Origin of the sequence: Corynebacterium sp. p3-SID1056 (genome assembly GCF_025152525.1) — a bacterium.
Taxonomy (GTDB): Bacteria; Actinomycetota; Actinomycetes; order Mycobacteriales; family Mycobacteriaceae; genus Corynebacterium.
In genome coordinates, this window is record NZ_JALXXL010000003.1 from 1 (window position 1) to 56,996 (window position 56,996).

Here is a 56,996-nt window from a genome sequence, read left to right on the forward strand (position 1 = left end):
CAATCGCTCGCGGCAACGAGAAAATACTTAACCACCTCCACAACAAACACGCAAACCAGCAGCACAACCCAGGTTTTCGTGGCACATAAACCGGTTAGTGGTACGTGGCTAGGGGCCCGTGTGGTCCCTCGATGACTTTGACCGGCGTATTGAAAATCTGGGTTAACAACTCGTCGCGCATGATCTCGTCAGGGGTGCCGAAAGCCGCAATCTGGCCGTCCTTCGCCGCACAGATGTAGTCCGCGTAGCGGGCAGCGAAGTTGATGTCGTGCAGCACGATGATGATCGTGCGCCCGAATTCCTTGGCGGCTGAGTACAGGTGCTTCATCATCTCCACGGAGTGGGCGATGTCGAGGTTGTTCAGGGGCTCGTCGAGAAGCACATAGTCCGTTTCTTGGCACAGCACCATCGCTACATACGCGCGCTGGCGCTGGCCGCCCGAGAGTTGATCGAGGTAGCGGCCTTCCAGCTCGCGAAGTCCAAGAAAGTCGATGTATTTGGAGATGATCTCCTCGTCCTCCGCGTTGAGCCTCCCCTGTGTATATGGGAAGCGGCCGAACCCAACGAGCTGGCGCACGGTGAGGCGGGTGACGAAGTGGTTTTCTTGGCGCAGGATGGAGATGATCTTGGCCAAGTCTTTGGACTTCGCGCTGGTGACGTCCATGCTGCCGATTTCGACGGTGCCGGAGTCGATGGACAGCAGGCGACCGATCATTGTGAGCAGCGTAGATTTGCCAGCGCCATTGGGCCCCACCAGCGCGGTGATGCCACCGGCTGGGATCTGCATGTTGACCGGTCCGATGGCGACGTCCTCGGTGTATGACTTGCTGACGTTGCTGAGCGTGATCACAGTCGTCCCTTCTTCAGGATGACCACCAGGAAGGTGATCCCTCCTACCAGTTCGATAATGATGGACACTACGCCCTGCGCGTAGAAGACGTGGTTCATGACAAAGTACGCGCCGGCCAAAATGCAATACCCCAGAAGCATCGCCATGGGGAAGATGAAGCGGTGGTCGTAGGTGTCGGTGAATTGGTACGCCAGAGTGGCAACCAAGAAGCCCAAAAACGTCATCGGGCCGACCAACGCGGTGGACACCGCCATGAGCACTGAGACCAGCACGAGCGTAAATACCGCGTGTTTTTTGTGCTGCACACCGAGGTTGATGGACACGTCGCGGCCCAGCGCCAGCACGTTGAGGCGCTGCGCGTTCCATGCCAAAAGCGCCACGGCTACCACGACGAGCGGCACCGCCAACGGGTAATAGGCGGGGTCGGCGTTATTGACCGAACCGAACAGGCGCGCGGTGAGCACGTCAAACTCGCTCGGGGTGAGCATGCGTTGCATGAACGTGGAGACACTCCCCAGTCCCCCGCCAATGACAATGCCAACGAGCAGCATGGCGTGCATGTTGTTGCCCTCTCCCGTCAATAACCAGGAGTAGAGCACCAAACTCAAGCCCACCATGAGCACAAGTTGGACCACGAACATCTGCGTGGTGTGCGCCTGGGCAAGGCCCGCAGCGCCCAAGAAGTACACCGTCGCCGTATGTATCGCAACGTAGAGGGACTCGAACCCCATGATCGAGGGCGTAAGAATGCGGTTATTGGTCACCGTTTGGAAGGCCACCGTCGCGGCAGCCTGGCAGACAGCCACGATGAGCATCGCCACCACGGCGGTGGAACGGCGCTCAGCGATCAGCCAGTAACCACGGGTGCCGAACTCCATCGGGTTTTCGTAGCCGATCAACCCGAAGGTAAACAGTGCCGCCGCGAGCACCAGCGCGGACAGCACCGCCCAGTAACGCTTCTTGCTCTTGGAGCTCTGGAAAGCACCGACGTGCCGGTCCGCCGCTGCGTTCTTCGTTGCATTAGCCACGCCGCGTTTGCCTCACAATCAGGGCGACAAAGACGACGGCGCCCACTACGCCCAAGATCACAGACACCGGCATTTCAAAAGGAGCGATGATGGTGCGCCCCAGCAGGTCGCACACCGTGACGATGCCGACGCCGAGCAGGCAGACCCATGGCAGGTTGGAGCGCAGGTCATCGCCGCGCACCATGCTCACGATGTTCGGCACGATCAGGCCCAAAAACGGCAGGTTGCCCACGACCACGGTCACCACACCGGCAGCGATGGCCACAAGCCCCGTGCCGACGAAGACGATGCGGTGATAATTCAGCCCGATGTTCGTGGCGATATCCTCGCCAAGCCCGGCTGCGGTGAGCCGGTCGGCGTAGAAAAACACCGCAATTACGACGAGGAGCACGACCCACAGCACCTCGTATTGCCCAGAAATCACGCTGGTAAACGAGCCGGCGAACCACACGCCGAGCGATTGCAGCAGGTCAGTTTGCAGCGCCCAAAAGGTCGAAATCGAGCTGACGACGGCACCGAGCATGATGCCCACGATCGGCACGATCAGGCTCGACCGCAGCGTCACCTTGCGTAGAAAGGCGAAAAACACCATCGTGCCGACGAAGGCGAACACCACAGAGAGCAGCATTCGGGCGATTATCGACGCCTCCGGCATAAACACGTACGACGCCAACAGCCCCAGGCCTGCCCACTCTGTCGTACCGGTCGTCGTTGGTTCGACGAAGCGGTTCTGGGTGAGCATCTGCATGATCAGCCCGCTCATCGCCATGGCTGCACCGGCAAGCACGAGCGCAATCGTGCGAGGCACGCGCGTGGTGTTGAACATCGCCCAACCGTCCTCGGAACCGAGGATGTCGTACTGGCCGACGGCCAGCGACGCAAGGAGCAGGCATACCACGACACCCACACCCACCCCGAGCTTCCAATTCAGAAGCGCGGGGCGGGTGGGGGTGTCGGTCTGGTGCGGTGCTGTCATTAACTACGCGGCTTCAAACTTCTCGGCGAGCTCGTTCAGGATCTCGGTGTACGTGATGATCGACTCATTAGTGTACGTGTCGTTCGGCGCGACATATACATGGTCCTCCTGAATGGCCTTCACGTTCTGCAGCGCTGCGGAATCGGCAAGCACGCTGAGTGCGGCCGGCGAGTCTTCCGTCTTGATCGCGGCGTCGCGGTCGAGTGCGAGGATCCAGTCCGGGTTGGCGCTCGCGATAGCCTCGACTGAGATGTCATCACCCTGGTGGTCGTCCGATGCGTTGTCCACCTCGAGCGCTGGGGTCATGCCAAGCAGGTCAAACAGCGGCCCCCACACTCGCCCAAGGCTTGGCGCGACGTAACCAATCTCGCCTCCGGAGACGTTGACGGCCATGACCTTCTGCTCCGGGTCGTAGGCCTTCTTCGCGCGCTCGAGCGCGTCCTTGAAGTCCTGGATGGTCTGCTCTGCTTCAGCTTCCTTGCCGAAGATGGTGCCCAGCGCCTCGGTCTGACGAATCAGCTCTGCGTCCAGGCTCTCACCCTCGCGCGGTTCGAAGTCCACGAGCACGGCGTCGGGGGCAAGCTTTTCAATGTCCTGGTCGTACTTCTCGAACCGCTGGCCGGAGACAATGACGTCCGGCTCGGCTGCCACGATCGCCTCCAGTTTGGGCTCGCGGTGGTTGCCGATGTCAACGATGTCCTCATCATCAGCAATACCCGGGATCGTCACCGGCACGAGCGCACGCGCCGCCGCCACCGGTTTGACACCCCACTCGTCCAGCAGCTCGAAGGAGCGGTTATCCAGCGCAACGACACGCTTCGGCGGGCTCGGCACTTCCTTGGAGCCGTAGTTGTCCTCGACGGTCACGGCATTTTCCGCCTGGGCAGTATCGCTTGCCGACGCCGCGTTATCCTCCCCGCCCGTCGATTCTTCAGCTCCAGAGCAGCCCGTAATCGTCAGGGCTGCGGCGGTAACGACCGCAGCGAAGGCGGTGCGTGAGTGTCGGCGCATGGACATGTACTCCTTGTATCTATTAAGTAAGGATAGGGTTACCTGATAAAAACTAGAGCAGCATCCAAGGTTAGGCAACCCTCACCCCCGTGGCATCTCATAATTACACTACACACATGTTTCCAAATTCCCCGCCGGGGGTAAAAAGAAAAATCCCGACGAGTAAAACTACTCGCCGGGATTTCGCACTCGGTGGAGCCGCCGGGAATTGAACCCGGGTCCTTCATCACCGCGCCAGGGCTTCTCCGTGCGCAGTCCGCACGCTACCTCTGCTCGGCCCTCCGGATCAGGCGGACATGTCCGGATGATCAGCCCAGTGAGTGAAAAGGAGTCCCTCCCGAGGCCCACTCACAGGCCCGGAAGGCAAGTCCCCTAAGTCGATGCCAGGTACCGGGTCGGGGACGGCCCCGGCCTGACAGACTCGCGGTCGCTAGCTCTTAGGCAGCGAGGGCGAAGTCACGCTGAGAGTTCTTCTCTGCGTTTATTAGTTGCTGCGACGCTTACGGTGGTCTCCAGCCTGCACCGGCACGCTTCCCCTGGCTTAGTCGATGAAGTCGAAACCTGAATCGACCCCATTTCAACTACGGGAACCGTAGGAGAAGTAACCTTACCTCTCCCCTACACCAACCGCAAGGACCAAAGTTTATTCCATCCCGGTCGGCGTGATGCGCAAGAAGTCCACTACGGCGTCCGGGCCTGCGTCGACGGCCAAGCGGGCCGCCTTGGCTACCGACGTCGCGTCCATCTTCGGCGCGTCACCGTGGGCCGGGGCGGCGATCATGTCTGTGTTCGTGCGGCCCGGGTGCAGTGAGGTCACGCGGATGTGACCTGCTTCTTCGAGGCGCAGGGCATCGGTGAAGCCGCGCAGCGCGAACTTGGAGGCGCAGTAGGCGGAGTTTTCGGGGACGCCGAAGAAGCCGGCGCCGGAGTTGATGGTGAGGAGGAGGCCACGTGAACGTCGTAAAGCGGGCAAGAGCTCGCGGGTCAGGGTGATCGGTGCGTGGACATTGACCTCCATCGTCTCGCGCCACTGGGCCTCGGTGAGCTGGTCAAAGGGCGCCTTGTGCAGCACGCCTGCGGCGTGGACGAGCACGTCGACCTGCTCGATGCGGGCGGCGGCGCGGCAAAGCGCCTCGGTATCGGTGAGATCCACCTCGAATGGCTCGGCGCTGGGCAGTTGGGCGACGATCTCTGCGGCATTGTTCGACGCCCCGGCGATGACGTGGTGGTCTTTGCCCAGCTCTTCGGCGATAGCGCGACCAATGCCACGCGACGCGCCGGTAATCAATGCAGTCTTCATGCGCCCCACCGTAGCGGGAAAGCGTTTAAGCCTTGATCCCCTTGAACTTGCGTCCCATGTCGCGGGCAATTTCGCGGTCTTCGGTGCGGCGCTTGATCGCGCGGCGCTTGTCGTAATCCTGCTTGCCTTGGCCCAGGCCGAGTTCGAGCTTCGCGCGGCCGTCCTTGAGGTAGAGCGACAGCGGGATGAGCGTCTTGTTGCCGTCGCGAAGCTTGCCGGCCAAAGAATCGATCTCGCGGCGGTGCAGCAAGAGTTTGCGGGTGCGGCGCGGCGGGTGGTTGGTCCAGTGGCCGCGCGAGTACTCGGGGATGTGCATGTTGCGCAGCCATACTTCGCCGTTGTCGATGGTGGCGAAGGCCTCGACAAGCGAGACCTTGCCCTCGCGCAGGGCCTTGATTTCCGTGCCCTGCAGCACGATGCCGGCTTCCCAGGTGTCCAAGATGGTGTAGTCATGCCGCGCTTTCCGGTTGGTCGCCAAAACCCCGGTGTTGCTCAGCTTCTTCTTTTTACTCTTCTTGGCCATAAGGGAATCAGTCTACTACTTGCGCACGTAGGAGCGAAGCGCCACCTGCGCGGCGATCGCGCCGACGACCATCGCGCCCAGCCCCACGAGCGGCATGACGGTCCACACCGCGGAATCCGGTACGCGCGCGATCAGCGCGGACGCGTAGAGGTCACCCAGCATCGGGTCCACGATCGAGCGCTTGCCCACCCACGTCAAGACCGTGGCCAGCACCGCGCCGATAAACACGGAGATCAGCGCCTCGAGCACGAACGGCGCTTGCGTAAACCAGCGGGAGGCGCCGACCATGCGCATGATGCTGATCTGGTCGCGGCGGTTGAACGCGGCCAGCTGCACCATGTTCACGATGAGAAAGATCGCCGCAAGCGCCTGCGCCGCCGCCACCGTGAACGTGACGTTGCGGAAGGTATCCATTGTCCCAGCGGCCTCGCGCACGGTGTCCGCCTGGTCGGTGACCACGGTGACCTGGGGCATTTCCGCCACCTTCTCAATCGGGGTGGTTTCCGCTGGGTCCGTGAGGCGCACGTGCAGCGCGGCCGGCAGCGCATCCGCCGTCGTCTCGCGCACCAGCTCGGGCTCCGACTCCTCGAACAGTTCCTTGAAGCGCTCGAAGGACTGCTCGCGGGAGCGGAAGGTCACCTGCTCTACCCCGCTGTCGGCCTGCAAGGTGTCGCGCACCTCTTTGCACGCCTCCGAGGAGCAATCCTGGTCGTTGGCCGAGATCTCCTCGTCGAGCTCAATCATCACCTCGACGCGATCCAGGTACAGATCTTTCGTGTCCGAGGTGGCCTGCGAGATCAGGATGCCGGCACCGACGAGCACGAGCGACAGCGCGGTGGTGATCACCAGCGCAATCGTCATCGTGATGTTACGGCCCAGGCCGCGGAACCCCTCGCGGAAGATAAAGTTCCAGTTCATTGCTATCCCCTCACGTTTCCGTAGACGCCGTGCTCGTCGTCGCGTACGAGCCTGCCCAGATCAAGTTCCATCACGCGCTTGCGCATGTCGTTGACCGCGCGGGCGTTGTGGGTGGACATCACCACGGTGGTACCCATCCGGTTAATGCGCCCAAGCAGCGCGAGGATCTCGTCGGCGGTGGCGGGGTCGAGGTTGCCCGTCGGCTCGTCGGCAAGCATGAGCGCAGGCTTATCGACGAAAGCCCGCGCGATCGCCACTCGCTGCTGCTCACCACCCGAGAGCTCGTTCGGCATGCGGTTCGCCTTGGCGTCGAGGCCGACGAGTTCGAGGGCTTCTGGCACGAGCTTTTGGATACGCGACTTCGACTTGCCGATGACCTCCAGCGCGAACGCGACGTTGTCGTAGACGTTGAGCTTCGGCAGCAGGCGGAAGTCCTGGAAGACATAGCCGATGGACTGGCGCAGCGTGTTTACGTCCTTGCCGCGCAGCGCGTTGACGTGAAAGTCGTTGAAGTGGATGTCGCCCGAGGTGACGTTTTCCTCGCGAATCATCAGCTGCAAAAACGTGGACTTGCCAGAGCCGGAAGGGCCGATGAGGAAGACGAAGTCCCCGTCATTGATGGTGAAGGACACGTTGTCCAGCGCGGGTCGGGTCGACGTGGGGTAAACCTTGGTGACGTTGGAGAATTTGATCACCAGTCACACCTTACCTGTTACTGGTGTGACAGGTGAAGCCCCGGATCATGCACCTTCGTAACATGACCCGGGGCTTTTCCGCAGCCTGTGGGCGCTGCGCGCCGCATTCACTCAGACTGGGCGAGCGCCTGTGAACTTCTTAGTCGTTCACGTAGAGGTACTGCTTGTTCACGAACTCGTCGAGCGCGAACACGGACAGCTCACGGCCGAAGCCGGAGCGCTTCACGCCACCGAAGGGCAGCACTGCGGAGAAGTACTGGCCGAGGTTGACGTGGATCATGCCGGTCTCGATCTGGTCCGCGACCTTGATTGCGCGATCGGTGTCCTCGGAGAAGACAGCGCCGCCCAGGCCCTGGTAGGAGTTGTTGGCCAGCTCGACTGCCTCTTCCTCGGAAGATACCTTGTAGATCTCCGCGACCGGGCCGAAGAACTCCTCGTAGTACTCGTCGGAGCCGACCGGCACATCGGTCAGCACCGCCGGGGAGTAGTACGCCGAGTTGTCGTCCAGCACACCGCCGGCGCGCAGCTTCGCGCCGTTTGCGACGGCGCGCTTGACCTGTTCGTCAATCAGCTCAGCCGCCTGACGGGAGGACATCGGGTAGTACTCGTTCTCGCCCGGGTTGGACGGGTCGCCCTTCTTGAAGGACTCAGCGATGGCAACCATCTCGTCGACGAACTCGTCGTAGATGTCGTCCATGACGATGATGCGCTTGTTGGAGGTGCAGACCTGGCCCGCGTTCTGCACGCGCTTGGCCCATGCTTCCTGCGCCGCAGCCTTGATGTCCGCGGAGTCCAGGATCACGTACGGGTCGGTGCCGCCGAGCTCGAGCACAACCTTCTTCAGGTTCTTGCCCGCGGTCTCCGCAATCTTCGCGCCCGCGCGCTCGGAACCGGTGAGCGACACACCCTGCACGCGCGGATCCGCGATGATGTCTGCCACCTGGTCGTGGGTGGCGTAGACGTTGATGAACACGCCGTCTGGCAGACCAGCTTCCTTGAGGATCGACTCGAAGGCCGCAGCGGACTTCGGCGTAATCTCGGCGTGCTTGAGGATGATGCAGTTACCGTTCATCAGGTTCGGGCCGGCAAAGCGCGCGACCTGGTAGATCGGGAAGTTCCACGGCATGATGCCAAGCAGCGTGCCCAGCGGCAGGCGGCGCACCACGGCCTTGCCGCCCGGAACATCGACCTTCTTGTCTGCGGAGTGCTCAGCTGCGTGGTCTGCGTAGAACTGCATGATGTCGCCGGAGAAGTCAGCCTCCCACGCGCCTTCCGGCACGGACTTGCCCATCTCCTGGGCCATGATCTTGCCCAGTTCCTCCGAACGCTCCTTGAGCAGCTGCGCTGCCTTACCGACGATCTCCGCGCGCTCCTCGTAGGAGGTGTGGCGCCAGGTCTTGAACGCTGCCTCGGAGCGGTCCAGGATGTCCTTGATCTCCTGGTCGGTGGCGTAGTCGAAGGTCTCCACAACCTCGTTGTTCACGGGGTTCTGGACGCGGTACTGAGTGGCCATTGCTTTCCTTTCTGGGGTGTATTTCAAAGTCTCGGGTGTGAACTATAGCACTATGCGCCGGGCCTGTAAGCTCCGTCGCTCATTTTGATGCCTTCATCCTGGCCCATGTAGGACGTTTCCTGCGTGAGCGCGTCGAGCAGCGTCTGGTGGTTCTGCTTCACCTCCTGCTCAAGCGCATCGGGGTTCGCGCGCAAAAGGTCGAAGCGCTGCTGGACGAGCGGAAGGTCAAGCTCGACGAACGGGCGTGACGCCGCGTGCGGCACGTCGAAGATGTCTGCCACTTCATCGCCGTGCATGATTCGGGTCGCCGCGTACATCCAGTCGTCGATGGACTCGTCCGGGAACGGCAGCAGCTGCTTGACGTTGGTGCGGAACCCGCTGAACAGCGCGTCCACGAGCGCGCGCGAGGCTTCGTTCGGCTCGCCGTCGATGAAGTGAATAGCGTCGATGCTCTCCTGGGACGCGTCGATGTCAGTCTCCGGCTCGAGGATGTCGCGCGGAATGCCGAGCATCACGCCGACGACTCGCCACAGGTAGAACAGGTCCTGCTCCTCCTCCAGCGTGAGCCTGTACCCCAGGTTGCGCAGGTAAGTAAAGGCGATGTAGGTGAAGTCGAACCAAGTGCGGAACATGTCGAACTCGCTGATCGGCGCGCCCCAGTCAGAGGTGTCCAGGCCCAGCTGAGTCTGCACGCGGCGCACGTGCGCGTGCATTGCGCGCACCATGCCGGTGTGGATGTAGCTGACGTTGCCCGGCTTGAGCCCGTCCTTGAGGTAGACCGAGTAGATCCAGTTCGTGGTGTAGGCCAGGCGGTGCACCGCACCCTCGGTCAGCTCGCCGGTGTTGACCAGGATGTTAGCGATCGACGGGGTGGCGTACGTGTGGATCAGTGCACCGGGGCCAAGCGAGAGGTTCTGCGCGAGCACGGGGATCGCCAGCGCAGCCTTCTGACCTCGCTCCAGGCGCTCCCAATCGACGCCTTCGAGCGCCGCGTTCATGTCGTCGATAAGCGCCTTGACCTCGGGCAAGGTGTTTTCGTCAGCCTCGCCGCGAGCGAGCGCCTCGCGTAGGTTCGGCATGATGTCCTTGGCTTTGTTGCCGCTGGTGTACAGCGCATCGGCGATGGGATCCATCGCCCACAGCGCCTGCTCGAAGCGCTTCGCGCGTGCTTCGCCGAACTTTGCGACGAACGCCGCCCGGTCGCCGCGAGCAGCCGGCCAGTCAGCGCGGTCGTAGTGATCGGCCGCAAGCGGGTTCTCAGTAAATGTCTGGGTCATGAGTGTGCTCCTTTTATATTCGGGTTGTTTTCGGGGTGAGACGGGTTCTGCGGGTTTAGCGCAGGCCTTCCTTGGACGTGTCGTGCAGCTTGTACTCGGCCTTGACGTGCGGGGCCTTTTCCGCGACGTAGTCCTCGATTTGCTTGAAGACGCCGGACCACGGCGGCTTGCCGTCCGCTGCCTTCTTTACCTTCCTTGCCTTCGCCCCGGGCACCTTGTCGAGCACGCGGTAGACCGCTGCCTCCGCTTTCGCCTTGAGCAGGAACGCAATCTTCCAGTGCAGGTAGCGCGTGCCCTCGAAGCGGGAGCCCTTCACCATGAACTGCGTTTCCTCGTCCCCGATGATCAGCGACAGGGCACCAAGCACCTGCGCAGGCATCTGCGGATCCAGGTCCTCGAGGATGCCCATCAGGGCGGTGGCGACGCGCACGTGGTAGGCGGAGGAGTACCCGCCGTTGGCGTAGATAAAGTCGGTCATCTTGCGCATCTCATCGCCGGTCTTCGGGATGAGCCGCTCCTCCGCGCCCATGAGGTAGAGCACCCACGCCCAGTACATTGCGACGTCGTCCCACTCCTCGCCGGTGTGAGGGCGGCCGAAGAACTCATCCACGCCGATCGGCATGAGTGCGAACCAGCCCTCGCCAGAGACCAGGAAGGAAGACCCGATCGGGCGGCCAAACTCGTTGTAGTGCTCCGGGCCCCACAGCTTTTCCAGGCCGCGGTTCGCCTGGGCGTGCAGCAGGCGGACGCGCACTGCGGCCTTCAAGCCGTCGCTATAGCGGTCAAACACGCCCTTCTTACCCAAGTCGACGAAGAACTTCACCGTCTCGATGATGCGGGTAAAGGACTCGATCTCGAACATGCCGGTCTCACCGGTCGCCGCCGAAGTGCGGTCCTCCATCGTGGTCGCCCAGTAGGCGAAGCCGATGGACAACAGCTCCGCAGACGGGGTGACGTTGTAGTAGGCGATACGCCCGCGTTCGGCCGCCTCGAGGTCGATCCACTCCGGCACGTTGTCCACCTCCGCGAAGAACTCGACGAGCTCCGGAGCCGGGTCGGTGACCGTATCAATACCCTCGTTCAGCGCCTTCTCGAAGTCGGCGCGGGACTTCTCCGCCCCGTCACGCTTGAAGGCCTCGGCCAGCTTCCAGCCCGTCTCGTCGGTCTGCCACATGTGGTCATCCAGCAGCTTGGTCTGGAAGCTGTCGTAGCCCTCCCATTCGTCGGCCACGGTGTGCCAGCGGTCAAAGAGGTTGTGGCGCAGCGTTGACCAGCCAGGACGGCTCGTCCGGCGTTTCGGGGCCGGGCGTAGCGGCATGCCGTCGCGGTAGAAATAGCGGAAATCCTCGTAAGGATTATCCGACATCGGCAGCACCTCCGGGCGCACCGGATTCTGGTAGCCCTGCTCCTCGCGGGCTTGTGTACTGGCAGTCATGTAGTTCCCTTTCCCTTTTGATAGGGGCCGCCATCGCGGCTGGTAATTATGGCTTGCAGCAAAATCAGTGAAGGCGATCAACAATGGCAACTACCTGTTAGATGCCTAATAATCACACGCGGGTGTATTGCTGATCACTTTTTGCATGGCTTTATACTATCCATTACACGGTTGCCCGGCAACTGTTTTGTACCGCGATTTTGGACACCGAGTTTCACAATGGAGGACGCAATGGGATACGGCATGGCCAAGGGTGGTTTTTCTGCACTCTTCGGAGGGAGAAAAACACAAAGCGACCTCAATGCCGCCGACCGAGAAGCCGCGTTCAACCGCCACAAGCCAGCATCCCCGGCCCCGAAAGCGGTGCCCGAAAAGCCCACCGAGGAACTCATCGAGTTGACCGCGACCGACGTCGAACGCGCACACGGCATCGCACTGATCACTTTCGAGACACACGACGGCGCGCCGCTGCCTGGCTACGAGCCTGGCTGCCACGCCGACTTTGTGCTCCGCACCCCCGAAGGCGAAGAACTGGTCCGTCAGTTTTCCCTCTACCCCACCCACTATTTGGGAAGGGAACCAGGAACCCAGCGCGCTACCTACGGCATCGAGGTCAAGCTGGAGGACAACTCGCGCGGCGGGTCGATCGCGGCGCACAGCATCGAGCCGGGCGACACCGTCCGCATCCGCCCGCCCCGCAATAACTTCGCCCTCGCAAAAACGGCACGACGCTCAATCCTCGTCGGCGCTGGCGTAGGCATCGCCCCGATCTTCTCGCTTGCCCGCGAGCTGCAAATCCAAGAAGCCGACTACACAGTGTTGTATTTCGCTTCCAGCGAGGAGCGCGCAATGATGCGGCACCTGATCGAGACCTATCTCCAGGGGCAAACAAAAAGCATCTTCGCCACCGGCGAGCGCGAGAAACAAGCCGGATATATCGAGGAAGCACTCGCAGAATCCGACGTGCCACCAGAAGACACCCATGTGTACGTGTGCGGGCCGCAGGGGTTTATGGACGGCGTGATCGACACGGCAAGCAAGGCCCTGCCCAAGGAAAACATCCACTTTGAGGCGTTTCGCGCCACGGAGGAGGCGCTCGCTGGCAACCACGACGCCGACGGGGCCTTCGATGTCATCTTCAACGGCGAGACGTATCACATCCCCGAAGGCGATTCCGTGCTCGACGTGTTCGAAGACGAGGATGTGCCGATCCTGTCTCAGTGCAGCGAAGGCACGTGCGGCACGTGCATCATGCGCGTGATCGACGGCACCCCCGACCACCGCGACAGCGTCTTCACCGAGGAGCGCCACGAAAACGGCGCCTTCGCTACCTGCGTCTCACGGGCGCTCTCCCCCACACTCACGCTCGAGCGCTGGCGCACCATGCGCTAAAAAATACGCGCGAATCGTGGCCTAAAGCAGGCGCACCATCGCCACGCCCACCAGCACGATCGCCAGGCCCGCGAGCCGAAAGGGCGTGGGGAGTCCTTTCGTGCCGCCGCCAATGCCAATCGATTCGAGTAACTGGCCGCAGATAATCATGCCGACGAGCGAGCCAATCACCGTCATGCCCGTACCCAGGATGGGCGAAAGGGTCGCTCCGCCGAAGACGAAGACGGCACCAAGCAACCCGCCCAGCCACATCCACCACGGGCCAGGCGCAACGCCGGAAGCCACCGCTGCTCGTGGCGCGGGAAGTACGAGGACCAAAATTAAGAGCACGACGAGGCCCACGGCGAGAGAGATCTGGCCGGCTTGGATCGGGCTATGCAGCACCTTGCCCAGGTAGCCGTTGACGGCAGTCTGCGTCGCAGACCCCATCCCCATCAACACGCCGAAAGCACGCAGCGCCCAGGCGCGCGGACCGCGGGCGGTGCCGTGCAGCGGGGCGCCGCGTCCGACTTCCAGCACCATCGCGATACCGATGAGCACGATGAGGGCGCCGAGTAGCCGGAGTGGCCCGACTGGGGTTTGGGGGTAGCGAAAGAGCCCGGTGGCGTCGACAAGCAATCCCATGATCACTTGCCCCAAGATGGGCAGAATTGTGGTCTGCACCGCCCCGAGCTCTGGGAAGAGCACGATGTTGCCGGCGATGAACATCACGCCCATAAAGCCGCCAAGCCACACCCACCAGGGTTCAGAGGCGACAAGCGTGAGGTCTGGAACCAGAGTGCGTGTGGCTATAGCGGCGATGATGCAGGATGCGGCCACCGCAAGGATGAAGGAGAGAAAGGTCGCGCCGATTGGCGAGCCCACGCTTTGCCGAAAACGGGTGTTAATCGCGGTCTGGACGGGAACGATCGCCCCGACCAGCATGGCCACGGCGACCAGCATTCCTTCACAACTCCTTACTGTGGCGTGCGGTTACTCCTCAGTCGGGATTTCGCCGGCCGACTCGAGCATCTTGGCGACGTAACCGGTGTTGATGTCACCGCTCCGGAACTTCTCGCTGTTGAGCAGGTAGGCCTGGAACGGGCCGGTGGTCACCACGCCATCGGTGGTCAGCTCGCTGAGCGCGCGCAGGGTGCGCTCGATCGCCGCATCGCGATCCTCCGCCCAGCAGATGAGCTTGCCCACCATCGAGTCGTAGAACGGCGGGATGGTGTAGCCAGACTCGATGTGCGTATCCATGCGGACACCGAAGCCGCCTGGCGCGCGGAAGTGCTCGATTTTGCCCGGGCGCGGCGCGAAGTTCTCGTTCGGATCCTCCGCGTTGATGCGGCACTCGATGGCGTGGCCACGAATCTCCACATCATCCTGGGTCAGGCGCAGCTTCTGCCCGGAGGCGATACGCAGCTGCTCCTGGATCAGGTCCACGCCGGTGATCATTTCGGTGACCGGGTGCTCCACCTGGATACGGGTGTTCATCTCGATGAAGTAGTACTTGCGCTCGATGTTGTCGAACACGAACTCCACCGTGCCGGCGTTTTTGTAGCCGACCTCCTTGCACAGGTTGATCGCCGCCTGCTGCAGGCCTTCGCGCAGCTCGTCATCGATCGCCGGGGACGGCGCCTCCTCGATGAGCTTCTGGTTGCGGCGCTGCGAGGTGCAGTCGCGCTCGCCCAGTGCGATGGCGTTCTCGCCGTCGGCAAGCACCTGGATCTCGATGTGGCGGATGTCGGTGAGGTAGCGCTCGATGTAGACCGAGGAGTCGTTGAACGCGGACTGCGCCTCGTTCATGATCTCGTTCAGATCCTTCTCTAGCGTCTCCTCGGACTCCACCACGCGCATTCCGCGGCCACCACCGCCGGCGGCGGCCTTGATCAGCAGCGGGAAGCCGGTTTCCTTGGCCACGTCGAGCGCCTCGTCGAACTCGGTGACCACGCCGTCAGAGCCGGGCACCGTGGGCACGCCAGCGCTTTGCGCGATGCGCTTTGCCTCGATCTTGTCGCCCATCCGGCGGATGTGCTCGGACGACGGGCCGACGAAGCCGATCCCCTCGTCCTCGACCATCTTGACAAAGTCGGCCTTCTCCGAGAGGAAGCCGTAGCCGGGGTGGATGGCATCTACCTTGTAGGCCATCGCCGCGGAGACGACCAGCTCGGGGCTGTTGTAGCTCTTGGCTGCGTTGGCCGGGCCGATGCAGACGGCCTTGTCTGCCTCCTTCACGGGCAGCGAATCACGGTCGCCCTCCGAGTAGGCCAACACGGACTTGATACCGAGCTCTTTGCAAGCACGGATGATGCGAAGTGCGATCTCACCGCGGTTGGCGATGAGCACGCTCCCCAACAAATCAGTCATTGCGGGTCTCCTCACCTTTCTAGGGTTTTTCGGGTGTGCCTACTTGGGCTCGATGATCATCAGCGGCTGACCGTGCTCGACAGCGTCCTCGTTGTCCACGAGGATCTGCTTGACGGTACCGGCAACCTTGGCCTCGATGTTGTTCATCAGCTTCATGACCTCGACGATGCAGAGCACCTGGCCCACCTCGACCTCGTCGCCGACCTTGACAAACGGGTCAGCGCCGGGCTTCGGCGCAGCGTAGAAGGTACCGACCATCGGAGCGGTCACCTCAACGCCATCAGCCGGGGCCTCGGCTGCGGGTGCCGGGGCAGCCTCCTGAGCCGGTGCGGCTTCCGGAGCCGGAGCGGCTTCCGGAGCAGCCGGTGCCGGCGCTGCCTCAGGTGCAGACGGAGCAGCCTGCGGTGCCGGAGCGGCCTGCGGAGCCGGAGCCGGTGCAGCCTTGAGGTGGCTCAGGCCACCCGGCGTCTTGGAGAGGGCGAGCTCGATGTCGCCGTACTTAATGCTCAGCTCTTCGATATCGCCGGACTGGTTGACCCACTCGAGGAGGGACTTCAGCTCGTTGAAATTGGTATCAGACATGGTTACTTGTCTCCTTTTTTGGTGAGGTTGATTTCGAGGTCGTCGGACTTGAGGTGGAACTCGCCCGTCGTGGTGGTTTCGTAGATCTTCTGGACCAGCTTGGTCAGCTCGCCGCCCGCGATACCTTCGCCCTGGCCGGCGCGGCCTTCGGCGACGAAGCGCTTCATCTCGTCGACATTGTTGCCCGGGATGTTCGCGCGCAACAGGATCGTGTCGATGTCGTCGTCCGGGTACTGCTCCTTCAGACCAGGCAGTGCGGGCTCGAGCGTGGGACGCCCCTCCTTGATCTCGGAGGAACCGTTCTTCTTGATCTTCTCCAGCGCATCCGGGTCAATCGGTGCCAGCGGCTCGCCGTAGTGGCCAAGCGCGTACTTCTTAATCTCGTTCGGCACAACCGAGTAGCGCTCGCCTGAGATCACGTTCATCACGGCCTGGGTGCCCACGAACTGGGCAAACGGGGTGATCATGATGGGGAATGCGAGCTCCTCGCGCACACGTGCGGTCTCGTAGAGCAGGTCCTCGAAACGGTCCGACAAGCCTGCGGTCTCGAGCTGCGACTCGAAGTTGGTGAGCATGCCGCCCGGCAGCTGGTGCATGTAGTGCACACCGTCGTAGGCGCGCGGCTTGCCGACGGGCTTGTCCTCGCGGTCGGCGATCTCCTGCAGCTTCTTGCTCACATTGTCCACGCGCTCGTCATCAATGTTGACCTGGTAGCCCAGTGCGCGCAGGTCGCGTGCGAGCGCCTGCGTTGCCGGCTGGCCCTGGCCGTTTGCGAGCGGGGCGATGGAGGTGTGGATGGAGTCCACGCCCAGCTCTGCGGCGTAGATGTAGGTCAGCGGGGAAAGACCGGTCAGGGAGTGCGTGTGCACCTCGAGCGGGCGGCTGTCGCCGATTGCGCTGCGGATCGCCGGAATCAGCGTCTTCATGCGGTCCGGCGTGAGCAGGCCACCCGCGTCCTTGAGCATGATGCGGTCGACGTCGGTACGCTCGACCAGCTCCTGCGCCTTTTCAATGTAGAGCTCGTCGGTGTGCACCGGGCTCAGGCAGTAAGACAGGCAGCCGTAGGTCTCGGCACCCAGCTCCTTGGCCAGGATCAGCGTGTCGGCGATGTTGTCGATGTCGTTCAGACCGTCGAAGGCACCGATGACGCGGAAACCGTTGGCGTAGAGGCGCTCGACCCATGCGTGAATAACGTCGTCCGGCAGGAAGTCGAAGGACGCGAGGTTGCGGGAACGCACCATCGCGCGGAACTTCGTGCCCGGCGCTGCATTCTCGTGCACCTTGCGAACACGCTCCCAGGGGTCCTCCCTGAGGTAACGCACCGGCACATCGAACTGAATCGGAGCGACGAGGTCGACGTGCTCGAAGCCGGCGTTGGTGACGTCGTCAAGCAGCTCCATCATGTGCTCGGTACGCATGCGTGTCGCCCAGATGGACTGGTGAGCATCGCGCAGCGTGGTGTCGATGATCTTAATTTCGCGCTCGCTGTTGGCCGGGCGTCCGCCCGCAGCGAGAATCTCGGCGAGACTTTCTGTGCTCAGTTCCTCCGGTTTGAGAGCAACCATATTTTCCTCCTTAAAAGCACCAGATTCGGGACAGCTGTTGAACTTTGACCCGCTCAAGTGCGCGTGTCTCCGATGCGGACATTGTAAGCACCCCTTCGTGTGACGTGCGACAAATTTTACGTCGCACCTTAAAAACGCCACTATTTCCCGTAGTCGACCCCTGAGTCACTTCCCCCAAAATGGGTACGCATTATGCACGCAAGTTCGCTATACGCACACATGCCATCACCACACCTTCGCATCACACACCCGCTGAGCTGGGAAAACCCCGTCCCTGTTATGCGCCGCACAAAACCGACATCGAGGATCCGCCAATCACATACCGAAAAACGTGATGCAGATTATAGTTTCGGTTCAACACATCCCAACTCATATAAGGAAGGCCCCGTGACTGCTACGACGACCAAACCCGCAACAGCGGAGCATCATCACGAGTACCCAGCGGACAGAAAGTCCCTCGGCGCCAGCCTCATCGGCCAGATCCTGGAATGGTTCGAGTGGAGCTCCTATGCCGTGTTCGCACCGTTCATCGCCGCCGCGATGTTCCACAAGGCAGATCAAACCTCTGCGCTGCTCGCCACCTTCGGCGTCTTCGCCGTCGGCTTCCTCGTCCGCCCGCTCGGCGGCATCATCTTCGGCCACATCGCCGACCGCAAGGGCCGCAAGTCGGTCCTGATGACCACCATCATCATGATGGCCGTCGCCTCCGTCGCGATCGGCTTGCTGCCCTCCTACGACACCGTGGGCATCTGGGCCTCCATCGGCCTGCTCATCATCCGCGTCGTGCAGGGCTTCGCCCACGGCGGCGAGTCCGCTGCAGCCAACAGCTACATCCCCGAGATTGCTCCGCCGTCCAAGCGCGGCAAGTGGGGGTCGCTGGTCTACGTCTCGATCTTCGGCGGCTCGGTCATCGCCTACGTCATCGGCGGGTGCATCTCGCTCGTGCTTTCCGACGACCAGATCGCCGCGTGGGGCTGGCGCATCCCCTTCTGGCTGAGCGCGCTCGCTGCCGTCTTCGCCCTGTACATGCGCCGCCACATGAAAGAGTCTGACCACTTCACCGAGCTGGATGAGGCAGTGGCGAACGAGGACGACGACCGTCGCGCCCACGAGGCCGTGGACCAAAGCGTGAACAAGCGCTCCGTGGTGGCCAACATCCTGCTGGTCATCGGCATGGTCTCCGGCGTGACCGCCTCCCACTACACCTGGACGTCCTACGTATCTACCTACGCGATCTCCCAGCAGGGCATGTCCACCCAGGGCGCCTACTGGGTCACCGTGGTCGCACAGATCATCGGCCTGATCGCCCTGCCGCTGTGGGGCAGCCTGTCCGACAAGATCGGCCGCAAGCCGGTGATGTACATCTTCGCGGTCCTGCTGGCGATCGTGCAGCTGCCGCTCATGGGCCTTATCGACGACCGCCCGTGGACCCTGTTGGTCGCCTCCACCCTGGCCATCATCGTTGTTGCCGCAGGCGGCGCGCTGCTCTCCCCGATCATGTCCGAGGTCTTCCCCACCGATCAGCGCACCCGCGCCATCGGCCTGGCGTACTCGATCTCGGTGGCGGTCTTCGGCGGTACCGCGCCCTACATCTTCCAGTGGTTCGTCGCCCACGACATGTCCTGGGCCTCCGGCACCTACGTTGTTGCGATGGCCATCCTGACCCTGATCAGCATGTACATCCTGCCGGAGACGAAGGGTATTGACTTGCGCCACGCATAAACTTGCAAGCGCCAGATAGCGCAGGGACGAGACGTTAGTTCTCGCCCTGCGCTTCTGCTTTGCGCCAGCGAATGCCGGCTTCGAGGAAGCCGTCGAGGTCGCCGTCGAGCACCTTCTGCGGGTCGCCGACCTCGTAGTTCGTGCGCAGGTCCTTCACCATCTGGTACGGGTGCAACACGTAGGAGCGCATCTGGTTACCCCAGGAGGCGTTGCCGCCCGCGCCGAGCGCATCGAGCTCGGCCTTTTCTTCCTGCCGCTTCTTTTCCAACAGTTTGGACTGCAGCACGTTGAGCGCCGAGGCCTTGTTCTGAATCTGCGACTTCTCGTTCTGGCAGGTCACCACGATGCCCGTGGGCACGTGGGTAATACGGACCGCCGAATCCGTGGTGTTCACGCTCTGCCCACCAGGTCCGGAGGAACGGTAGACGTCGACTCGGATGTCGGAGTCCGGGATGTCGATGTGGTCGGTGCGCTCGACAACCGGCAGCACTTCGACCTCCGCAAAGGAGGTCTGGCGGCGGCCCTGGTTATCAAAGGGACTGATGCGCACCAGCCGGTGCGCACCCTGCTCCACCGAAAGCTGGCCGTACATGTAGTCCCCGTGGACGACGAAGGTCGCGGACTTAATGCCGGCTTCTTCCGCGTAGGAGATGTCGTACACATCAACCTTGTGCCCATGCTTTTCCGCCCAGCGGGTGTACATGCGCATGAGCATCTCGGCCCAGTCCGCGGCGTCCACGCCGCCGGCGCCGGAGCGGATGTTCACCACGGCCTCGCGCGCGTCGTACTCGCCCGAGAGCATGGTCTGCACCTCGAGCGATTCGACCTTCGCCTCCACGTCCGCCAGCTCTTCGGCGGCCATGTCGGGCGCGCCCTCCTCTTCCGCAAGCTCGACCATCACCGGCAGGTCATCAATACGCTCCCGCAGGGAGGTCACCTTGCGCAGGCGCGCCTGCACGTTGGAAAGCTCCGAGGTGACGGTCTGGGCGTGCGCTGGGTCGTCCCACAGCGAGGGGGACGCGGCCTGCTGCTCGAGCTCCCGGATGCGCGCGGCCATCTCCTCGAGGTCCATCACCTTTTCAATGGTGGTGAGCTTCGAGTCGAGGTCCGTAATGCGCGTTTGAGTCTCCGGTTGCATACCAGCGAAGTCTAGTCCAGCAGGTTCTCGCGGTGCGAACGCGTGCAGAGAATACAGTGGACCACCATGGCTTGGCTCGTACTTATTGTTTCCGGCGCTTTCGAAGCGGTGTGGGCGGTCGCGCTCGACCGTTCCCAGGGCTTTACCCGGCTGTGGCCCTCGGTCGTGTTCTTTCTCGCCCTCTGTATTTCTATGGGCGGGCTTGCCTACGCACTTCGCACGTTGCCGGTGGGCAGCGGCTACGCGATCTGGGTCGGCGTGGGCGCGGGCATCGCGGTCCTCTTTTCCTTTGCCACAGGTCAAGAACCCGTCACGCTGGCGAAGGTGCTGTGCCTGCTGATGATTGTGGGCGGGATCGTCGGCCTGAAAGTGACCGCCTAAAAGTGGATAATGGGCCGCATGATCTCCACTGCTGAATTCATCGAGGCCCACCGCCTATCCGACGACGCCACGCTCGCCGCAGCCCTGGTCACCCACGCCGGTCAGCTCGCGCTGCGTATGCGTGATGCGGGTCTGACCACCGATTACAAGACCTCGGTCTCCGACGTGGTCACCGAGGCGGACCGCACCGCGGAGGCCTTCGTCGCCGAGGTGCTCGAGGCGCTGCGCAGCGAAGACGGGGTCCTTGGCGAGGAGGGGGCCTCGCGCGCCTCGTCCACGGGCCGCACGTGGGTGATCGACCCGGTCGACGGCACCTACAACTTCTCCCGCGGCTCGGACTACTTCTGCTCCGCGCTCGCGCTTGCCGACGAAACGGGGGCCGCACGTATCGGCGCCGTCCACCGCCCCGCACTGGACACCACGTGGCTGGCCAACGCAGGCGAGTTGCGCATTAACGGTGAGCGTCAAGGCGGGGTGAGCGCGGCGTCGCTAAGCAATGAAGCCCTGCTGACGTACCTGCACCCGACCTTCATGCGCGATGACGCGGTGCGTGGCGCGTGGCTGCGCGCAGTACAGGACGCGGCGACGGTGCGGATGTGCGGCGCGGGCTCGGTTGACCTGGCCACGATCGCTGCTGGTCAGGCAGGTGCGTGGCTGCAGCACTCGGTGGCGGACTGGGACTGGCTGCCCGGCAAAGCGCTGGTAGAGGCCGCCGGTGGGCGCGCGCGCAAGGTGGACGCCGGCGGGGTGACATGGTGCGTGGCGGGAGGCGCGCAGATTGTGGAGGAGATCACGTCTAGACTGATGAGCCATGAGTAACTACGCCGATGACCTCGCGCTCGCGCTCGAACTCGCCGACGCCGCGGACGCCCTTACCCTCGACCGTTTCGAATCCGCCGACCTGAAGGTGGAGGCGAAGCCGGATATGACGCCAGTTTCTGACGCGGACCTCGCCGTGGAAGAGGCACTGCGGGCCACGCTCGCGCAGTCGCGCCCCGCGGACGCGGTACTCGGCGAGGAATTCGGCGGAACGCCGGCCTTTTCGGGCCGCCAGTGGGTCATCGACCCGATCGACGGGACGAAGAACTTCGTGCGAGGCGTACCAGTGTGGGCCACGCTCATCGCGCTGCTTGTCGACGGCAAACCCGTGGTCGGCGTCATCTCCGCGCCCGCACTCGCACGACGCTGGTACGCCTCCGCAGGCGGCGGGGCCTGGCGCAGCTTCAACGGCGGCGAGCTGAAGAAGCTCGAGGTCTCGGGCGTCAACTCGCTTGCCGACGCCTCGCTGGCCATGTCCTCGCTGAGCGGCTGGAAGGAGCGCGGCCTGCAGGAGAAATTCATCGGGCTGACTGAGCAGACGTGGCGCCTGCGCGGCTACGGCGACTTCTTGGGCTACTGCTTCGTGGCCGAGGGGTCCGTGGACATCGCGGCGGAGCCGGAGGTTTCCCTCTGGGATCTCGCGGCCTTGTCGGTGCTGGTGACGGAGGCAGGCGGGCGCTTCAGCTCGCTTGCTGGCGAGGACGGCCCGCACGGTGGCGACGCGCTCGCCACCAACGGCCTGCTGCACGACGAAGTGTTGACGGCGCTGGAGCGCTAACCCCCTTAAGGCAGGCGGAAACCGTTATTCAGATCGCTTAAGACCGCATCCATGCGGGCCGAGCCGGTCGGCGCGTGGATCGGGCCCTGGAGCGGGGAGGCGCACTGCACGTCGAAAGGCGGCGGGAACATCCCGCCGTTGACCAGGCCAACGAGGCGATCACCGGTGTACAGCGGCGCGCCGGAATCACCCTGCATGGCGCAGGCGTGGTTGACGTTCATCGCGTCCCAGTCTGAAAGCGTCATGCCGCAGGTCGTGCCGGAGGCCACGCCCTTCTTGCACACGTTCTGGCCGCGCGCGAGCGGCTTGGACCCCAGGTGGTTGATGGTCACACCGTCGTAGGAGCGGGTGACTTCGGCATTCGAGCCGAGCTCGATGAGTGCGTAGTCCAGCTCGTGGTTGACCTTCACGATGGTGCCGGACGGGCCCGCCTGCCAGGAATCCGCGGAGGTGACCGTGTCCCCTTCTTTGCCGCAGTGGCCGGCGGTGAGCGCGTACTTGTTGCCGTGCTCACCGTAGCCGGCGACCGTCACGGTGCACATCACCTCGCTCGGACCTTTGCCCACGTAAATGGGGGTGCCGGGGCCGTACAGGGACTTGCCGCGCTGGAGTGCTTCGTTGGACTCGTTGGGGATGCGCGGGGCGTCGTGAAGCGAGCCCGGCACGCGGTGCAGCACCCTATCTGCGAAGGGCTTGCCGGCGAGTACCTTGGAGGCCATGTCTGAGCGGAAGGTGTAGTTCGGATCAACTTGCGCCTGCGCCGGCGCGCCTCCGCAGGTGACGGTCACCAGCGCAGCGGCGGCGAAAGCGACGAGACGGCGACGAAACATGGACACGCTCCCTACATTGGCCACAACAGAAACTCCCATATACATTGCCATGTTTTTGCCCCAATTTCCTCATCCGCCACACCCGAAGAGGTAGTTAGAGTGGTGCCATGACTGACGCCTTCGCTCTCACCGGCCGATTTTGGGGTTGGAAGTCTTCCCCGTGGCTGATGGGTGCTACCCCTGGTAAAAACTAGTCTCATGCAACGATTGCTTGTTCCCGATCTCGCCCGCGGCACCGCGCTACTCGGCATCGCGCTGGCCAACGGCTCGTTGTTCTGGATGATCAATCAGTACTCGCAGCCGGAGTCTGGCCCCGGCTGGAGCGTGGGTGGGGTTGCGCAGGGCTCGCTTATCGACGCCGTGTTGGCCGTCTTCGCAGCTCTCTTCGTCCACACACGCGGCCTGCCGATGTTTGCCACGCTGCTGGGCTTCGGCTTCGGGCTTGTCGTCTCTAGCCTGTACCGGAAGCAGTATCCGGTTGGTGAGGCGCGGAAGATCCTGGTCCGGCGCTACGGTGCGCTCGCGCTTTTCGGCCTGGCCCACATGTTTCTCGTGTTCTTTGGCGACATCATGACTATGTACGGCTTCGTCGGCATGCTGTTGGCGGTGATGTTCACACTCTCGACCAAGGTGCTGCGCATCATCTCGTATTCGTGCCTGGGGCTCTACATGCTGTTGACCTCTTTTGTGGGTATCTCGGCGGCCTTCATCCCCGAGGTGGCGAAGAAGATGAGCGGCAGCAACGCGCTCAACGAAGAGGTCGGAAGCTTTGGCACCTACTTCATCAACAACCTGGGCGGCGCGGCAGAAATGCTGCTGTCCACCCCGTTTATCCTGCTCGAGCTCGTGCCCCTGGCTGCCATAGGCTACGTGTGGGCGAAGGAGGGGATATTGGTCAATCCGCGGGAGCACGCGCGCACGTTGTGGACGTGGACGGTGCTCGCCGGAGTGATCATCCTTGGCATCGGACTGCCCTGGGGGCTCACCGCCATCGGCGTGCTCAACCCTGAACTGGAATCGAGCCTGCACCTACTCAACAGCTCAATTGGCTGCCTGACCGGCCCGGGCATCCTCGCCGCGCTGGCGCTCGCCACCGCGCACCTGCACAACGCAACGCCCGCGTGGACCTACCCACTTGTCGCGCTGGGTAAGCGCTCCATGTCTGGTTACCTGGCGCAGACGTTCTTCTTTATCGCACTGGTCTACCCGTTCAGCTTAGGTGTGGGACAGGACTGGACCGTCAGCGGCAAGCTCGCACTCAGCGCCGGGGTGTGGCTCGCTACCGTGCTCATCGCGACCGCACTTGAGGCTGCCGGCAAGCAGGGCCCGTTTGAGTGGGCGCACCGCCGCGTCTCCTACGGCAGAGAAGGAAGGATTACACCGCACCGTGATCGTGCTGAAATCACTGGATGAGATGACCCCGCGCGAGGTCCACGCGCTGTACAAGCTGCGCGTCGACGTCTTCGTCGGCGAGCAGCAGTGCCCGTACAACGAAATCGACGACCAGGACGCCGACCCGGATACGAAGCACGTACTCGCGTTTGCGAACGACGGCACGCTCGCCGGCTGCGCCCGGGTCTTCCCCACCGAGACCGGCTCGCGCTTTGGTCGCTTCGTGGTACACCCGGCGCACCGCGGCTCCGGCATCGGCCCAGACATCGTGCGCGCCGGGATCGAGTACACCACCCGCTGGCCGGGCGACCTCATCGTCGAGGCCCAGTCCGGTCTGGTCGGCTACTACTCACGCTTCGGTCTGGTCGCAGAGGGCGAAGAGTTCCTGGACACGGGCGTGCCTCACCGCTGCATGCGGCTCGCGCGATCCTGACTCGTCGCCGAAAGGCCAGCACCTCCCAGGTAACCTCAACGTCATGCGAGCACTCACCCGCGTGGCCGCGCTGACAGCTGCCGCGATTGTTACTGTTACCTCTGCAACCGCCTATCCTGCAAGCGCGCAACCCGGGGGCAATGTTGTCGTCTTTGGCGACTCCTTTGCCTCAAACCCGGATCAGTACCGGGATACCGCGCTGAAGTTTTTCAACCGGTGGGGCTCGTCGACGTCTTCGACGCGGATTTACGAGTCCGCTCGCAGCCAAGCCGGCTGCTTGCAGGGGCCGAACAACTGGCCCAGCCAGCTCGACGCGCGCACGCACAGCACAGTGGCAGACTGGTCGTGCACGGGCCATCGGTCGAAGGATCTACCGGGCCACGTGGATCACGCGATTCGCGCCGGTGCCCTCAATGGCCACACCCGGGCCGTCACCTTTGCCGTGGGGATCAACGACCAGTGGCGGCCTTTCATCGACGGCGAAAGTTCCGACCCGCAGCACATCCGCGCGCGGTACTTGCAGAACATTCAGGATGCTGCGGCGAAGGTCCGCGCCGTTGCGCCAGAGGCCACAATCATCATCCCCGGTCTGCTCTCCATCACCGGCGGTGGCCAACTCTGCGGGCTGAACGTGGTGCCGAACGCCCCGCTCGGCGTGCCGGCCCCGCGCGTGGCGGAGTGGGAGCAGCGAGCGCAAAACGACCAGCGCGCGGCCGCGCGGCTCATTGGTGCCACGTTCATTGATATTCGGGCGCTGTCCGCCGACCACAGCACGTGTGCCAAGGACGCGGACCGGTGGGTGGCGGGCATCATCGACACCACCACCCCCGGATACAACATGGCGCTGCACCCCTCCAATGCCGGGTCTGCCTTCGTGGCAGACCAGGTTGCGCAGGCACTCTAGCCCCTACTTCGGGTCTTCCTGTTCCACCCAGTTGACCTTCGATCCGGCCTTCGACTGACCGTCGCCGGAGACCTGCACGTCCTCACCGAGGATGAGTGACTCTTCCAAGCGCCAGGTGCCCTCTTCCGCGTCGTACTCAAATTCAGGGCGGTCGACCGCGTTGCCTTCCGAGTCGTAGCCCGGCGCGGGTTTGTTCTCGCCCTCTTCCAGCTTCTCTGCGGTGTCGGTCTTCTCCCACTGGCGGGAGCGGTAGCGGCGCGCGGCGGCCGAGTCGTCGTTCATGGCCTTGACCAACGAGCACATCATGACGAAGTAGGTGATGAAGAACGGGAAGGCGATGATGATCACCACCTCCTGGAGCGCGGCGATGCCGGAGTCATTAATAAACAGCAGCGCGGCGGTCACCAGTCCGACGGCGATCACCCAGCCGATGCGGTAGTACGCCGGGCTTTTCTGCCTCCATCTCCATGGCGGCGCGGCCAAAGATGGAAAACCAGATGAGGTCGAACGCGGCGGGCAGCAAGATCGTGCCCCCGATGAGCTCGCGGACGGTGCGCCCACGAGAGATGCGGGCGAAGAACATGCCCACAAAGGGAGACCAGCAGATGGTCCACGCCCAGTAGAAGGCGGTCCAGGTGGCGTGCCAACCCGGGTTGTCGTTGTAGGAATCCACCCAGAACACCAGCTCGGGCAGCGAGTTCGCGTAGATGCCAAAGGACTCTGTGACCTGTCCGATCAGCGCGAGCGTCGGGCCGGTGACCAGGACGAAGAACATCAAGAAGATCGTTGCGGCGATGTTGAGGTTGGACAGGATCTTCACGCCCTTGTCCAGGCCGGTCGCCACGGAGATACACGCCGCGACGGTAATGAACAGGATGATGGCCAGCTGCACGGGGGTGATCAGCGGCACGCCCCACAGAATATTCAGGCCGGCAGAGACCTGTAAGACTCCGAGGCCCACGGAGACGCCGAGGCCGAAGATGGTGCCAACGATACCGAGGGCGTCGAGTAGCTTGCCGGGGGTCTCGTAGACGCGGCGGCCCAACAGCGGGGCGAACATGGACGACATGCGCGCCGGCATCTTGCGCTTGTATACGAAGTAGCCGATGGCCAGTCCGGGCAGGGCGAAGATCACCCACATGTGGATGCCGAAGTGGTAGAAGGTGTACTCGAAGGCCTGGACGATGGCCTCGCGGCTCATCGATTCCATGTCGCCGCGCGGCGGACTGTACGCGTGGTGCAGTGGTTCGGCCGCGCCCCAGAACATCAGGGTCGCGCCCATGCCTGCGGCGAAGAGCATGGCGAACCAGACTGGGTAGCTGTATTCGGGCTCGTCCTCGTCGTCGCCAAGCCGCATGTTGCCGAAGCGGGAGACAAAGATGACGATGAGGAAGATCAGCACCGCGGAGATGCCGCCGATATACATCCAGGTGAAGTGGTCCATGAGGAACCCGGACACATCGACGTAGAGGGCACGGGCGCGGTCGCCGAACGCGAGGGTTGCGGCCACGAAGACAACGACGAAGCCGAGTGAGGCGCCGAAGATGAGCGGGTCGGTTTGTAGGCTGCGTTTGCGCGCCATGGTTTTCCTATCGTTGAGGGCAAAATGCCCGCCAGTCTACGTGAGATCCATACCCCGTGCGCCGCTACGCTAAAGTAGCTATTGAAGGGGAGTAGCCCGTAATCGTTTGCTCGACATGCTGGTGCCGTCGCGCCCGGGCAATCGGCTCGGTAGCCTTACACAGTGGTCGACCGAGTGAGCGAGACCTTCGGACCGTTTCTTTGACGCGGCGCCGAAGCGCCCTGATTTTGGGAGGATCGCATGACTGACATGCCCCCGTCATTACGCAAAGAGCAGCAGATTCTGGAACGCTTTATGTGGCTTTCCATTGCTATCTCCGTCGCCACCATCGTCTTAAAGATGGTGGCCGCCTGGGTGACCGGCTCGGTCGGGTTCCTCTCCGATGCCATCGAGACGGTAATCAACTTCGTCGCAGCGGTGGTTGGCCTGTGGGCGCTGAAGCTCTCGGCGAAACCAGCGGATAAGAACCACAACTTCGGGCACTCCAAGGCTGAATATTTTTCCGCGCAGGTCGAGGGATCCCTCATTCTGGTGGCCGCGGTCGCCATCATCTACACCTCCATCGACCGCCTGCTCAACCCGCAGCCGCTGGAGCAGCTGGGCATCGGCCTGCTCTTCTCGGTCGCTGCTGCCCTGCTGAACGCGGCGGCCGGCTACGCCCTCGTGCGGGCCGGCAAGCGCTACCGCTCCATCACCCTGGAGGCCGACGGCAAGCACCTGCTTACCGACGTGCTCACTACCGTCGGCGTCATCGTAGGCATGGCACTCGTTGCGCTCACCGGTTGGGAAATCCTGGACCCGATCGTGGCGCTACTCGTCGGTGCCAACATTTTGCTCACCGGCTACAAGCTGCTCCGCAGCGCGATCCTGAGCCTGCTCGCGGAAGCACTGCCGGACGAGGAGCTGGCAAAACTCAACGATTTCCTCGACGACTTTGCCGCCGAGAACGGGGTGGCGTTTACCTCCGTGCGCACCGCGGCTTTCGGGCGCGAGCGCTTGATCAGCCTGGTCATGCAAGTCCCCGGCGAGTGGACCGTCTCGTACGCGCACGCGCACGCCGACGAGATTGAGGCAGGCGTTGCCAACGCGCTCGGCGCGGCGGAGACCATCGTGCACGTCGAACCAATGGGCTACACCACCCGAACGGGCCCTCTCTTTGGAGAATCGCTCACAAACCCCAGGTAAAAGCGGTATTCTTGTGAAGTGAAGTCATTGAAAGGATGGCCGATCATGTGGGTCACGCAAGCGATGGATACCTACCCTCACGGCACCCATTGCCGCGGTTATGTTGTCGGATTTTTCGCACCGAACGGAACGTGGCGCGATGCGCCGATTCCGCCGAAGTCTGTGGGACTGAGTCCCGTCAACCTCAACGAGGATGCCTCAGACCCAGACTTTAGCTACCTCTACGCCAAGGATGACGCGGTGCGTTACGTGAACTACCTCAATGGCGGAGCGGCACTGTAAGCCGCTACACTTTGTGACGCAATCTCACACGGGTGCCCCACGGTAGGGGCTGAGACCGCGGTCCGCCTGGACGACTCCCCTATACCGGCCCGAAGTTCTGCTCGATGCGCATTTCCCAAGACATCCGCGACGAGTTCGGTGACAAGATCGATGCGGCCTTAGATGCGGATACGCAGCAGACCATCCAGAATTTGGGTATCCCCTCGCTGGCCGTCGGCGAGGAAAAGATGGCGGAAAAGTTCCGCGAGGAAGGCTCCCAGGTCTACCTGCGCGCCGACGCCGCGGACTAAGGCAAGTATTACCAGGTTAAACCGGGTAGACTTCGACACATGGTGGAGACACAACGCCGTTCGAAACAACGCCCGCCCGCGCTCGTAGACAAAGGCCCCCAGCTGAGCACAAAGCAGCTGGTGGGTTTGGGCTTGGGCCTCATCTGTTTTCTCATTCCTTTCTTTGTGCAGATTCCGGCCTTGTCTACCCCTGGGCACCGGATGCTGTCGATCTTTTTGCTCGCCATCGTCTTTTGGGTGCTTGAGCCGGTCCCGCTCACGGCGACGGCGGTGCTGGTCATCTTGCTCGAGGTCCTCATGCTCTCCGAGGGCGCGCTGATAGACCCAACGGGCGGCGACCCGGCGCTTGCAGACCAATTGCTCCCCGCCTCCGCCTATTTCTCCGCGCTGGCCCACCCCGTGATCATCCTCTTTCTGGGCGGCTTCATGATCGCCCACGGGGCGGAGAAGTTCGGGCTCGACCGCAACCTCGCGGCCATCATGCTGCGCCCCTTCCCGGACAAAGCACGCCTCACCGTGCTCGGGCTGATGCTGATTACCGCTGTGCTCAGCATGTTCATGTCGAACACAGCCACCACGGCGACAATGTTCGCGGTGGTGATCCCGATTCTGAAGACGCTGCCCGCGGGCAAGGCACGCGCCGGCGTGGCACTGTCGATCCCCCTGGCAGCAAACGTCGGCGGCATCGGCACACCGGTGGGCACGCCCCCGAACGCCATCGCGATCGGCGCGCTCGCTGAGCACGGCATCCGCGTCTCCTTTACAGACTGGATGCTCATGGCGGTGCCGTTCATGTTTGTCGTGTTGGCCTTTGCCTGGGTATTCCTCTGCCTCGCCTTCATTCCCGCCGAGACCCGGATCTCCATCGAAATGCGCTCGAAGTGGAACACCACCACCGACGCAAAGCTCTTCTACGCCGTGGCGGGCCTGACCATCCTGTTGTGGATGAGCGAGCCGCTGCACGGCATCTCCTCCAACACGGTCGGCTTCATCCCTGTCGTGGCGCTCCTGTGCCTGCAGGTGATGAAGGGCAAGGACGTCCAGGCGCTCGACTGGCCGGTGCTGTGGCTGGTCTCCGGCGGTATCGCGCTGGGCACAGGCGTGGGCGCGAGCGGCCTGGACGAGTGGCTGGTCGGCTCGGTCAGCTGGGAGGTCATGGGCGCGCTGGCGATCCTCGCGGTGCTCGGCCTGATTGGCTTCGGCATGGCGAACGTGATCTCGCACTCCGCAGCTGCCAACCTGCTTGTCCCACTGGCGGTCTCGCTCGCGCTCTCGCTCGACGGCATCAACGCGCTCGTTGTCGCCGCGGTGGTGGCGCTCGCTTGCTCGCTGGGCATGGCGCTGCCGATCTCCACGCCGCCGAACGCGATTGCGTACGCCACCAAGGAAATCTCCATTCCGCAGATGGCGCTCGTGGGGCTTGTCGTCGGCACCAGTGCCACCCTGCTGCTGATCTTCGTCTTGCCGTCTGTCTGGCAGATGACGGGGCTGGTGTTCTAGATGCTGCCGCGCTCCACCCTCGCCATCGTGGGTAAATCCCAAGCCACCCGCACAGTGCAGCAGGTGGTCACCGAGGCGCTCGGCGGCACGCACGATATTCTCGCCGCCGATAATGTGGAGCACCTCCGCTCGCTTCTCGACGGCGACCCACCCGCCCTTGTCACCGTCACCGTCCACGAGGACGGCCTGGTGGCCGACCACCCGCTGCTCGAGCTGATCTCGGAGCCCGGCTACGAGTACACCCGCGTCATGGTGCTGACCACCGCGCCCGAGATCGCGGGCCTGGATGCACTCACGGACATGGGCCGACTCGATATGCTCGTGTTCACCCCGGCGATCAAAGCGGAAGCACTGCTGCACAACATCCAACAGCAGCTCAACCGCTATTGGTACATGCGCGCCAAGCGCGACCCCTCGATCGCCGGCACCTTCGACTTGCCCGAGGTCACCGAGCTGGACGTGGGGCTGACCGACCAGGAGATCATCAACCGCATCATCCAAGCCGCGGACACGCACCTGGGCTACCAGCCGCGCCTGACTTTCCCGCCGGGGGTGTACCTGACCAAGGAGGGCCACTACGTTGAAGAGGTCATCTTCGCGCTCTCCGGTCAGGTGCTTTTGCAGCGCTTTACCGACGCCGGCGATATCGTCATGCACCACGCCTCCACCGGCCACGTCATCGGCTTGCTCTCCTTGGCCAGCAACCGAGTGGGCTTCTTTACCGCCCGCACCACCACCGAGGTGGTCGCAGTCCAGCTACCCACCGAGCAGGTGGACTACTTAATCCAGCAGGAGCCGGAGCTCGCGCGCCTGTTCAATATCTTGTTTGTACGCTCCTACGACCGCCGCCTGCGTCGTGCCGAGGACATCCAGATCGAACAGCACGAGCTCACCGCGCAATTGGAAGAGGAACGGGCGCGGCTGACCACGGCGCTGCACAACCTCGAGGCGGCGCGCCGCGAACTGATGAGCCAGGCGCGCTTCGCCTCGCTCGGCGAACTCGCCGCCGGCGTGGCCCACGAGCTGAACAACCCGATGGCGGCGATCGAGCGCACCGCAGACCACCTCGCCGAGGACGTCGAGTCGCTCATCGCGTCGAGCCCCAACCGCAAATGGCGGGAGGCGACCGGGCACGCGCTGGAGGCGGCGCGTAGCTCGCACGCGGTAAGTACCAAGGAAGCCCGTGTGCTGCGACGCGAGCTCACCGAGGTGATCGGCGACCGCGCGCTCGCGCAGCGCTGGGTGCTCGCGGGCTTGCACGACGTGGACTTTGCCAAGCAGGTGCGCGCTAATCGACGCTTGGACTACGAGACGGTGGAGCACGCGGCGTCGATAGGCACTGCCCTACGCAACCTGTCGACTGCCTCGACGCGCATTACGCAGCTGGTGGCCTCGCTGCGCGCCTACGCGCGGCCCGACGGCGACCCGGTCACCGACGTGGATGTGCACCAGAGCATCGAAGACACCCTGCAGCTGATTGCCCACAAGCTGCGTGGCGTGGAGATCGAGAGGGATTTCGCCGAGTTGCCGCGCGTGACCTGTACTCCCGGGCAGATCGCGCAGGTGTGGACGAACCTGATCACCAACGCCGCCGAGGCCATCGAGGAGTCCGGCAAAGGCTCCACCATCACGATTCGCACCAGCGCCCCGAAGCCCGGTTGGGTGCGCGTCGAGGTCATCGACGACGGACCGGGCATCCCGCCCGAGCGCATCGATAAACTCTTCGAACCCCGCTTTACCACGAAGAACGGGGAGGTCCGCTTCGGCATGGGCATCGGCTTAAGCATCTGCCGCGGCATCGTCAGCGCGCACCACGGCACGATCGAACTGACCTCTTCTACCAACGGCACCTGCGCCACTGTGGGCCTGCCCATCGACGGCCCGCACGCACACGACGAAGGAGACACACCATGAACCTTGCCATCCTGATTCTGGAAGATGAGGCGGAAGTCCGCGCCGCCGTCGAGCGCGACCTTTTGCCCTTTGCCGAGCACATCCGCGTGGAGGTCGCCTCCGACGTGGAGGAGGCGTGGGAGGTGATCGACGAGCTCACCGAAGACGGCGACGTACTCGCACTCGCGCTGTGTGACCACCGCATGCCCGGCACCACCGGCGTCGAGTTTTTGGTCCAGATGATGGACGACGACCGCACCGCCGCCACCCGCAAAGTCCTGGTCACCGGCCAGGCGCAGCTGCGCGACACAGTGCGCGCGGTCAACGAAGCCCACCTGGACCACTACATTGCCAAGCCGTGGGACGTCGACGAGCTGCACCAGGTGGTGCGCACCATGCTCACCGACTACGTCGAGGACATGGACATCGATCCCCTGCCCTACCTCGACGTCCTCGACGCCGCGCGCGCGATGGAGCTTGTCCGCCGGCGCTAGGGGGCGTTCCACCCCGTACGGGGTGAGATTGTCAAAATCGCTGGTGACAGGCCTAGCGTGGTGGCTATGCAGTTGCCAAAGTTTGGCCCCGCGTGGGCCGGTGCCTTGATGGGCACTTCTATCGCCTCCACGTTGTCTGGGCTCCACGGTCTGCACGTAAACCAGCTCGTGTTCGCCCTGATCGCGGCATTGTTGCTGCTGATCTTCACCGCAGGCGCGCGCAATGCGCCTCCCCAGCACCAGAACATGGCGGCGTGGGGCATGTACACGATGGGGCTTCTCGCGTGCGGCTCGGCGTGGACTGCGCTGACCGGCTACGACGCTTTCCAGCTGGCCAGCTGGTGGATTGGCGCACCGCTGTCCGTCGTGGTCTGCCTCTGGCAACTGTGGGCGCTGTGGAAACTGCCGCACCACTACGACACACCCGCGTTCCCATGGGGACTCGCCCTGGTCACGCCCATGGTCGCAGCCACCTCCGGCGGCCAGCTCGCCGTACACCACGGGCAGTTCTACCACTACGCCGGCGAGGTGTGCTTCTTCCTCACCTTCCTCACGGCCATCCCACTGTTCGCCTACTGCTACTGGTGCTTCGCCCGCCGCAGCTACCGGCCCCGCGGCGCGGCAGCAGGCACCGCCTGGATCCCCCTCGGGGTGGTCGGCCAGTCGACGGCAGCCTCAGCCGTGCTTTTCGACGCCCACCGCTACGGCATCATCATGTTCACCATCGGTGCCCCGTGTGTCCTCTTCGCGATGTACTGCTTCTACCACGCAGTCTTTTCCTGGGCATCGTACGGCCCGGGTTGGTGGGGCTCCACCTTCCCGGTCGGCACGCTGTCCCTGGGCGCCTGGTATGAGGGTTGGCGGCCACTGTCGTTCGCGCTGCTCATACTGCTCTTCGGGCACTGGGGTGTGTCCGCGTTGCGCTACGTGGCTTGGAGTGTTCAGCGGGCGTAACTGGCGGGGTCCGGCTTCGGAGAGTATAGAAAAGTGGAACCATTTTTATCTCCTGGTCCCCTTCTGGAAGAACCGACTTGTGCATTTGGACTAGGTGTCATAGCAATTGAGCGGGGACGAACTCCTTGATTAAGTAGCGCGAGACCTCGAAATTTGAAGGATCAGTTGCTTGGCCAGCTCTGGCTTCTTTTCGACTCTTCGCGAGACCTCATCTAAAAGCTCGTCCAGCGTGCTGAGGAAGATCAGCTCTTCTTGAGTCAACTTTGCAGTGATGTCGTCCCTCGGTATAAGCCCGCATAGAACAAGCCCGATTGTCGTCCGCTTTCCATATGCTTTCGCAATTGCTATCACGGTATCGGCAGACACGCGGTCTTCTACAAATTCAAGACGCAGCTGCTCGAGATCTACTCCGCACCGTTTAGAAACTGTGATCAGGTCATCGCCATTAGTGACTTCGTTGAACCAACGGGTCATCGTTGCTTCCTTGTGAATCTGTAGACGCCTGATTGTCCCACAGGAATCACTCATTTTTGGGCAACAAATGTTGGTGTTTCACCGCACGAGCGGGAGGTTTGCAGCGCAGTGCCGCTAGTCAAACACAACCCCCGCACGCTCCCCCCGTTGTACGTGTGAACACATTTCTCTTTACTTTCCCACACTTCGCAGATTAAGGTAAGCCTTGGCTAGTAAAGGGTAGCCTTACCTTGATTGGATGCCGCCCTTCGATTGCCACGTTACACACGAGAAAGTTCTGAATATGTTCATCGCCGCTTTCCTGGTCGGCCTCCGCGAGGGCTTGGAAGCATCCCTCATCGTCGGCATGTTATTAGCCGCCATCAAGCGTCGCAGCAGCACCACCACCGGCGACGACAAGGGTCACCTGAACACCGCGGCCCGCACCGTGTGGGTCGGTGTGGTCTTGGCAGCAGTGATCTGCACGGCACTCGGCGCGCTATTCACCTTTGGCCGCTACGGATTGTCGTTCCGTGCCCAGGAAGCGATCGGCGGCACCATGTCGCTGATCGCGGTGGCCATGATTACTGGCATGGTCCTGTCCTTAAGCAACAAGGGCGGCAAACTGCGCACCATGCTCGAGGACAAAACGGGCGTTGCGCTGACCAAAGGCAAGCAGGCCATGTTCTGGCTCGCGTTCGTCGCCGTTGCTCGCGAAGGCATTGAACTGACCCTCCTATTGTGGGGCTGGATGACCACACCAAGTGCGGTCATTGGCGCGTTCGCCGGCATTGGGGTTGCCATCGTGATGGGTTGGCTGATCTACCGGGGTGCTCTTCGCCTGAACCTGGGCACATTCTTCACCTGGTCGAGTGCTCTGCTCATCATTGTGGCGGCAGGCATCCTCGCTTACGCCATCCACGACCTGCAGGAGGCGCAGTTCCTCCCCGGGCCATTCTCCGGCGCACCGATTGCCCCGACGCACCCGCGTACCGGCGAGGTCCTCACTGGGTTTGCTACGTACCCGTTCTGGATGGCGTCGTTCCCATTCGGCTGGGCGTTCAACATCGACGAGTTCATCGACCCCGCCGGAATCACCGCCGCGCTGCTCCAAGCGTTCACCGGATTTATGCCGCAAATGTCCTGGCTACAAGTCATCGCCTGGGCCGGATACCTCGCTGTCATTGTTCCCATTTTTGTGGGGCATGTGCGGGGGCGGGGTGGTGTCGTCGATAAGCAAAGCAACAAAACTTCCTCCACACACAACGAAAACTCACGAAAGGTCTCACAATGAAGCGCTCCCCCGCCATCGTTGCCGCACTCGCTCTTACCCTCCCGCTGACTGCGTGCGTGGAAAACAGCACCGGCGACGCCATCGACGTCCAAGCGAAAGAAGACTCCTGCGCCGTCGCCACAAACTCGGTGGAATCCGGCACCAACACCTTCTCCATCACCAACTCCGGCGAGCGCGTCACCGAGTTCTATCTGCTGGCCGAAGACGGCCTACGCGTCATCGCTGAGCGCGAGAACATCACGCCGGGCAGCACCGCAGACCTCACCGTCCAGCTCGAGCCGGGCTCCTACTTCACCGCCTGCAAGCCTGGCCTGCGCGGACCGAATATCGGCCAAGCAGAGTTCACCGTCACCGGCGAGCCGATCACCTACGACGAATCCGACGAGAAGCGCTTCAACGAAGCACGCGACAATTACGTCAACTTTGTCAAGAACGAGGTAGCAGAACTGCTGCCAAAGGTCGAAGAATTCGCCGCAGCCTACGCCGCGGGTGACGACGACAAGGCCAAGGACCTCTACGCCACCACCCGCGTCCACTACGAACGCATCGAGCCAATCGCTGAGGCCCTCGGCGTCCTCGACGCACGCATTGACTACCGCGAAGTGGACTACATCGCCGAAGCCGACCAACTCAAGGAAGACGACCCGACGTTTACCGAATGGCTCGGCTTCCACCGCATGGAGAAGGACCTGTGGCCACCAGCTGCCGATGCCAAGAATGCTGACGGCGCACCCGCCCGCGAAGGTTGGGAGCCATCCTCGCCAGAGAAGCGCCGCGAGATCGCCGACGCACTCGTCGCTGACGTAGAGACGCTGAACGACACCGTGCAGGCCAACGACTTCGCTGCGGAAAACGACATCACCGTCGACACCGTGTCCAACGGCGCGATGGGCCTGCTCGAAGAGGTAGCCACCACCAAGGTCACCGGCGAAGAAAACTGGTGGTCGCACAAGGACCTCTACGACTTCCAGGCCAACATCCAAGGCTCCCGCATCGCCTTCGATATGGTCAAGAGCATCGCCGCCGAGCGCGGTGAAGAGGGCGCGAAGCTGGTCAGCGAGATCGAGCAGCGTTTCGACGACATCCAGTCCCTCCTCGATGAATACGGCAGCCTGGAGACCGGCTACGTGGACTACGACGAAGTCGACGCCGGCCAGCAGGCGAAACTCACCCGCGCCATCGATGCGCTGCGCGAGCCGCTGTCCAACCTGACCGGCACTGTACTGGGGCTCAACGTTGATACTGCTGCAGATTCGGGGGCGGAATCCTAAAATGAGCGGGTTCAACCGACGCACCTTCCTAGCTCTTGGCGGTGTCAGCGCCGCCGGCGCCGCCGCTGCCGCCTGCTCACGGGAAGAATCCCACGGGACATCTGGCGACATCGACGGTGCCGCGAACGACGAGTTGATCATCGACTTCGTCGGCGAGCACCAAGCCGGGATCATCAGTCCGATGCAAAACAGCCTCCACTTCGCGGCGTTCGACATGGACGAGAAAGCCTCCCGCGACGACTTGATCGACCTGTTGCAGCGCTGGACCGACGCTGCCCGACGGCTCACACTCGGCGGCGAAGTCAGCGCCAAGGGTGCGTTCGGCGGTGGCGCGGACTTCCCGCCCGACGATTCCGGCGAGGCCTTCGACCTGGGCCCATCTGCCCTCACCATCACCATCGGGTTCGGCCGCAGCCTGTTCCGCGACCAATTCGGCTTGGCTAACAAACTGCCAACCGAGTTCACCGCAATGCCGCCGATGACCAACGACTTTCTCAACCGTGAGCAGTCCGACGGCGACATCTGCATCCAGGCATGCGCCAACGACCCACAGGTGGCCACTCACGCCATCCGCAACCTCACCCGCTTGGCCGTGCCCGATGCGGTGCTGCGCTGGAGCCAAATCGGGTTTGGCAAAGCCGCCGTGACCACCCGTGAGGAAAGCACCCCACGCAACCTCTTCGGCCAGAAGGACGGCACCGCGAACCTACGCGCCGAAGACACCGAAGCGTTGGACGAACACGTATGGATCCCGTCCGACTCCTCCCAACCCTGGGCAGCCGGCGGAACGTACCTGACCGCCCGACGCATCGCCATGAACATCGAGGTGTGGGACACCCTCCAGCTCAAGGAGCAGGAGCGCGTCACCGGCCGCAACAAGTTTAAAGGTGCCCCGCTGACCGGCACCAACGAGTTCGACGAGCCGGACTTTTCGGCCACCAACGAGCGCGGCCGTCCCGTCATCGACCACGGCTCGCACGTGTTCAATGTGCACCCCGACCAAAACGGTGGCATCCGCATGCTGCGCCGTGCGTTCAACTTCGTCGATGGCTCCAACGAACAAGGACGCCTCGACGCGGGGCTGTTCTTCATGGCGTTCACCCGCACCGTGGATAGGTTTGCCACAGTGCACCGATCCATGTCGCGAGACGAAATGCTTCTCGAATATCTCAAGACCACCAAAACCGGCACCTACCTCATCCCACCCGGCGTGGGTGAGGCCGGTTTCGTCGGTGAAGGAATGTTTGCCTAGCTCCTGTCCTGTGTCTCGCCTTTGAGTCCTTTCACCGCCACAACAACGCCCACGATGTAGGCCACAATCACTCCAAGGACACAGAGCAAACACAATGTTGAGGAAAATTCTAACGCCCATCTCCCTACAAGCTGGGTGAAAGCGGATTTCACGCTCTCCTCAGTGTCACCGGTATCAACCATAAAGAAGCCGGCTAGGAAGAGAAAGACCGTTACCGCGATGAAGGCCCAAGACTCGTGAGGTGGCAGGCCTAGCGTTAGTCCTATGACGTTGCCAAAGTTCGGTCCCGCTTGGCCCGGCGCTTTAATGGGAACCTCGATTGCGTCGAGTTTGACTGGGTTACATGGATTTCATGTAGCCCAGCTCGTGTTTGCGCTCATCGCGGCGGGGCTTCTCGTTGTGTTCACGGTCGGCGTGCGCAATGAGCCGCCGCGGCACCAGAACATGGCGGCGTGGGGCATGTACACGATGGGTCTGCTCGCGTGCGGCTCGGCGTGGACGGCACTCACGGGCAACGATGCGTTCTAGCTGATCAGCTGGTGGATCGGCGTGCCCCTGGCCATCATCGTGTGCTTGTGGCAACTCTGGGGTTTGTGGAAGCAGTCCGCGCACTACACCGAGCCTGCGTTCCCGTGGGGCTTGGCGCTCGTGTCCCCGATGGTCGCCGCGACATCCGCCGAGCAGCTCGCTACCCATCACGGCGAGTTTTATCACTACGCGGGTGAGCTGTGCTTCTTCCTCACGTTCTTCACCGCGATCCCGCTCTTCCTCTACTGCTACTGGACCCGCACGCGCCCGCGTGGTGCCGCCGCGGGTACAGCCGCGGGTACAGCGTGGATTCCCCTCGGTGTTGTCGGCCAGTCGACGGCAGCATCAACATTGCTTTTCGACGCCCACCTGTACGGCCTCATCATGTTCACCCTCGGCGTACCGTGCGTCCTCTACGCCATGTACTGCTTCTACGAGGCTGTCCTCCACTGGGCGCCCTACGGTCCTGGTTAGTAGGGCTCTACCTTCCCCGTGGGCACCATGTGCTTGGGCGCTTGGGACGAAGGCTGGCAAGCACTTTCCTTGGCGCTCCTCGTGCTCTTGCTCCTCCACTGGGGTGTCTGCGCGGTGCGCTTTGGCTCCTGGGAACTAAGCCTGTGCTAGATGCATCGACCAGATGATGAGGATCAGGCGCCCGGGGAACTCCCCGTCCGGCACGCCCACGACTCGGCATAGCGGCCGCCCTTCGCCAGCAATTCATCGTGCGTGCCCCGTTCTGCGACCGTCCCGTCCTCCGAAAGCACGACGATGAGGTCGGCATCGCGGATGGTGTGCAAGCGATGGGCGACGACGATCACGGTGCGATCGCCGCGCAACGCCTCAATCGTGCCGACGATCGCCCGCTCAGTGGCCGCATCCAGCGAGGACGTCGGCTCGTCGAGAAGCACCACCGGGGAATCCTTCAGAAGCGCCCGGGCGATGGCGAGGCGCTGCCGCTCGCCTCCCGACAGCAGCGTCCCCTCCTCCCCCACCGGGGTATCCCACCCGGAAGGCAGCAGCTCCACGATGCGGTCCACCCCGGAACGCCGGGCGGCCTCGCGCAAGCGGTCCCCGTCACCGGGCTCGGAACCGAATCCGGGGTCGGCGAAGACCACGTTGTCCCGCACGGACGCGTCGAAAAGGAACGTCTCCTGGAACACCGGGGTCACCAGCGAGTTCACGCCGTCGGTGCCGATCCGAGGCAAGGGCACCCCGCCGATGAGGATCTCCCCCGAGTCCGGATCATGAAAACGCGACAGCAGCCGCATGACCGTCGTCTTGCCCGCCCCCGACGGTCCTACTACGGCAACCAGCGCTCCCTGAGGTGCACGGAAGCTGACGCCGTCGAGAACCTTCTTATCTCCGTACCCGAAGCTCACGCCGCGGAACTCCACGTCATGCCCGTCGGGCAGCTCCGGTGCGGCAGGTTCGGGAAGAGCGGGGATTGCCCGCAGGTCACGCAACGCAGCCAACGTGTTGCGGCCCGCACCGAAACCGCCGGACAACGCTCCCGCCGTGGTGATCGGTCCGGTGAACTGGACGAGCACGATGAGCATCGGCGCCAAATGCGCCGGCGCCATCCCGCCCGTCGCGGCGACTGCCACGGCGACGATCACCGCCGCTGTGAACACCGCATGGACGACCGAACCCAACCGTCCGATGGCCGCCCCCTGCGTCGACGTCGCCTTCGCGAACGCATCGTGTTGGGCCTGGATCGCCTCATCCACCATCGCGTCCGCCGCCGAACCGTCGCCCGCGGCGCGAATTGCCTGCTGGCCGCGGGTGAACTCGATCAGCCTGCCGGAGACGGCAGCGACGGCCTCAGCATGCGCTTCGTCCGACTCCCCGCCGACCCGGCCAATGGCCCGGTAGGCGAAGAAGAGCACCGGCGCCGACGCGACAAGAACCAAACCGACGCGCCAATCCACCGCCAGAATTCCGAAGGCGATGACGGTCGGCGTAACCACCGCGGCGATGACGGGCCGCAGGATCACGTGCGGCACGGACGCCGCGAACGCGATCCCCGACGACGCCATCTCCGAAAAGCGGCCGGCCGTGGACTTGGTGACGTACCCGAGTGGCAACGTCAGCACGCGTTCGCCCAGAGAACGCAGCAGGGACGACAGCACCGCTGCGGAATTCGCCCTGCCGACCGTCCCCGCGGCGAGGGACAGCACCGCATGGGCGGCCGCGAGGCCGGCGATGACGCCGGTGAAACGCCACGCCGTCGCATCATCTCCCTCGGCCAGAGCCGACAGCAGCGGCAGCAGCGCGACGAACGCCGCTCCCTGGGCCAGCGCGGCAAGCGTGGCCAACGCAATGAGCCACACCAGCGTCATTCTCGAGCGCCGATCCGTCATCGACCACAAGTCTCGAATCATCGGTTCCCCGCCTTTTCATCGTCTGATTCAGTGCCCCGCGGGGCGGATGGTTCGTCGTCGAGCGCGAACGCGCGCCACAAATCCCGGTAACGGCCACCGCGCGCGAGCAACTCGTCGTGGGTACCCGCCTCCGCGACCGCTCCCCCATCGAGAACGAGGATGCGGTCGGCGTTGCGGATCGTGCTCAACCTGTGCGCGATCACAATCACCGTCCGCGAACGGGCCAAACGCTCGATTGCGGACTGGATGAGGGCCTCGGAAGCCGGATCCGCGTAAGCGGTTGCCTCGTCGAAGATGAGCACCGGCGCGTCCGTGACAATCGACCTCGCGATGGCCACGCGCTGCGCCTCACCACCGGAAAAGGTCACGTCGACGTTGACCACCGAATCCAGGCGCTTCGGCAGCGCCGCGATGACCGCATCGAGGTTCGCGAGCTTCGCGGCCGCCATGATTTCGTCGTCGGTGGCGTCTCTCCTGGCCAGCCGGATGTTTTCCCGCAACGGCAGCGTGAACAACTGCGGATCTTGGAACACCACCGACACCGAGCGGTGCACGTCGCGCACGGCGATGTCGCGAAGATCGACGCCGCCCAGTAGCACCGAGCCTTCAACGGGGTCGTGGAAACGCGCCAACAGCCGGGCGACGGTGGACTTTCCGGAACCGGAGGACCCCACCAGCGCAGTGAGGGTCCCTGGTTCGAACGTCGCGCACATCCCGTCGAGGACCCGCGGCCCATCGCCGTAGGAGAAGACCAGGTTCCGGACCTCGAGTACGCCTCCGCGTGCGGGCACCGGATCGGCGGGCTCGGCGATCGGCGGCGTGCCCAGCACCTCCGCGATGGACTTCAGGGCGGCGATCCCCGCGATGATGGGTTCGGAGTTCATGGCCACCCGCACGATCGCCGCGGAGAGTCCAAGGCTGAGAACCAGCCCGGCGACGAGACCCTCCGGTATGCCGCCCGCGGCGTCCCTCAGAGCGAGGCCGGCCCCGCACACCACTGCGAGGACTGTGGTCGGGGACGTCACCACGTCGATGAGCCCGAGATAGATGTTCGACTGCCGGGACCAGGCGGACCACGCGCGGACGAACGACAACGCCGCGGCATCGTAGCGACCCGCGCCCTGGTTGGCGCGTCCGAAGGACTTCATCACCGGGATACCGCGCACCAACTCGATGACCGCGGCCGTCACTCCTTCGGAGGCTCGCTCGTAGTCGCGCTGAAGACCGGCTCCGCGCGAAATCATCACGCCCATCAGGGCGAAGGTGACCAGCACGGGGACGACCGCCACCGCCGCGATCCGCCAATCCACCGCGACGAGCGCGATGAGGGAAAGCAGGGGAACCAGCACCGCCACCACGGTCTCACCGACGGTGTGGCCCATGAGCTGGTGGACAGCCGCGACGTCCTTCTCAACCGACTCGATGATTCCCGACGAGCGCCGGGCGTCCAGCCAGCCCAGCGGTAACTTCCGGATTTGGGCGACCAGCCGGCGCCGGAGGTGGAGCTGCAAGTCGTTATCCGCCCGGTGCGAGAGCATGCCGGCGGCGCCGTCCGCGGCCATGCGCACCGTTGCGGCGACGACGATGACAGCCACGGACAACCACGTCCGATGCTCCGGGGCCTCCGGGTACGTCATCGCGATGTCGATGATGCCGACCAGCGAAGCGACGGTAGCCACCGACGACAGGACGGATAACGCGACCACCGCACGCATCCGGCTCCGAATTGGGGCGAGCAGCGACCACGGGCCTACGGTCCCGTCCACGGCGCTCACTTGCCCGCCTCCCCGATCGCGCTTTTCTTCGTGAGAGTGCAGAAGTACACCATGCCGGCGTGTGAGGCTCCGCCCAGCTTCAGCCCGTTGGCTTCGGCGAGGTCCTCGACCTCGCTGCCCGGGAACACCCGGTGGCCCATCTTCGCAATGACGGCCATGTCGACCCGCTCGTTCACGTCGGGATCCTCGGCGAACGTCTGCACGTAAGCGATGCTGCCATCGGCGAGCAGCGCGGCGACCCTGCCGAGCGGCGCGAGGACGTCGGCGACGTGGAATTCCGTCCGGGCCCCGAGCCCTTCGACGGCGGCGTCCATCGGTTCACGCGCATAGCGGCTGAGGAACCTCGGCTGGACCTTGTCCTCATAGGCCGCGAGGAGTCTGCGGTTGTTCTGGACGATCTGGGCAATCGACTTCATCTGGTTCTGTCTCCGGGTGTGTGGGCCGCGTCCACGCGGCGGTTTCGGGTTAGGTGATCGGGTTCGCGGGCCGTCGTCGGCGGTGCCGCCCCCGTGGACGTACCTGTCATGCAGACTCCCCCGGCCTCGTTTTCACGGCGATGCCTAAGAACCAGGCCGCGCAAACCACCAAACCCGTAGCTCCGGTGCCGTTGACGGCCTCGCCGGCCGCGGATACGGGGTGTGCCCGGCGATTCCGTGCAGGAGGGGACGGACACCGGCCGGAGGATGTGCCAAACGGGGTTCCCCGCGTTCGCGTCGCCCCCCCTCTCGGCCGACTCGTCGACTCATTGGTCGCTGTGGTGGGTTCATCAGCCACAAGCGGCACTGTGTTGCCCTCTCAGAAGATAATAACCATTCTTGTGTTAGGTTAGCCTAACCTCGCATTTGGATCAAGTCCCGTCTCGTACGTTTGATGGACATTGCTGAAACCGAGATCGCGCAAAACCAGCACACCATTGAGTGGCGCGTGGACGAAGACCAAGGATGAGCGTAAGAATCCGCAGGCGTCGTTAACAATCTTCTCGATGAATCAGCCTGTAAATCCGGGAAATCCCCGTACTCAGAGGACGATCACTATCCCGCAGGAGTGGGAGCAGAAGGCTTCTCCGGATAAGCGCTCTGGTAATGGCCCGAAACCGAAGGTGCGGGCATGTCCCAAAATGGCACGGCTATGGATCCGGCGCTCGGTCAAGGGATTCCGGCGCCCTTTCACCGCCATCGACCATAAAGAAGCCAGCCAGGAAGAGAAACACCGCTACCGCGATGAAAGCCCAGGATTCCCGCCGTCCGACCACCCCAAACATGACCCACCCCAGGGTAAAAGAACGCCACGCCCAACAGGCCCAAGACAAGCGCCGCGACGGAGTTGAGGCGGACATTCCGGTAGTTCATGCACCGCATCCTAGGTTTCGCCATAACGTGAGGCAGCCCAGCTGATTTCTGCGCCCATGATCAGAAACGGCCTATAGTTGACGTGTCATAGATTTTTTACGCGATAAAGGAGGACACGATGACTGCAGAGACACAGAAGGATTGGGCAGGCGACGCCCAGAATGCGTCAAAGGACGGCGAGTTCAAGCGGGATACGAACTACGTCGGTGACCGCATTTTTGCGTCGATAAGCAACGAGGCTCTGCACTAGCCAGCTCTGCACTAGCCCGTGCAACCGCACCGCTACCGCCTCATCGCAGCACGTGCCTACCCCTGGGCACATCGCGCTGTCATCGTGCGGCGCCCGATGGGGCTGGAAGATGTTATCTCCTTGGGCTTGGCTGGCCCGACCCACGACAAGCGCTCCTGGACCTTCGACCTGGATCCGGGCGGCGTCGACCCCGCGCTACAGACCCCCGCCTACAGGATGCGTACTTCGCACGCTTCCCCGACTACCCGCGCAATAAAGTGTGGTTGATGATCTGCAACATCGAGGACAAGCGCGCCGCCCGCCGTGCGAAGAAGGCGAAACGGGCAACTGAGTGCAAAGGCTATATTCAAGGGGGCGAAAGCCAACGGGTGGAAACAAGCCATCACCAACTAGCCGCGGCATACCCCGACCGATTCGCGGACTACTTGTAAACCAAGCCCCCGCACACACAATCGGACACTCTCTCTTCTGCGGTTACAGTTAGCCCCTCTAGACTTCATCTAGAGGGGCTAACTGTAATTGGCCTTACAGCGGTTCCATATCTATAGGCTATGCGAAGTTTCCATAGTCAGAAATGATGCTCACCCATAAGAACGCTGGTACGACGAAAGCCGCGGCGAATGTGAAGGCAAAAGCACGCCATGATCGGTCGCTAAGCCGATCCTTTTTCAACATGTAGACAGACATGGCTAATACACCCAACACCACCAATGAAGGTAAAGGTAGCCCATAGAAGACGAAAGGTATTGGAAGCCATGTGGACAGGAGCACTCCGCCATAAAGGGTTGCGACGCCCAAGACAATTCCAAAAAGTATTCCCGGAATGATTGTTCTTTCTTTCACAACAAATTCCTTACCAATCAGTTTATCTTGATCAGACCACCGTTTTTAGCCTGCGCATGACATTCATTGATGGCGCCCGCTTCATTGGGGTTGCCCGCACCAGCCTCGTTATTAGGTAGGCCGTTGATGCTAATCATATGAGTGGATATCATTACGACCCTCTTTGCTCTCTTTCAGAGACAAAGCGATCTTGGCATTCTCAGCACCGTTTTGAACTTCGATCTTTACTCGAGAAATACATAACCTCCCACCAGTGTTTCCACTGGTGGGAGGTTATCTTAGTAGCGGGGGCTGGATTCGAACCAACGACCTCTGGGTTATGAGCCCAGCGAGCTACCGAGCTGCTCCACCCCGCGTCGGGTGATATTCTCTTTTCACCTGCTGCCGTATCGGCAACGTGAAGTAACTATACTTACCACCCTACAAAAGGCCAAATCCCCTGGGCACCGCCGATAATCACGGGTCTTACAAGATCCACATAACGCACAGTCCTCGATACACGCCTCGCCCATTTGTTCGAGAGATCACGGCCCCATGTCCGGGGTGGGCGCTAGAATTACGCTCCCCTACTCACCGCTTAACTTCAAGGAGGCGCCCTTGGCAGAATTACTGCGAGCCGCAGTGCACAGCGTGGAGATCCCCTCGCTCACCCGGCGAGAACACCTGATCCTGGGCACGATGGCACAATTGGCCGACGACCACGATGGTGTGCTTCTTGACGTCGACGGCACCGTCCGCCCCGGCCGCACCGGACTCATCACCCACTTCGGCCAGAGCAACGGGAAGGGCGGGTGGGTCCGGCACAACATCCTCGTCACCCATATCCCGCTGTTTGAAGAGGTGGGCTGGATCGCGGCGGTAACGGAGCCCGTGCTCGACGGCGCGTACCAACTCAACGTCGCCCGGCTGGTCCGCCTGCTGGATATCACAGAGGCACGTATGGCCGGAGCGGAAGAGGACCCGCTCGCGCTCGCCGAGGCCGACCAGCTGCTCTGCGGCGATTTCACTCGCCCCGTGTTCGCGGGCCTTTGGGACCAGGTCGATCGAATCCTGGTGCACAACCCTCAGGGCTAAACGCGCACAGAAAAGCGCCGAGGACGTTTTCCGTCCCCGGCGCTTCCTGCGTTCCGGCTAGCCCGCTAAACGCTACTCGGCGTTCTGGTACGCCTCCACCGCGCGGTCCAACTCGTCGAGTGCTCGGCCGTACTCCTCGAAGGAGCCGTCGCGAGCGCTCTCGAGGTTGCGCAGTGCATCGTTGATGCCCTGCATCGCCTCGTCCTTGTTGCCCGGGGCCGCAGGTGCCGGGGCCTTGGCTTCGTTGTCGCCATCCTTCGGCTGCTCGTCAGCACCATTGTTGTCCTGCGACTCGGACGCGCCCTCGTCGACAAGCTCGATGTCCTGCGCTGCCTTGGAGTCGATGCCCACCTGCTTCAAGGCCTGCGAAATCGTCGGCGCGTAGCCGACCTGACCGCGGTAGAACACCAGCACGCGCAGCAGCTTCGGGAAGGCCGACGCCTGGTCCTTGCGCTGCGAGTAGATCGGCTCGATGTAGAGGATCTCGCCGCCGCCCACCGGCAGGGTGAGCAGGTTGCCGTTCTTCAGGTCGTTCGAGCCCTCCCACAGCGTGCGGTCGCGCGCGACCTGGTCCGAAGACATCAGCGCGTCCTGCGCCTGCTTCGGGCCCTGCGTCTGCGTATTCGTCGGCAGGACGCGGACCGTGATCTTGCCGTAGTTCTCCGGGTCCGAGGACACCGACATGTGCGCGGCCAAGAACTCGCGGTTCAGGCCGCGGTACGGGGTGATCAGCTGGAAGGAAGACTCATTGGTCTCCGGGTCAGCGGCCACCACGTAGTACGGCGGCTGGTTGAGCTCCTGGCGGCCTTCTGCCGCGGTCGGGTCGTTCGGCACAGACCAGAAGGCGTCGTTGTTGAAGAACACGCCCGGGTCGTCCACGTGGTAGCGGGCCAAAAGCTCGCGCTGCACCTTGAACAGGTCCTCCGGGTAACGCAGGTGCTCGCGCAGATCATCGCTGATCTCGCTGTGCGGGCGCACCGTGTCCGGGAACACACCCATCCATGCCTCGAGCACCGGGTCTTCCTCGTCGAACTGGTAGAGGTCAACCGTGCCGTCGTACGCATCCACGGTGGCCTTGACCGAATTGCGGATATACCCCAGGTTGTTATTCACCAACCGCTGGGTGGTGCCGTCCGGGTTGAGCGCATCCTGTGTGGTGTCCTGCAGGGAGTTACGCGTGGAGTACGGCAGCTGGGACAGCGTAGTGTAGCCGTCCACGATCCACTTCACGCGGCCATCAATGACTGCCGGGTAGGTCTTCGAATCCGTGGTCAGCCAGGGGGCAACCTTCTCCACGCGCTCGCGCGGGTCACGGTCGTACAACAGCTTGGAGTCCGCACCAACGCGGTCCGACAGGATCATGTTCAGCTCCTGGTACTTCACCGCATAAGCTGCACGGTTGATCCAGTTGCCAATGTTGACGCCGCCCTTGCCCTCGTAGGTGTAGGTGGAGTTGTCCGTGTCGTACTCGACCGGGCCCTGGCCGTTATCGCCCACGATGGCGTAGTCCAGCCCGTCCTTGGCAGAAGAGATCACCGGGCCGTAGTAGATGCGCGGCTCGTCCACGCGAATGCCCAGCTCTTCCGCGTCCTTCTTCTCCGTGGCCTTCGCGTTGGTCTGCAAATCAGAGACCGTAAAGATCGGCAGCCCACCACGGGTGGAGCCGGCGTCCTGCGCCGCCTCGTCCACGGTGTTGGCCTGCGCTGCCACGAAACCGTTGCCGTGGGTGTAGACGGTGTGGCGGTTAATCCAGTCGAGCTGGTTCTCCCGCAGCGCATTCGGGTCCATCTCGCGGGCGGCGACGACAAAGTCGCGCATCTCGCCTTCGACCTCGTAGCGGTCCATAGCCAGTTGATCCGGGAAACCGTAGAAGTTACGCAGCTGCTGGTTCTGGGTAAACGTAGGCGACAGGATCTCCGGGTCCAGCAGGCGGATGTTGCTGATGGTGGACCAGTCGTCGGCGACCTCGTTGTTCGAGACCTTGTCCGCGCCCCAGTTTTCCTCGTAGTTGACCGTGTCGTCGGTCAGCCCATAGGCGAAGCGGGTGGACTCAATGTTCCGGCCGATGTACTCGCGCTCCTTGGCCTGACGGTTCGGCTTGACCGAGAACTGCTCCAAAAGCGCCGGCCAAACGTTGCCGATCACCAGGGAGGACACCAGCATCAGCACGGTGGCCAGCACGGGGATGCGGAAGTCCTTGTACACCACCGAGGCGAAGAACGCCGCGGCCACGATCAGCGCGATGACGGTGAGGATGATCTTCGCCGGCAGCATCGCGTTAATAGAGGTATAGGACGCGCCGGTGAAGATGTCATTTTCCCCGTAGAGCAGGAAGTAGCGATCCAGCCAGTAGCCGGCCGCCTTGATAAGCATCCACACACCGGCGGTGACCGCCAGCTGGACGCGCGCCGCCTTCGACACGTAGCCGGGCTGCCCGGCAGCCTTGTTGCCAATCCGGATACCGCCGAGCAGGTAGTGCGCCACCAGCGCGATCAAAAATGCGACGATGAGCAGCAGGCCCAGCGTGCTGACGACGACCGAAAGGCCCGGCAGCGCAAACGCGTAGAAGCCAAGGTCCCTGCCGTACTGCGGGTCTGTCACCCCGAAGTCGGAGCCGTTGAACCAGAGCAGGAAGGTACGCCACATGCGCTGGCCCGCGAGCCCGGCAAACGCCGCCACGACCAGCGGCACCGCCACCAGCAGGGAGCGGATGCCCTGCTGGATCGAGGCCCGGTACTGCGCGTTGGGCGAAAACACATCCGCCCCCGGCATCTCGTCGGGCCTACCGCGCCACGCCAGCCATGCGGCGAGGAAGGCAATGCCCCCGCCGATGAGCGCGAAAACGATAAACAGTACGACCCGGGCGATGATCACCCGGTTGAACACCCCGCGGAAGTCGACCTCGCCGAACCACAGAAAATCGGTATACAAACCGATCAGCATGGGCACGAGTGTGAAGAGAACGCCGAGGACGACAATCGCCGTCAGCATCGTCTTGTTCGACTTTTTCGCGTTGGGTTGAGGCTGGTTGACGCGGGTAGCCAATCCTGCTCCTTCGAAATAGTCTTTGCGTGCGTATTAAGCTTCTAGCCTTAAGTAGCTTAATTTGTGTAACGAATAAACAGCCAGAAAGGTTCCCGTGCAGCAGAATTTCAGCTCGCAGCAAGCCCTGAACAAAGCCATGACTGAGGCTGTCGAGTTCGTCCACGCCGAGGGCTGGGACGCTCCCCCCTCACTCTTCGCGCTCGTGCCGACCCAGCTGCTTATCGACGAGCTGTCCCAGCTTTCAAACGACGCCGCGCACTCGCCGCTGACCCTGGTGGTCCAGGAGCTGCCCGAGCACATCCGCCCGGGCAGTGACGAGCTCGCCGACTACGTCTCCCGCGTCGCCTGGCCCGAACAGGTCGAGGGCGTGGTGCTCGCGCAGGAAATCATCTTCCGCGACACCTCCGCGGGCCCGGGCGCGGAGCCCCGCCCCGCGCGCTTGTTCTCTGGCGTGCTGCGCGGCGAGGACATCGAGCAGACCCTGCTGCAGATGCGTCTGACCGAGGAGGAGCTGGAAGAGCGCGGCATGTTCGCCCAGGATGAGATCGAGCTGCGCGGCGGGCCGAACGTGGCCCCGAACGTGATCGCTGCGCTGCGCTACAGCCTGGAGCGCGAGCCGGAGGAGCAGGCCTAACGGCGGGGCTGCGCTGGGGTGCACCCCCGACCATCACGTACTATCGGTACATACACACGTGTCAGAACGCATCTTAAGGAGCCAATTTCCGTGTCGCACCGCCGCATCCTCGCCCCCGCCCTGCTCGCCGCATCCGTGGCGCTGACCGCCTGCGGGGGCGGCAGCGACGAGGCGACCGAGACGCCTGCCCCCAGCGAGCAGAGCGAAAGTGCCGAGCCGACGACCAGCGCAGAAGAAGCGGAAACGGAAGAGACCTCTTCGTCGAGTGCGACGGGTGCGGCCTCGAGTACGAGCACGCGGGCGTCGACAAGCACAAAGAGCGACGACAAAGAAGCAGCCGACGAGACAGTCACCGAGGTCGCGGAAACCTTTGCTTCCCTTGCCCCCGAATCACTGTTTGCACAGTTCGAGACGTGTTCGGAAACGGGCGTGAGCGGCTCCTATGACTGCTCCGGCGCGGAGATTGGGCAGTTCCAATTCTTCGACTCGGAGGCGAAGGCGGCCTCGACGACGCAACTGCTGACCGAGCTGCGCTCCTCGCGGATCGTGGAAGACGACGGCGAGCGCATCGTCGGCTGGTCCACCCTGGGCACCTCCGCGATTATTACCGTGGTGGACAACGAGCGCGGCCAGGTGCTGCAGCAGCTGGTGTCGACTGAGCAGGAGGACCCCCGCGAGCGCATCGGCAAGCTGGGGCTCGCCGAAGTGAGCGAGGAGGACGCGACGCAGGCAACCACCACGACGTCCGCGGCCTCGCCTACCTCGTCGCGCCGCTAGCTGGCCTGAGAGCCCTAGAGCTCAGTACCGTCCTCGCTGCCGTCGTCCTTCCCGTCGCCGTCCTTGCGCTTGAGCTCCGGGTTGTTGCGCAGCTCCTCTTCAAGCTTGCTGAACTCGGCGTCGAAGTCGGCGTCGGTCGAGTCGTCCAACAGCCCGTCGATAAACGCGGCGGGGTTATCCAAATGCTCCGCGGTGGGCAGGAAATCGGGGTGGTTCCACACCTCATCGCGGCGCTTGACCCCCACCGCGTTTTCCACGCGGCGCCACAATTCCGCGGCCTCGCGGACCTTTGGTGCGCCCAGCTCGATGCCGACGATGTTGGCAAAGGCCTGCTCCGCCGAACCGCCAGTTGCGCGGCGGCGCGCCCACGCCTCGGCGAGCTGCGCTGCGGACGGAATCCGCTCCGCCAGGGCCGCATCGACCACGACGTCGACCCAGCCTTCGACGAGCGCGAGCAGCGTCTCCAGCCGCGAGGTGGCGGCGGCGTTACGGGAGCCGACGCGCGGTGAGAGGTCCATATTCTGCAGGTTCTGCAGCGCTTCCTGGATCTGCTGCGGGTCGCCCGATTCTAAGTTGAGGCTGCGCGTCGCCTCGTCGATATTGGAGGTGTCGATTTCCAGGCCCGCGGCGTACTCCTCCACCGAGGCAACGATGCGCTCGACCAGCCACGGCACGTGTGTAAACAGGCGCTGGCGGGCCGCCTCGCGCGCCGCGATGTAGACCATGACCTCCTGGCCCGGCACCTCAAGTCCCTTCGCAATCTTGGTGACGTTCTTCGGCAGCACTGAGGCGACGCCGGCGGGCGCGACCGGCATACCGAAGTCCGTGCCGGTAAGCGCTTGCTGGGCCAAATCCCCCAGCGCGTGGCCAAGCCGCATGCCGAAGTTCATGGAATTCATCGAATTCATCATCCCGGCGAGCGGGCCCATCATCTCCCGGGCCTCGGCCGGCAGTTGGTCCATTTGCGCACGGTTCATGTGCTCTGCGACCGGGTTGACCATGCGCTTCCACATAGGCATGGTCTCGACCAGCCAATCGTCCGCGTTCCAGGCCTGCGCCTTCGACTCGGCGGCGGGCAGCGTGGTCGTTTCGCTGAGCCAGTGATCGACCAGTCGCAGGGACTCCTCCACCGCCTTCTTGTCGCCAGCGGCGACTGCGGCCTTGTCGCCCACGCGCTGGCGCGCCATACGCAGCGCCATGTCGAAATTCACCGCGGCGTCTTTCGCTTCGGCCTGGTTAAAGGAATTGCCCATGCCGGAAAGCATCTGGCCAAATTGGTTCAGGATGTCCCCGAACCCACCGCCTGCCTGGCCGCCGCTAAAGCCAAACGCGTCGAAGGGGTTCGACGCGTCGTTTTCGTCGCGCTTGCGCTTGCCTTCGTCGTCATCGTCGTTGGGAAAGGAGAATCCAAATCCATTACTCATACACGCCACGATACATAGCAGGCCAGCGCTTGCGCGACTACTTTCGGCCCCAACCGGGACGCTGTGAGCGAACACGGCTGCGCTATGCTGCCTGTGTGAAAAAAGTGGCAGAGTCGACGCAAGCGACACAGGCGGAAGAGCCGGCGAAGTCGGCTGGCGGCGCGCGCAGCAGACGCTGGTCGACGGTGACGTGGGGCGCGATCCCCGTCGCAGCACTCACCTTACTGTTGTCGATCGACCACATCCCAGGCACCGATATCGCCCTGACCGTGCCGTATGCCGCCGAGGGGCCGGGGCCGATGTTTAACACGCTCGGCGAGGTCGAGGGCGAAGACGTCATCGACATCGAAGGTGCCGAGACCGACCCTGTCGCGGGCAACCTCAACATGACGACGGTGTCGGTGCGCACCAACATGACGCTCCCGCAGGCGCTCGGCCGCTGGCTCACCACCGATGATTCCATCGTCCCGGTCAGCCAGATCCTCCCGCCAGACCTCGACGAGGACGAGCTTCGCGAGTACAACGAGGCCGAGTTCGCCGCCTCCGAGGGCAACGCAACCGTCGCCGCGATGCGCTACCTGGGTAAACCGACCAGGGTGATCGTCCACGATTTGCTCGAAAACTCGCCGTCCGCCGACGCCCTTGCACCGGACGATGTGATCACCGCTGTCGAGGGTACTGCCGTCACCCAACCAAGCGAGGTCCAGGACGCCGTACGCGCCCACGCCCCCGGCGACGAACTCGCCGTGGAAATTGCGCGCGGGGACGAGACCAAGGAGGTGCGCATCACCTTGGGCGAAAACCCGCACGAGAAGGGCGAGCCCATGATGGGGATTTTGATGACCTCGGAGCCCGCAGGTGAGGTGACCGTCAACTACAACCTCAACGACGTTGGCGGTCCCAGCGCCGGCATGATCTTCTCGCTCGCCGTGATCGACAAGCTGAGCCCCGGCCAGCTCAACCACGGCAAGTTCGTCGCCGGCACCGGCACGATCGCAGAATCCGGCGAGGTGGGCCCCATCGGCGGCATCACCCACAAGCTCGCCGGCGCGCGTGACGCCGACGTAGAGCTTTTCCTTGCCCCGGAAGAGAACTGCGACGCGGTACGCACTGTGGATACCGGCGACATGACCGTGGCGAGCGTAAAAAACCTCGACGAGGCGGTCGCCGCCATGGACGACTTCGCTGCCGGGCGGCCTGTGCACGCCTGCGGTTAACCAGCGTGCGGCCAAACGGAGTTAGCTCCATTTACAACCAGCCCGGCAACAAATCCCCAGGTCGAGCTCCGCAGCTGACTCCAAACGGAGCTAGCTCCATTTACAGTTCGCCCGACACAATACGCCCGACCCCAAAAGGAGCTAGCTGAAGCGCTGGTAGGCCTCGAGGTAGCCCTTGGCGCGCTCTGCGTACGGTGCGCGGTCCGCCCACGCCCAAAACTCGGCCCCATGGCCGGGGATGAAGGTGTGCACCAGCTCGTGGACAAGCGTGGCGTCGAGCACGTAGTCGGGCACGTCTTTCAGCCGCGAACTGATCCGGATGTCCCCGGTGGCTGTCGTACACGACCCCCAGCGTGTGCGCTGGTTGTCTGCCCAGCGCACCGAGCCGATCCGCGCTTTATTCTCGAGCACGTCCCGGTTGAGCTGTTGCGCGCGTGCGACCAAGTCGGCGTCGCTACGCGCGCTCGAGCGCGTTTTCGCGGCCACCTTTGCCAGCATCTCCTCGACCGCTGCCGCCTCCTGCGCTTTGCTCAGCCGGGCCGGGATGCGGATCTCCACGACCCCGTCAACGATCCTGCTCTGGATCGTGCGGGTCCGCCGCGCGGAGCGGATCACCCGGTAGGCCTGTCCCGACTCGTGGTGGGTCGAATCGTTCACACCCATCACCGGAACTCTTCGAGCGTGTCGAGCACGCCTTGCCCGTACTGCTCAATCTTCGCCGGACCGACCCCGGAAATACCGAAGAGTTCCTGGGTGTCGGCCGGCATGGCTTCGGCGATCGACATCAGCGTGGCGTCGGTAAACACGATGTAGGCGGGCTTGCCGGCGGCGCGCGCCTCGTCGCGACGCCACCGCTTCAGCGCCGCGAAGACCTCCTCATCAAAGCCTGGCTCGCAGTCCTCGTGCCGGCCCAGGGTTTTCTCCGCCGGTGTGGCCAAGAGGTTCCCGCAGACCCGGCAGCGGCGGTTGCGCTTGACCCGCTCCGGCGTCTTTTCTACCTCCAGCTCCGGCGCAATGCCGTCGAGGAAGCGCGAGCGCGAGCGCGACTTTCGCCCGCCCTCCTGGCGCGCAAGCGCCCAGGACAGGTGGAGGTGCTCGCGCGCGCGGGTCACCCCGACGTAGAAGAGGCGCCGCTCCTCCTCGATCTCCGCATCCCCTGCTTTGATCGCGTGCGAAATTGGCAGCGTGTTTTCCACCAGCCCGACTAAAAACACCGCGTCCCACTCCAGGCCCTTCGCGGCGTGCAGGCTGGCAAGCGTGACCCCGTCGACGGCTGGCGGCTGCTTCGCCTCGGCGCGCCTGCGCAGCGAGCGCAAGACGTCAGGCAGGGTGGTCGCCTCCTGGCTGCGCACGATCTCTTCGATGAGATCGACCAGCGCCGAGAGCGTCTGCCACCGCTCGCGGGCCTTCGCACCCTCCGGTTCCTGAGGCGTCAGCCCGATCGGTGCGAGCGCGGCTCGTGCCACGGCGACAGGATCGTCGGGCAGATCCGTGCGCCGGGCAGCGCCGACGAGCGCGCGGATGGCCTCCCGGATCTCGCCGCGCTGGAAGAAGCCCTCGCCGCCGCGCACCTGGTAGACGATCCCGGCGTCGGCGAGAGCCGCTTCAAACGCCGCGGATTGCGCGTTGATGCGGTAGAGCACGGCGATTTCGCGGGCAGGCACGCCGGCGTCGAGAAGCTGCCGGATCTTGATCGCCACCTCGCGCGCCTCGGTCGGCTCATCGTCGTACGCGCTAAAGGTCGGCTGCGGGCCGTGCTCGCGCATGCCCTGCAGCTCCAGCCGGGTGCCTGCCACGCGCCCCTGCGCCTTGCCGATGACGGTGTTGGCCAGGTCAGTGATCTCGGGGGTGGAGCGGTAGTCGCGCTGCAGCTTCACGACGGTCGCGTGCTCGTACGTACGCGAGAAATTCAGCAAGTAGTTCGGCGTCGCCCCCGTAAAGGAGTAGATGGTCTGGTTGGCATCACCCACCACGGTCAGGTCGTCACGCTGGCCTAGCCAGCCCTCCAGCACGCGCTGCTGCAGCGGTGTGACGTCCTGGTACTCGTCCACCACGAACGACTGGTACTGCGCCCGGAACTCCTCTGCCACCGCCGGGGCGTTTTCCAGCGCGCCGGCAACGTGCAGCAGAAGGTCATCGAAGTCCAGCAGCATGCCGTCTGGAGAGGTTTTCGCGTCCTCGTAGAGCCGGTAGACCTGCGCGACCTTCGCCGGGTCCGTTGGCGGGGTGCGCTTCGACCCCGCGATGCGCTCGACGTAGTCGTCCGGGCCGATCACGCTGGATTTCGCCCACTCGATCTCTCCGAGCAGGTCGCGCACCATTTCCTTGCTCGAGTCGAGGCCCGCCGCGCGCGTGGCGCGCCCCACCACGGGAAACTTGTTCTCCAGAATCTTCCAGGGAAGATCGCCCGCAATCTGGGGCCAAAAGTACTGCAATTGACGACGCGCCGCCGCGTGGAACGTACGCGCCTGCACCCCGCCCACGCCCATCGTGCGCAAGCGGTCGCGCATCTCGCCCGCCGCGCGCTGGGTAAAGGTCACCGCCAGCACCTTCGTCGGCGCCACCATCCCCTGGTCCACCAGGTTGGCAATCCGGTACGTGATAGTGCGGGTTTTCCCCGTGCCCGCACCCGCCAGGATGCACACCGGTCCCCGCGGCGCAGTCGCCGCGACGCGCTGGTCCTCGTCCAACAAACTCAAGTCCACGGCCATGCCTCGTGCCTTCCCTTCCTACATCTCGCCTGCGGCCCAACGGCCAATCAGCTGGCGCGCGATACTGCCCTGCGGGGCCAGCGGCAGCTGCCCCAGGTCCTCGCGCGTAGCCCAGATGATGCGGCGCAGTTCCCCGTCTGTCTCCCCCGCCGCGTCCTCGTCGTTGGTCCGGGCGTAAAAGCCCAGCATCAGCGACCCGGAAAGCGGCCACGGCTGCGACCCAACATACGCCACGTTCTCGATCCTGCGCCCGGTTTCCTCCCGCACCTCGCGCGCGAAGGCGTCCTCGGCGCGTTCTCCTACGTCCACGTAGCCGGCGATGCAGGTGAAGTATCCCGGGCGGCGTCGGTTCTCCCCCAGCAGAATCCTGTCGCCATCGTTGTGTTCCACCACGCCGATGACGCAGGGATCGATCCGCGGGAAGACGGGTCTGCCGGACGCGCCCCGCGCAAAAGCGCCCGAGGGATCCCAGGCAAGCGGGGAACCGTCGGCCGGGTCAAAGGCGCCGCGCTCGTGCGCGCCTACGAGGCCCACCGCGCGCGCGATGAGCGGGTCATCGAACCACTCGCGTGCGCTGGCCACCTGCGTCGCAAGCTCCGCAGTGGTCACATCGGATACCCGCACTGCGGTCACTTCCGGGCTCACCCGCGCCCTGGTGGTCACCTTTACGCCGGGAGGCAGGGTAGGCAGGAGCCGCGGTTGGCCTTGGGAGTTGAGGGGGAAGCGC

Annotated in this window: 51 protein-coding genes, 1 tRNA gene, 1 other RNA gene and 4 pseudogenes (1 of these 57 running past the window's edge); 27 read left to right on the top strand and 30 right to left on the bottom strand. The window is 63.5% G+C overall.

Translation table 11 applies throughout. The features are described 5' to 3' along the window. Positions 1-94: 94 nt before the first annotated feature. The 12 genes from M3G14_RS03470 to M3G14_RS03525 form a co-directional block, all read right to left on the bottom strand. Entirely contained in the window at positions 95-850 is a 756-nt protein-coding gene (locus M3G14_RS03470; protein ID WP_259924687.1) for an ABC transporter ATP-binding protein, read from the bottom strand. Next, positions 847-1,878: an iron chelate uptake ABC transporter family permease subunit gene (locus M3G14_RS03475; protein WP_259924688.1), complete on the bottom strand. Its 1,032-nt coding sequence runs from the start codon at positions 1,876-1,878 to the stop codon at positions 847-849. Before M3G14_RS03475 ends, M3G14_RS03470 begins: the two co-directional genes overlap by 4 nt. Then, positions 1,871-2,854 carry an ABC transporter permease gene (locus M3G14_RS03480; protein WP_259924689.1) on the bottom strand — a complete coding sequence of 328 codons (984 nt, stop codon included), beginning with the start codon at positions 2,852-2,854 and terminating at the stop codon, positions 1,871-1,873. The genes M3G14_RS03475 and M3G14_RS03480 overlap by 8 nt, the downstream gene beginning before the upstream one ends. 3 nt (positions 2,855-2,857) lie before the next feature. Continuing rightward, on the bottom strand, positions 2,858-3,871 hold the full coding sequence (locus M3G14_RS03485) for a siderophore ABC transporter substrate-binding protein (protein WP_259924691.1): 1,014 nt from the start codon (positions 3,869-3,871) through the stop codon (positions 2,858-2,860). Positions 3,872-4,055: 184 nt separating this feature from the next. Then, positions 4,056-4,439: a transfer-messenger RNA gene (gene ssrA / locus M3G14_RS03490) on the bottom strand. Positions 4,440-4,508: 69 nt separating this feature from the next. Beyond that, positions 4,509-5,165, bottom strand: a complete 657-nt coding sequence (locus tag M3G14_RS03495) for an SDR family oxidoreductase (protein ID WP_259924692.1) — start codon at positions 5,163-5,165, stop codon at positions 4,509-4,511. A gap of 25 nt (positions 5,166-5,190) precedes the next feature. Continuing rightward, a complete protein-coding gene (smpB, locus tag M3G14_RS03500) occupies positions 5,191-5,688 on the bottom strand; it encodes an SsrA-binding protein SmpB (protein WP_038589000.1) in 498 nt (165 codons plus the stop codon). A gap of 15 nt (positions 5,689-5,703) precedes the next feature. Further along, a complete protein-coding gene (ftsX, locus tag M3G14_RS03505; protein ID WP_259924695.1) occupies positions 5,704-6,606 on the bottom strand; it encodes a permease-like cell division protein FtsX in 903 nt (300 codons plus the stop codon). Positions 6,607-6,608: 2 nt separating this feature from the next. Beyond that, positions 6,609-7,301 carry a cell division ATP-binding protein FtsE gene (ftsE, locus tag M3G14_RS03510; RefSeq protein WP_259924697.1) on the bottom strand — a complete coding sequence of 231 codons (693 nt, stop codon included), beginning with the start codon at positions 7,299-7,301 and terminating at the stop codon, positions 6,609-6,611. Between the two features lie 139 nt (positions 7,302-7,440). Continuing rightward, the gene (locus M3G14_RS03515; RefSeq protein ID WP_259924698.1) at positions 7,441-8,814 is read right to left on the bottom strand and encodes an NAD-dependent succinate-semialdehyde dehydrogenase; all 1,374 of its coding nucleotides are present in this window, start codon (positions 8,812-8,814) and stop codon (positions 7,441-7,443) included. Positions 8,815-8,864: 50 nt separating this feature from the next. Next, positions 8,865-10,091 carry an oxygenase MpaB family protein gene (locus M3G14_RS03520; protein WP_259924699.1) on the bottom strand — a complete coding sequence of 409 codons (1,227 nt, stop codon included), beginning with the start codon at positions 10,089-10,091 and terminating at the stop codon, positions 8,865-8,867. Between the two features lie 55 nt (positions 10,092-10,146). Then, positions 10,147-11,526: an oxygenase MpaB family protein gene (locus tag M3G14_RS03525; RefSeq protein ID WP_259924701.1), complete on the bottom strand. Its 1,380-nt coding sequence runs from the start codon at positions 11,524-11,526 to the stop codon at positions 10,147-10,149. 231 nt (positions 11,527-11,757) lie between these two features. Here M3G14_RS03525 and M3G14_RS03530 point away from each other — a divergent pair, with 231 nt between their 5' ends. Then, positions 11,758-12,918, top strand: a complete 1,161-nt coding sequence (locus tag M3G14_RS03530; RefSeq protein WP_259924702.1) for a PDR/VanB family oxidoreductase — start codon at positions 11,758-11,760, stop codon at positions 12,916-12,918. 21 nt (positions 12,919-12,939) lie between these two features. Here M3G14_RS03530 and M3G14_RS03535 read toward each other — a convergent pair whose 3' ends face one another. Genes M3G14_RS03535 through M3G14_RS03550 form a run of 4 tightly spaced genes read right to left on the bottom strand, consistent with a single transcriptional unit; the run spans position 12,940 to position 17,414 of the window. Next, positions 12,940-13,860, bottom strand: coding sequence for a DMT family transporter (locus tag M3G14_RS03535; protein WP_259924703.1), 921 nt, complete (start codon positions 13,858-13,860; stop codon positions 12,940-12,942). A gap of 30 nt (positions 13,861-13,890) precedes the next feature. After that, complete coding sequence (gene accC / locus M3G14_RS03540; RefSeq protein ID WP_259924704.1) at positions 13,891-15,267, bottom strand: acetyl-CoA carboxylase biotin carboxylase subunit; 1,377 nt, start codon at positions 15,265-15,267, stop codon at positions 13,891-13,893. Positions 15,268-15,306: 39 nt separating this feature from the next. Then, positions 15,307-15,849, bottom strand: coding sequence for an acetyl-CoA carboxylase biotin carboxyl carrier protein (accB, locus tag M3G14_RS03545; RefSeq protein ID WP_259924705.1), 543 nt, complete (start codon positions 15,847-15,849; stop codon positions 15,307-15,309). A 2-nt stretch (positions 15,850-15,851) separates the two neighbouring features. Further along, positions 15,852-17,414: a pyruvate carboxylase gene (locus M3G14_RS03550; protein ID WP_259924706.1), complete on the bottom strand. Its 1,563-nt coding sequence runs from the start codon at positions 17,412-17,414 to the stop codon at positions 15,852-15,854. A 387-nt stretch (positions 17,415-17,801) separates the two neighbouring features. Between M3G14_RS03550 and M3G14_RS03555 the strand changes: the two genes are divergently transcribed. Further along, a complete protein-coding gene (locus M3G14_RS03555; protein WP_259924707.1) occupies positions 17,802-19,136 on the top strand; it encodes an MFS transporter in 1,335 nt (444 codons plus the stop codon). 34 nt (positions 19,137-19,170) lie between these two features. Here M3G14_RS03555 and prfB read toward each other — a convergent pair whose 3' ends face one another. Beyond that, positions 19,171-20,274: a peptide chain release factor 2 gene (prfB, locus tag M3G14_RS03560; protein WP_259924708.1), complete on the bottom strand. Its 1,104-nt coding sequence runs from the start codon at positions 20,272-20,274 to the stop codon at positions 19,171-19,173. Positions 20,275-20,340: 66 nt separating this feature from the next. On the opposite strand from prfB, the gene M3G14_RS03565 reads away from it, so the two are divergent. From M3G14_RS03565 to hisN, 3 genes are read left to right on the top strand one after another with little or no spacing between them, the layout of a single operon-like run. Beyond that, positions 20,341-20,655, top strand: coding sequence for a multidrug efflux SMR transporter (locus tag M3G14_RS03565; protein WP_259924709.1), 315 nt, complete (start codon positions 20,341-20,343; stop codon positions 20,653-20,655). Between the two features lie 18 nt (positions 20,656-20,673). Beyond that, positions 20,674-21,474: an inositol monophosphatase family protein gene (locus tag M3G14_RS03570; RefSeq protein ID WP_259924710.1), complete on the top strand. Its 801-nt coding sequence runs from the start codon at positions 20,674-20,676 to the stop codon at positions 21,472-21,474. Then, positions 21,467-22,252 (top strand): histidinol-phosphatase, encoded by a 786-nt coding sequence (gene hisN / locus M3G14_RS03575; RefSeq protein WP_259924712.1) that lies wholly within the window; start codon positions 21,467-21,469, stop codon positions 22,250-22,252. Before M3G14_RS03570 ends, hisN begins: the two co-directional genes overlap by 8 nt. A 5-nt stretch (positions 22,253-22,257) precedes the next feature. On the opposite strand, the gene M3G14_RS03580 is transcribed toward hisN, so the two are convergent. Next, positions 22,258-23,082 carry a S1 family peptidase gene (locus M3G14_RS03580; RefSeq protein WP_259924716.1) on the bottom strand — a complete coding sequence of 275 codons (825 nt, stop codon included), beginning with the start codon at positions 23,080-23,082 and terminating at the stop codon, positions 22,258-22,260. 198 nt (positions 23,083-23,280) lie between these two features. Between M3G14_RS03580 and M3G14_RS03585 the strand changes: the two genes are divergently transcribed. From M3G14_RS03585 to M3G14_RS03595, 3 genes are read left to right on the top strand one after another with little or no spacing between them, the layout of a single operon-like run. Then, on the top strand, positions 23,281-24,495 hold the full coding sequence (locus M3G14_RS03585; protein WP_259924717.1) for a DUF418 domain-containing protein: 1,215 nt from the start codon (positions 23,281-23,283) through the stop codon (positions 24,493-24,495). Next, positions 24,470-24,907 (top strand): GNAT family N-acetyltransferase, encoded by a 438-nt coding sequence (locus M3G14_RS03590; RefSeq protein WP_259924718.1) that lies wholly within the window; start codon positions 24,470-24,472, stop codon positions 24,905-24,907. Before M3G14_RS03585 ends, M3G14_RS03590 begins: the two co-directional genes overlap by 26 nt. 43 nt (positions 24,908-24,950) lie before the next feature. Continuing rightward, positions 24,951-25,811 (top strand): GDSL-type esterase/lipase family protein, encoded by an 861-nt coding sequence (locus tag M3G14_RS03595; protein ID WP_259924719.1) that lies wholly within the window; start codon positions 24,951-24,953, stop codon positions 25,809-25,811. 3 nt (positions 25,812-25,814) lie between these two features. On the opposite strand, the pseudogene M3G14_RS03600 reads toward M3G14_RS03595, so the two are convergent. Next, positions 25,815-27,393 (bottom strand): annotated as a pseudogene (locus M3G14_RS03600) (BCCT family transporter). A 240-nt stretch (positions 27,394-27,633) separates the two neighbouring features. On the opposite strand from M3G14_RS03600, the gene M3G14_RS03605 reads away from it, so the two are divergent. The 7 genes and pseudogenes from M3G14_RS03605 (at position 27,634) to M3G14_RS03635 (ending at position 33,991) form a co-directional block, all read left to right on the top strand. Further along, positions 27,634-28,578, top strand: a complete 945-nt coding sequence (locus tag M3G14_RS03605) for a cation diffusion facilitator family transporter (protein WP_259924720.1) — start codon at positions 27,634-27,636, stop codon at positions 28,576-28,578. Positions 28,579-28,623: 45 nt separating this feature from the next. Further along, on the top strand, positions 28,624-28,860 hold the full coding sequence (locus M3G14_RS03610) for a hypothetical protein (RefSeq protein WP_259924721.1): 237 nt from the start codon (positions 28,624-28,626) through the stop codon (positions 28,858-28,860). A gap of 86 nt (positions 28,861-28,946) precedes the next feature. Beyond that, positions 28,947-29,150 (top strand): annotated as a pseudogene (locus tag M3G14_RS03615) (phosphomethylpyrimidine synthase ThiC); the annotation flags it as partial. 39 nt (positions 29,151-29,189) lie between these two features. Further along, positions 29,190-30,650, top strand: coding sequence for a DASS family sodium-coupled anion symporter (locus M3G14_RS03620; RefSeq protein WP_259924723.1), 1,461 nt, complete (start codon positions 29,190-29,192; stop codon positions 30,648-30,650). Continuing rightward, complete coding sequence (locus M3G14_RS03625) at positions 30,651-32,564, top strand: sensor histidine kinase (RefSeq protein WP_259924724.1); 1,914 nt, start codon at positions 30,651-30,653, stop codon at positions 32,562-32,564. Then, a complete protein-coding gene (locus tag M3G14_RS03630) occupies positions 32,561-33,037 on the top strand; it encodes a response regulator (RefSeq protein ID WP_259924725.1) in 477 nt (158 codons plus the stop codon). Before M3G14_RS03625 ends, M3G14_RS03630 begins: the two co-directional genes overlap by 4 nt. Before the next feature lie 66 nt (positions 33,038-33,103). Next, entirely contained in the window at positions 33,104-33,991 is an 888-nt protein-coding gene (locus M3G14_RS03635) for a hypothetical protein (protein ID WP_259924726.1), read from the top strand. Positions 33,992-34,120: 129 nt separating this feature from the next. Here M3G14_RS03635 and M3G14_RS03640 read toward each other — a convergent pair whose 3' ends face one another. After that, positions 34,121-34,465, bottom strand: a complete 345-nt coding sequence (locus M3G14_RS03640) for a hypothetical protein (protein ID WP_259924728.1) — start codon at positions 34,463-34,465, stop codon at positions 34,121-34,123. A 238-nt stretch (positions 34,466-34,703) separates the two neighbouring features. Here M3G14_RS03640 and M3G14_RS03645 point away from each other — a divergent pair, with 238 nt between their 5' ends. The 5 genes from M3G14_RS03645 to M3G14_RS03665 all read left to right on the top strand — a co-directional run bounded on the left by M3G14_RS03645 (position 34,704) and on the right by M3G14_RS03665 (position 39,263). After that, positions 34,704-35,738 carry an FTR1 family protein gene (locus M3G14_RS03645; RefSeq protein WP_259924730.1) on the top strand — a complete coding sequence of 345 codons (1,035 nt, stop codon included), beginning with the start codon at positions 34,704-34,706 and terminating at the stop codon, positions 35,736-35,738. After that, the gene (gene efeO / locus M3G14_RS03650) at positions 35,735-37,009 is read left to right on the top strand and encodes an iron uptake system protein EfeO (protein WP_259924732.1); all 1,275 of its coding nucleotides are present in this window, start codon (positions 35,735-35,737) and stop codon (positions 37,007-37,009) included. Before M3G14_RS03645 ends, efeO begins: the two co-directional genes overlap by 4 nt. A 1-nt stretch (position 37,010) precedes the next feature. After that, complete coding sequence (efeB, locus tag M3G14_RS03655; RefSeq protein ID WP_259924735.1) at positions 37,011-38,261, top strand: iron uptake transporter deferrochelatase/peroxidase subunit; 1,251 nt, start codon at positions 37,011-37,013, stop codon at positions 38,259-38,261. Between the two features lie 366 nt (positions 38,262-38,627). Next, on the top strand, positions 38,628-38,789 hold the full coding sequence (locus M3G14_RS03660; protein WP_259924737.1) for a hypothetical protein: 162 nt from the start codon (positions 38,628-38,630) through the stop codon (positions 38,787-38,789). 15 nt (positions 38,790-38,804) lie between these two features. Next, on the top strand, positions 38,805-39,263 hold the full coding sequence (locus M3G14_RS03665; protein WP_311201349.1) for a hypothetical protein: 459 nt from the start codon (positions 38,805-38,807) through the stop codon (positions 39,261-39,263). Positions 39,264-39,436: 173 nt separating this feature from the next. Here the strand turns inward: M3G14_RS03665 and M3G14_RS03670 are convergent, their stop codons facing one another. The 3 genes from M3G14_RS03670 to M3G14_RS03680 are packed head-to-tail and all read right to left on the bottom strand — an operon-like array spanning position 39,437 to position 43,361. Continuing rightward, a complete protein-coding gene (locus M3G14_RS03670) occupies positions 39,437-41,170 on the bottom strand; it encodes an ABC transporter ATP-binding protein (protein WP_259924739.1) in 1,734 nt (577 codons plus the stop codon). Then, positions 41,167-42,945, bottom strand: coding sequence for an ABC transporter ATP-binding protein (locus M3G14_RS03675; protein ID WP_259924740.1), 1,779 nt, complete (start codon positions 42,943-42,945; stop codon positions 41,167-41,169). The genes M3G14_RS03670 and M3G14_RS03675 overlap by 4 nt, the downstream gene beginning before the upstream one ends. Continuing rightward, positions 42,942-43,361, bottom strand: coding sequence for a hypothetical protein (locus M3G14_RS03680; protein ID WP_259924741.1), 420 nt, complete (start codon positions 43,359-43,361; stop codon positions 42,942-42,944). Before M3G14_RS03680 ends, M3G14_RS03675 begins: the two co-directional genes overlap by 4 nt. Before the next feature lie 1,051 nt (positions 43,362-44,412). On the opposite strand from M3G14_RS03680, the gene M3G14_RS11680 reads away from it, so the two are divergent. The 3 genes and pseudogenes from M3G14_RS11680 to M3G14_RS03690 all read left to right on the top strand — a co-directional run. Then, positions 44,413-44,544 (top strand): hypothetical protein, encoded by a 132-nt coding sequence (locus tag M3G14_RS11680; RefSeq protein WP_396122185.1) that lies wholly within the window; start codon positions 44,413-44,415, stop codon positions 44,542-44,544. A gap of 15 nt (positions 44,545-44,559) precedes the next feature. Next, positions 44,560-44,795: pseudogene (locus M3G14_RS11685) on the top strand (glutathione S-transferase family protein); the annotation flags it as partial. 6 nt (positions 44,796-44,801) lie between these two features. Next, positions 44,802-44,975 (top strand): annotated as a pseudogene (locus M3G14_RS03690) (IS256 family transposase); the annotation flags it as partial. 118 nt (positions 44,976-45,093) lie between these two features. Here the strand turns inward: M3G14_RS03690 and M3G14_RS03695 are convergent. Both M3G14_RS03695 and M3G14_RS03700 read right to left on the bottom strand, forming a co-directional pair. Continuing rightward, the gene (locus tag M3G14_RS03695) at positions 45,094-45,387 is read right to left on the bottom strand and encodes a hypothetical protein (protein ID WP_259924742.1); all 294 of its coding nucleotides are present in this window, start codon (positions 45,385-45,387) and stop codon (positions 45,094-45,096) included. A gap of 282 nt (positions 45,388-45,669) precedes the next feature. Continuing rightward, positions 45,670-45,743, bottom strand: a tRNA-Met gene (locus M3G14_RS03700). A 241-nt stretch (positions 45,744-45,984) separates the two neighbouring features. On the opposite strand from M3G14_RS03700, the gene M3G14_RS03705 reads away from it, so the two are divergent. Further along, positions 45,985-46,461, top strand: coding sequence for a hypothetical protein (locus tag M3G14_RS03705; protein WP_259924743.1), 477 nt, complete (start codon positions 45,985-45,987; stop codon positions 46,459-46,461). 72 nt (positions 46,462-46,533) lie between these two features. On the opposite strand, the gene M3G14_RS03710 is transcribed toward M3G14_RS03705, so the two are convergent. Further along, positions 46,534-49,452 (bottom strand): UPF0182 family protein, encoded by a 2,919-nt coding sequence (locus M3G14_RS03710; protein WP_396122189.1) that lies wholly within the window; start codon positions 49,450-49,452, stop codon positions 46,534-46,536. A gap of 190 nt (positions 49,453-49,642) precedes the next feature. On the opposite strand from M3G14_RS03710, the gene M3G14_RS03715 reads away from it, so the two are divergent. Further along, a complete protein-coding gene (locus M3G14_RS03715) occupies positions 49,643-50,140 on the top strand; it encodes a PPA1309 family protein (protein ID WP_259924958.1) in 498 nt (165 codons plus the stop codon). A 90-nt stretch (positions 50,141-50,230) separates the two neighbouring features. Then, positions 50,231-50,917, top strand: a complete 687-nt coding sequence (locus tag M3G14_RS03720; protein ID WP_396122186.1) for a hypothetical protein — start codon at positions 50,231-50,233, stop codon at positions 50,915-50,917. Positions 50,918-50,931: 14 nt separating this feature from the next. Here the strand turns inward: M3G14_RS03720 and M3G14_RS03725 are convergent, their stop codons facing one another. Continuing rightward, positions 50,932-52,341 (bottom strand): zinc-dependent metalloprotease, encoded by a 1,410-nt coding sequence (locus M3G14_RS03725; protein ID WP_259924746.1) that lies wholly within the window; start codon positions 52,339-52,341, stop codon positions 50,932-50,934. A gap of 104 nt (positions 52,342-52,445) precedes the next feature. Here M3G14_RS03725 and M3G14_RS03730 point away from each other — a divergent pair, with 104 nt between their 5' ends. Next, positions 52,446-53,558 carry a PDZ domain-containing protein gene (locus M3G14_RS03730; protein WP_259924960.1) on the top strand — a complete coding sequence of 371 codons (1,113 nt, stop codon included), beginning with the start codon at positions 52,446-52,448 and terminating at the stop codon, positions 53,556-53,558. 141 nt (positions 53,559-53,699) lie between these two features. Here the strand turns inward: M3G14_RS03730 and M3G14_RS03735 are convergent, their stop codons facing one another. The 3 genes in view from M3G14_RS03735 to M3G14_RS03745 are tightly spaced (at most 18 nt apart) and all read right to left on the bottom strand, a layout consistent with a single transcriptional unit that may run on beyond the window. Next, positions 53,700-54,221: a M48 family metallopeptidase gene (locus M3G14_RS03735; protein ID WP_259924747.1), complete on the bottom strand. Its 522-nt coding sequence runs from the start codon at positions 54,219-54,221 to the stop codon at positions 53,700-53,702. Continuing rightward, positions 54,221-56,269 carry an ATP-dependent DNA helicase UvrD2 gene (locus M3G14_RS03740; protein ID WP_259924748.1) on the bottom strand — a complete coding sequence of 683 codons (2,049 nt, stop codon included), beginning with the start codon at positions 56,267-56,269 and terminating at the stop codon, positions 54,221-54,223. Before M3G14_RS03740 ends, M3G14_RS03735 begins: the two co-directional genes overlap by 1 nt. Before the next feature lie 18 nt (positions 56,270-56,287). Further along, positions 56,288-56,996 carry the 3' portion of an NAD(+) diphosphatase gene (locus M3G14_RS03745; RefSeq protein WP_259924749.1) on the bottom strand. 26 nt of this gene lie beyond the right edge of the window, so the window shows 709 of its 735 coding nt (coding positions 27-735); its start codon lies beyond the right edge, outside the window; it ends in the stop codon at positions 56,288-56,290.

Bases quoted from the DNA above. Each gene is read 5' to 3' on its own strand.
- M3G14_RS03480 (WP_259924689.1), bottom strand. From the start codon at position 2,854: ATGACAGCACCGCACCAGACCGACACCCCCACCCGCCCCGCGCTTCTG.
- M3G14_RS03485 (WP_259924691.1), bottom strand. From the start codon at position 3,871: ATGTCCATGCGCCGACACTCACGCACCGCCTTCGCTGCGGTCGTTACC.
- M3G14_RS03495 (WP_259924692.1), bottom strand. From the start codon at position 5,165: ATGAAGACTGCATTGATTACCGGCGCGTCGCGTGGCATTGGTCGCGCT.
- smpB (WP_038589000.1), bottom strand. From the start codon at position 5,688: ATGGCCAAGAAGAGTAAAAAGAAGAAGCTGAGCAACACCGGGGTTTTG.
- ftsX (WP_259924695.1), bottom strand. From the start codon at position 6,606: ATGAACTGGAACTTTATCTTCCGCGAGGGGTTCCGCGGCCTGGGCCGT.
- M3G14_RS03515 (WP_259924698.1), bottom strand. From the start codon at position 8,814: ATGGCCACTCAGTACCGCGTCCAGAACCCCGTGAACAACGAGGTTGTG.
- M3G14_RS03520 (WP_259924699.1), bottom strand. From the start codon at position 10,091: ATGACCCAGACATTTACTGAGAACCCGCTTGCGGCCGATCACTACGAC.
- M3G14_RS03525 (WP_259924701.1), bottom strand. From the start codon at position 11,526: ATGACTGCCAGTACACAAGCCCGCGAGGAGCAGGGCTACCAGAATCCG.
- M3G14_RS03530 (WP_259924702.1), top strand. From the start codon at position 11,758: ATGGGATACGGCATGGCCAAGGGTGGTTTTTCTGCACTCTTCGGAGGG.
- M3G14_RS03535 (WP_259924703.1), bottom strand. From the start codon at position 13,860: ATGCTGGTCGCCGTGGCCATGCTGGTCGGGGCGATCGTTCCCGTCCAG.
- accC (WP_259924704.1), bottom strand. From the start codon at position 15,267: ATGACTGATTTGTTGGGGAGCGTGCTCATCGCCAACCGCGGTGAGATC.
- accB (WP_259924705.1), bottom strand. From the start codon at position 15,849: ATGTCTGATACCAATTTCAACGAGCTGAAGTCCCTCCTCGAGTGGGTC.
- M3G14_RS03550 (WP_259924706.1), bottom strand. From the start codon at position 17,414: ATGGTTGCTCTCAAACCGGAGGAACTGAGCACAGAAAGTCTCGCCGAG.
- prfB (WP_259924708.1), bottom strand. From the start codon at position 20,274: ATGCAACCGGAGACTCAAACGCGCATTACGGACCTCGACTCGAAGCTC.
- M3G14_RS03565 (WP_259924709.1), top strand. From the start codon at position 20,341: ATGGCTTGGCTCGTACTTATTGTTTCCGGCGCTTTCGAAGCGGTGTGG.
- M3G14_RS03570 (WP_259924710.1), top strand. From the start codon at position 20,674: ATGATCTCCACTGCTGAATTCATCGAGGCCCACCGCCTATCCGACGAC.
- hisN (WP_259924712.1), top strand. From the start codon at position 21,467: ATGAGTAACTACGCCGATGACCTCGCGCTCGCGCTCGAACTCGCCGAC.
- M3G14_RS03580 (WP_259924716.1), bottom strand. From the start codon at position 23,082: ATGTTTCGTCGCCGTCTCGTCGCTTTCGCCGCCGCTGCGCTGGTGACC.
- M3G14_RS03585 (WP_259924717.1), top strand. From the start codon at position 23,281: ATGCAACGATTGCTTGTTCCCGATCTCGCCCGCGGCACCGCGCTACTC.
- M3G14_RS03595 (WP_259924719.1), top strand. From the start codon at position 24,951: ATGCGAGCACTCACCCGCGTGGCCGCGCTGACAGCTGCCGCGATTGTT.
- M3G14_RS03605 (WP_259924720.1), top strand. From the start codon at position 27,634: ATGACTGACATGCCCCCGTCATTACGCAAAGAGCAGCAGATTCTGGAA.
- M3G14_RS03610 (WP_259924721.1), top strand. From the start codon at position 28,624: ATGTGGGTCACGCAAGCGATGGATACCTACCCTCACGGCACCCATTGC.
- M3G14_RS03620 (WP_259924723.1), top strand. From the start codon at position 29,190: ATGGTGGAGACACAACGCCGTTCGAAACAACGCCCGCCCGCGCTCGTA.
- M3G14_RS03625 (WP_259924724.1), top strand. From the start codon at position 30,651: ATGCTGCCGCGCTCCACCCTCGCCATCGTGGGTAAATCCCAAGCCACC.
- M3G14_RS03630 (WP_259924725.1), top strand. From the start codon at position 32,561: ATGAACCTTGCCATCCTGATTCTGGAAGATGAGGCGGAAGTCCGCGCC.
- M3G14_RS03635 (WP_259924726.1), top strand. From the start codon at position 33,104: ATGCAGTTGCCAAAGTTTGGCCCCGCGTGGGCCGGTGCCTTGATGGGC.
- M3G14_RS03640 (WP_259924728.1), bottom strand. From the start codon at position 34,465: ATGACCCGTTGGTTCAACGAAGTCACTAATGGCGATGACCTGATCACA.
- M3G14_RS03645 (WP_259924730.1), top strand. From the start codon at position 34,704: ATGCCGCCCTTCGATTGCCACGTTACACACGAGAAAGTTCTGAATATG.
- efeO (WP_259924732.1), top strand. From the start codon at position 35,735: ATGAAGCGCTCCCCCGCCATCGTTGCCGCACTCGCTCTTACCCTCCCG.
- efeB (WP_259924735.1), top strand. From the start codon at position 37,011: ATGAGCGGGTTCAACCGACGCACCTTCCTAGCTCTTGGCGGTGTCAGC.
- M3G14_RS03670 (WP_259924739.1), bottom strand. From the start codon at position 41,170: ATGATTCGAGACTTGTGGTCGATGACGGATCGGCGCTCGAGAATGACG.
- M3G14_RS03680 (WP_259924741.1), bottom strand. From the start codon at position 43,361: ATGAAGTCGATTGCCCAGATCGTCCAGAACAACCGCAGACTCCTCGCG.
- M3G14_RS11680 (WP_396122185.1), top strand. From the start codon at position 44,413: ATGACTGCAGAGACACAGAAGGATTGGGCAGGCGACGCCCAGAATGCG.
- M3G14_RS03710 (WP_396122189.1), bottom strand. From the start codon at position 49,452: ATGCTGACGGCGATTGTCGTCCTCGGCGTTCTCTTCACACTCGTGCCC.
- M3G14_RS03715 (WP_259924958.1), top strand. From the start codon at position 49,643: ATGACTGAGGCTGTCGAGTTCGTCCACGCCGAGGGCTGGGACGCTCCC.
- M3G14_RS03725 (WP_259924746.1), bottom strand. From the start codon at position 52,341: ATGAGTAATGGATTTGGATTCTCCTTTCCCAACGACGATGACGACGAA.
- M3G14_RS03735 (WP_259924747.1), bottom strand. From the start codon at position 54,221: ATGGGTGTGAACGATTCGACCCACCACGAGTCGGGACAGGCCTACCGG.
- M3G14_RS03740 (WP_259924748.1), bottom strand. From the start codon at position 56,269: ATGGCCGTGGACTTGAGTTTGTTGGACGAGGACCAGCGCGTCGCGGCG.